The organism is Comamonas endophytica (assembly GCF_023634805.2).
Taxonomy (GTDB): Bacteria; Pseudomonadota; Gammaproteobacteria; order Burkholderiales; family Burkholderiaceae_C; genus Comamonas; species Comamonas endophytica.
The window spans coordinates 394,530-450,056 of sequence record NZ_CP106882.1 but is presented as its reverse complement, the minus strand read 5'-3'; the positions used below and the strand labels follow the sequence as shown (position 1 = coordinate 450,056).

At 66.9% G+C, this 55,527-nt stretch carries 51 protein-coding genes, 1 pseudogene and 1 riboswitch (2 of these 53 running past the window's edge); of the genes and pseudogenes, 24 read left to right on the top strand and 28 right to left on the bottom strand.

Translation table 11 applies throughout. The annotated features are described in order from the left end of the window. Both M9799_RS19035 and M9799_RS19030 read right to left on the bottom strand, forming a co-directional pair. A protein-coding gene (locus tag M9799_RS19035) for a S9 family peptidase (protein ID WP_231043666.1) crosses the window boundary here: on the bottom strand, positions 1-804 show its beginning. It extends 1,251 nt beyond the left edge of the window; only the first 804 of its 2,055 coding nucleotides appear in the window; it begins with the start codon at positions 802-804; the stop codon falls past the left edge of the window. 499 nt (positions 805-1,303) lie between these two features. Continuing rightward, complete coding sequence (locus tag M9799_RS19030) at positions 1,304-2,197, bottom strand: LysR family transcriptional regulator (protein ID WP_231043667.1); 894 nt, start codon at positions 2,195-2,197, stop codon at positions 1,304-1,306. 100 nt (positions 2,198-2,297) lie between these two features. On the opposite strand from M9799_RS19030, the gene M9799_RS19025 reads away from it, so the two are divergent. Further along, complete coding sequence (locus M9799_RS19025) at positions 2,298-3,272, top strand: Bug family tripartite tricarboxylate transporter substrate binding protein (RefSeq protein ID WP_231043668.1); 975 nt, start codon at positions 2,298-2,300, stop codon at positions 3,270-3,272. Between the two features lie 59 nt (positions 3,273-3,331). Here M9799_RS19025 and M9799_RS19020 read toward each other — a convergent pair whose 3' ends face one another. The 3 genes from M9799_RS19020 to M9799_RS19010 form a co-directional block, all read right to left on the bottom strand. Then, positions 3,332-4,138, bottom strand: coding sequence for a substrate-binding domain-containing protein (locus M9799_RS19020; protein WP_231043669.1), 807 nt, complete (start codon positions 4,136-4,138; stop codon positions 3,332-3,334). 297 nt (positions 4,139-4,435) lie between these two features. Further along, the gene (locus M9799_RS19015) at positions 4,436-5,734 is read right to left on the bottom strand and encodes a cation:proton antiporter (RefSeq protein ID WP_231043670.1); all 1,299 of its coding nucleotides are present in this window, start codon (positions 5,732-5,734) and stop codon (positions 4,436-4,438) included. 611 nt (positions 5,735-6,345) lie between these two features. Continuing rightward, positions 6,346-7,080, bottom strand: coding sequence for an SDR family oxidoreductase (locus M9799_RS19010; RefSeq protein ID WP_231043671.1), 735 nt, complete (start codon positions 7,078-7,080; stop codon positions 6,346-6,348). Positions 7,081-7,194: 114 nt separating this feature from the next. Here M9799_RS19010 and M9799_RS19005 point away from each other — a divergent pair, with 114 nt between their 5' ends. After that, positions 7,195-8,136: a LysR family transcriptional regulator gene (locus tag M9799_RS19005; protein WP_231043672.1), complete on the top strand. Its 942-nt coding sequence runs from the start codon at positions 7,195-7,197 to the stop codon at positions 8,134-8,136. 521 nt (positions 8,137-8,657) lie between these two features. Here the strand turns inward: M9799_RS19005 and M9799_RS19000 are convergent. Then, positions 8,658-9,053, bottom strand: coding sequence for a helix-turn-helix transcriptional regulator (locus tag M9799_RS19000; RefSeq protein WP_231043673.1), 396 nt, complete (start codon positions 9,051-9,053; stop codon positions 8,658-8,660). Positions 9,054-10,031: 978 nt separating this feature from the next. After that, positions 10,032-10,322: a hypothetical protein gene (locus tag M9799_RS18995; RefSeq protein WP_231043674.1), complete on the bottom strand. Its 291-nt coding sequence runs from the start codon at positions 10,320-10,322 to the stop codon at positions 10,032-10,034. A gap of 403 nt (positions 10,323-10,725) precedes the next feature. Between M9799_RS18995 and M9799_RS18990 the strand changes: the two genes are divergently transcribed. Genes M9799_RS18990 through M9799_RS18970 form a run of 5 tightly spaced genes read left to right on the top strand, consistent with a single transcriptional unit; the run spans position 10,726 to position 15,867 of the window. Continuing rightward, the gene (locus tag M9799_RS18990; protein WP_231043675.1) at positions 10,726-12,900 is read left to right on the top strand and encodes a TonB-dependent receptor; all 2,175 of its coding nucleotides are present in this window, start codon (positions 10,726-10,728) and stop codon (positions 12,898-12,900) included. 25 nt (positions 12,901-12,925) lie between these two features. Beyond that, entirely contained in the window at positions 12,926-13,657 is a 732-nt protein-coding gene (locus M9799_RS18985) for a DUF4198 domain-containing protein (protein WP_263726226.1), read from the top strand. Then, positions 13,654-13,953 (top strand): DUF3649 domain-containing protein, encoded by a 300-nt coding sequence (locus M9799_RS18980; RefSeq protein WP_231043677.1) that lies wholly within the window; start codon positions 13,654-13,656, stop codon positions 13,951-13,953. Before M9799_RS18985 ends, M9799_RS18980 begins: the two co-directional genes overlap by 4 nt. Before the next feature lie 10 nt (positions 13,954-13,963). Further along, positions 13,964-15,580, top strand: a complete 1,617-nt coding sequence (locus M9799_RS18975; RefSeq protein WP_231043678.1) for a PepSY-associated TM helix domain-containing protein — start codon at positions 13,964-13,966, stop codon at positions 15,578-15,580. Continuing rightward, the gene (locus M9799_RS18970; RefSeq protein ID WP_231043679.1) at positions 15,577-15,867 is read left to right on the top strand and encodes a DUF3325 domain-containing protein; all 291 of its coding nucleotides are present in this window, start codon (positions 15,577-15,579) and stop codon (positions 15,865-15,867) included. Before M9799_RS18975 ends, M9799_RS18970 begins: the two co-directional genes overlap by 4 nt. A 69-nt stretch (positions 15,868-15,936) precedes the next feature. Here the strand turns inward: M9799_RS18970 and M9799_RS18965 are convergent, their stop codons facing one another. Together M9799_RS18965 and M9799_RS18960 are read right to left on the bottom strand one after the other, a co-directional pair. Further along, the gene (locus M9799_RS18965) at positions 15,937-17,640 is read right to left on the bottom strand and encodes a tannase/feruloyl esterase family alpha/beta hydrolase (protein WP_231043680.1); all 1,704 of its coding nucleotides are present in this window, start codon (positions 17,638-17,640) and stop codon (positions 15,937-15,939) included. A gap of 132 nt (positions 17,641-17,772) precedes the next feature. Then, on the bottom strand, positions 17,773-18,549 hold the full coding sequence (locus M9799_RS18960; RefSeq protein WP_231043681.1) for a TSUP family transporter: 777 nt from the start codon (positions 18,547-18,549) through the stop codon (positions 17,773-17,775). A 339-nt stretch (positions 18,550-18,888) separates the two neighbouring features. On the opposite strand from M9799_RS18960, the gene M9799_RS18955 reads away from it, so the two are divergent. Further along, on the top strand, positions 18,889-19,122 hold the full coding sequence (locus tag M9799_RS18955) for a hypothetical protein (protein ID WP_231043682.1): 234 nt from the start codon (positions 18,889-18,891) through the stop codon (positions 19,120-19,122). After that, positions 19,089-20,177 carry a 4-hydroxyphenylpyruvate dioxygenase gene (gene hppD / locus M9799_RS18950; RefSeq protein ID WP_231043683.1) on the top strand — a complete coding sequence of 363 codons (1,089 nt, stop codon included), beginning with the start codon at positions 19,089-19,091 and terminating at the stop codon, positions 20,175-20,177. The genes M9799_RS18955 and hppD overlap by 34 nt, the downstream gene beginning before the upstream one ends. Before the next feature lie 213 nt (positions 20,178-20,390). Here hppD and M9799_RS18945 read toward each other — a convergent pair whose 3' ends face one another. Then, positions 20,391-21,854 (bottom strand): ankyrin repeat domain-containing protein, encoded by a 1,464-nt coding sequence (locus M9799_RS18945; RefSeq protein ID WP_231043684.1) that lies wholly within the window; start codon positions 21,852-21,854, stop codon positions 20,391-20,393. A gap of 506 nt (positions 21,855-22,360) precedes the next feature. Between M9799_RS18945 and M9799_RS18940 the strand changes: the two are divergent. Beyond that, a pseudogene (locus M9799_RS18940) lies at positions 22,361-22,680 on the top strand (efflux RND transporter permease subunit); the annotation flags it as partial. 176 nt (positions 22,681-22,856) lie between these two features. Here M9799_RS18940 and M9799_RS18935 read toward each other — a convergent pair. The 3 genes from M9799_RS18935 to M9799_RS18925 are packed head-to-tail and all read right to left on the bottom strand — an operon-like array spanning position 22,857 to position 25,388. After that, positions 22,857-24,092, bottom strand: coding sequence for a HipA domain-containing protein (locus M9799_RS18935; RefSeq protein WP_231043685.1), 1,236 nt, complete (start codon positions 24,090-24,092; stop codon positions 22,857-22,859). Further along, a complete protein-coding gene (mntA, locus tag M9799_RS18930; protein ID WP_255662657.1) occupies positions 24,082-24,456 on the bottom strand; it encodes a type VII toxin-antitoxin system MntA family adenylyltransferase antitoxin in 375 nt (124 codons plus the stop codon). Before mntA ends, M9799_RS18935 begins: the two co-directional genes overlap by 11 nt. Beyond that, positions 24,453-25,388: a polyprenyl synthetase family protein gene (locus tag M9799_RS18925; protein WP_231043687.1), complete on the bottom strand. Its 936-nt coding sequence runs from the start codon at positions 25,386-25,388 to the stop codon at positions 24,453-24,455. The genes mntA and M9799_RS18925 overlap by 4 nt, the downstream gene beginning before the upstream one ends. A gap of 166 nt (positions 25,389-25,554) precedes the next feature. Between M9799_RS18925 and M9799_RS18920 the strand changes: the two genes are divergently transcribed. The 4 genes from M9799_RS18920 to M9799_RS18905 are packed head-to-tail and all read left to right on the top strand — an operon-like array spanning position 25,555 to position 30,536. Continuing rightward, the gene (locus M9799_RS18920) at positions 25,555-26,877 is read left to right on the top strand and encodes a nucleotide disphospho-sugar-binding domain-containing protein (RefSeq protein WP_231043688.1); all 1,323 of its coding nucleotides are present in this window, start codon (positions 25,555-25,557) and stop codon (positions 26,875-26,877) included. Further along, positions 26,870-28,093 (top strand): lycopene beta-cyclase CrtY, encoded by a 1,224-nt coding sequence (gene crtY, locus M9799_RS18915; protein ID WP_231043689.1) that lies wholly within the window; start codon positions 26,870-26,872, stop codon positions 28,091-28,093. Before M9799_RS18920 ends, crtY begins: the two co-directional genes overlap by 8 nt. Next, positions 28,090-29,589, top strand: a complete 1,500-nt coding sequence (locus M9799_RS18910; RefSeq protein WP_231043690.1) for a phytoene desaturase — start codon at positions 28,090-28,092, stop codon at positions 29,587-29,589. The genes crtY and M9799_RS18910 overlap by 4 nt, the downstream gene beginning before the upstream one ends. Continuing rightward, positions 29,586-30,536 carry a phytoene/squalene synthase family protein gene (locus M9799_RS18905; RefSeq protein WP_231043691.1) on the top strand — a complete coding sequence of 317 codons (951 nt, stop codon included), beginning with the start codon at positions 29,586-29,588 and terminating at the stop codon, positions 30,534-30,536. Before M9799_RS18910 ends, M9799_RS18905 begins: the two co-directional genes overlap by 4 nt. Before the next feature lie 36 nt (positions 30,537-30,572). On the opposite strand, the gene M9799_RS18900 is transcribed toward M9799_RS18905, so the two are convergent. Continuing rightward, positions 30,573-31,073 (bottom strand): sterol desaturase family protein, encoded by a 501-nt coding sequence (locus M9799_RS18900; RefSeq protein WP_231043692.1) that lies wholly within the window; start codon positions 31,071-31,073, stop codon positions 30,573-30,575. A gap of 404 nt (positions 31,074-31,477) precedes the next feature. Here M9799_RS18900 and M9799_RS18895 point away from each other — a divergent pair, with 404 nt between their 5' ends. Beyond that, on the top strand, positions 31,478-32,449 hold the full coding sequence (locus M9799_RS18895; protein WP_231043693.1) for a hypothetical protein: 972 nt from the start codon (positions 31,478-31,480) through the stop codon (positions 32,447-32,449). An 88-nt stretch (positions 32,450-32,537) separates the two neighbouring features. On the opposite strand, the gene M9799_RS18890 is transcribed toward M9799_RS18895, so the two are convergent. Beyond that, entirely contained in the window at positions 32,538-33,035 is a 498-nt protein-coding gene (locus M9799_RS18890) for an Lrp/AsnC family transcriptional regulator (protein ID WP_231043694.1), read from the bottom strand. Positions 33,036-33,099: 64 nt separating this feature from the next. On the opposite strand from M9799_RS18890, the gene ilvB reads away from it, so the two are divergent. Beyond that, positions 33,100-34,881 carry a biosynthetic-type acetolactate synthase large subunit gene (gene ilvB / locus M9799_RS18885; protein WP_231043695.1) on the top strand — a complete coding sequence of 594 codons (1,782 nt, stop codon included), beginning with the start codon at positions 33,100-33,102 and terminating at the stop codon, positions 34,879-34,881. A 29-nt stretch (positions 34,882-34,910) separates the two neighbouring features. Here ilvB and mntP read toward each other — a convergent pair whose 3' ends face one another. Then, positions 34,911-35,477 (bottom strand): manganese efflux pump MntP, encoded by a 567-nt coding sequence (gene mntP / locus M9799_RS18880; protein ID WP_231043696.1) that lies wholly within the window; start codon positions 35,475-35,477, stop codon positions 34,911-34,913. Positions 35,478-35,489: 12 nt separating this feature from the next. Continuing rightward, a riboswitch (yybP-ykoY riboswitch) is annotated at positions 35,490-35,658 on the bottom strand. Between the two features lie 139 nt (positions 35,659-35,797). Here mntP and M9799_RS18875 point away from each other — a divergent pair. After that, positions 35,798-36,346: a type 1 glutamine amidotransferase domain-containing protein gene (locus tag M9799_RS18875; protein ID WP_231043697.1), complete on the top strand. Its 549-nt coding sequence runs from the start codon at positions 35,798-35,800 to the stop codon at positions 36,344-36,346. A gap of 37 nt (positions 36,347-36,383) precedes the next feature. Here the strand turns inward: M9799_RS18875 and M9799_RS18870 are convergent, their stop codons facing one another. From M9799_RS18870 to M9799_RS18850, 5 genes are all read right to left on the bottom strand, one after another. Beyond that, complete coding sequence (locus M9799_RS18870) at positions 36,384-37,784, bottom strand: amidase (RefSeq protein ID WP_231043698.1); 1,401 nt, start codon at positions 37,782-37,784, stop codon at positions 36,384-36,386. Next, positions 37,781-38,701 carry a dihydrodipicolinate synthase family protein gene (locus M9799_RS18865; protein WP_231043699.1) on the bottom strand — a complete coding sequence of 307 codons (921 nt, stop codon included), beginning with the start codon at positions 38,699-38,701 and terminating at the stop codon, positions 37,781-37,783. The genes M9799_RS18870 and M9799_RS18865 overlap by 4 nt, the downstream gene beginning before the upstream one ends. Positions 38,702-38,777: 76 nt before the next feature. Further along, entirely contained in the window at positions 38,778-39,806 is a 1,029-nt protein-coding gene (locus tag M9799_RS18860; RefSeq protein ID WP_231043700.1) for an aldo/keto reductase, read from the bottom strand. Positions 39,807-39,823: 17 nt separating this feature from the next. Then, positions 39,824-40,825 carry a Bug family tripartite tricarboxylate transporter substrate binding protein gene (locus M9799_RS18855; protein ID WP_231043701.1) on the bottom strand — a complete coding sequence of 334 codons (1,002 nt, stop codon included), beginning with the start codon at positions 40,823-40,825 and terminating at the stop codon, positions 39,824-39,826. Positions 40,826-40,887: 62 nt separating this feature from the next. Then, positions 40,888-41,568, bottom strand: a complete 681-nt coding sequence (locus M9799_RS18850) for an RraA family protein (RefSeq protein ID WP_231043702.1) — start codon at positions 41,566-41,568, stop codon at positions 40,888-40,890. Between the two features lie 97 nt (positions 41,569-41,665). On the opposite strand from M9799_RS18850, the gene M9799_RS18845 reads away from it, so the two are divergent. Then, complete coding sequence (locus M9799_RS18845; RefSeq protein WP_231043703.1) at positions 41,666-42,604, top strand: LysR family transcriptional regulator; 939 nt, start codon at positions 41,666-41,668, stop codon at positions 42,602-42,604. Positions 42,605-42,613: 9 nt separating this feature from the next. Here the strand turns inward: M9799_RS18845 and M9799_RS18840 are convergent, their stop codons facing one another. Genes M9799_RS18840 through M9799_RS18830 form a run of 3 tightly spaced genes read right to left on the bottom strand, consistent with a single transcriptional unit; the run spans position 42,614 to position 45,389 of the window. Next, the gene (locus M9799_RS18840; RefSeq protein WP_231043704.1) at positions 42,614-43,600 is read right to left on the bottom strand and encodes a Bug family tripartite tricarboxylate transporter substrate binding protein; all 987 of its coding nucleotides are present in this window, start codon (positions 43,598-43,600) and stop codon (positions 42,614-42,616) included. A 37-nt stretch (positions 43,601-43,637) separates the two neighbouring features. Further along, complete coding sequence (locus M9799_RS18835; RefSeq protein WP_231043705.1) at positions 43,638-44,000, bottom strand: AtuA-related protein; 363 nt, start codon at positions 43,998-44,000, stop codon at positions 43,638-43,640. 15 nt (positions 44,001-44,015) lie between these two features. Further along, the gene (locus M9799_RS18830) at positions 44,016-45,389 is read right to left on the bottom strand and encodes an acyclic terpene utilization AtuA family protein (RefSeq protein ID WP_231043706.1); all 1,374 of its coding nucleotides are present in this window, start codon (positions 45,387-45,389) and stop codon (positions 44,016-44,018) included. A gap of 154 nt (positions 45,390-45,543) precedes the next feature. Here M9799_RS18830 and M9799_RS18825 point away from each other — a divergent pair, with 154 nt between their 5' ends. From M9799_RS18825 to M9799_RS18800, 6 genes are all read left to right on the top strand, one after another. Beyond that, positions 45,544-46,452 carry a LysR family transcriptional regulator gene (locus M9799_RS18825; RefSeq protein WP_231043707.1) on the top strand — a complete coding sequence of 303 codons (909 nt, stop codon included), beginning with the start codon at positions 45,544-45,546 and terminating at the stop codon, positions 46,450-46,452. A 98-nt stretch (positions 46,453-46,550) separates the two neighbouring features. Next, positions 46,551-47,429, top strand: coding sequence for an IclR family transcriptional regulator (locus tag M9799_RS18820; protein ID WP_231043708.1), 879 nt, complete (start codon positions 46,551-46,553; stop codon positions 47,427-47,429). Positions 47,430-47,432: 3 nt separating this feature from the next. Continuing rightward, complete coding sequence (locus M9799_RS18815; RefSeq protein WP_231043709.1) at positions 47,433-48,587, top strand: thiolase family protein; 1,155 nt, start codon at positions 47,433-47,435, stop codon at positions 48,585-48,587. A 5-nt stretch (positions 48,588-48,592) separates the two neighbouring features. Continuing rightward, positions 48,593-48,958 (top strand): Zn-ribbon domain-containing OB-fold protein, encoded by a 366-nt coding sequence (locus M9799_RS18810; protein ID WP_231043710.1) that lies wholly within the window; start codon positions 48,593-48,595, stop codon positions 48,956-48,958. A 48-nt stretch (positions 48,959-49,006) separates the two neighbouring features. Further along, positions 49,007-50,002 carry a tripartite tricarboxylate transporter substrate binding protein gene (locus M9799_RS18805; protein ID WP_231043711.1) on the top strand — a complete coding sequence of 332 codons (996 nt, stop codon included), beginning with the start codon at positions 49,007-49,009 and terminating at the stop codon, positions 50,000-50,002. A gap of 88 nt (positions 50,003-50,090) precedes the next feature. Next, complete coding sequence (locus tag M9799_RS18800; RefSeq protein ID WP_231043712.1) at positions 50,091-52,187, top strand: acetate--CoA ligase family protein; 2,097 nt, start codon at positions 50,091-50,093, stop codon at positions 52,185-52,187. A 20-nt stretch (positions 52,188-52,207) separates the two neighbouring features. Here the strand turns inward: M9799_RS18800 and M9799_RS18795 are convergent, their stop codons facing one another. The 4 genes in view from M9799_RS18795 to M9799_RS18780 are tightly spaced (at most 9 nt apart) and all read right to left on the bottom strand, a layout consistent with a single transcriptional unit that may run on beyond the window. Continuing rightward, a complete protein-coding gene (locus M9799_RS18795) occupies positions 52,208-52,891 on the bottom strand; it encodes a GntR family transcriptional regulator (RefSeq protein WP_231043713.1) in 684 nt (227 codons plus the stop codon). Between the two features lie 9 nt (positions 52,892-52,900). Then, entirely contained in the window at positions 52,901-53,935 is a 1,035-nt protein-coding gene (locus M9799_RS18790) for a phosphotransferase family protein (protein WP_231043714.1), read from the bottom strand. Continuing rightward, positions 53,932-54,702 carry an SDR family NAD(P)-dependent oxidoreductase gene (locus M9799_RS18785; protein WP_231043715.1) on the bottom strand — a complete coding sequence of 257 codons (771 nt, stop codon included), beginning with the start codon at positions 54,700-54,702 and terminating at the stop codon, positions 53,932-53,934. Before M9799_RS18785 ends, M9799_RS18790 begins: the two co-directional genes overlap by 4 nt. Then, positions 54,699-55,527 carry the 3' portion of an acyl-CoA dehydrogenase family protein gene (locus M9799_RS18780; RefSeq protein WP_231043716.1) on the bottom strand. The gene runs 359 nt beyond the window's last position, so only the last 829 of its 1,188 coding nucleotides appear in the window; the start codon falls outside the window, past its right edge — the gene reads right to left on this strand; it ends in the stop codon at positions 54,699-54,701. The genes M9799_RS18785 and M9799_RS18780 overlap by 4 nt, the downstream gene beginning before the upstream one ends.

Below are 55,527 nucleotides of genomic sequence, written 5' to 3'. Positions count from 1 at the left end.
CCACATGGGCTGCATGGTGTGTGCATGGGTATTCACCACGCACACATGGTTTTCGCCATCGGCCGTGCAAGTCCACAGATCGGTTTCATGCGCAAAGCGGCCTTCGCGGGTGCGGACGTAGGCAAGCTGCTGGCCGTCGTGCGAGACGCTGTGCGCCAGCACGTCGAAGGCTCCGTTGGTCAGCTGGGTGCCATCGCCCGTGGTCGCATCGATCTTGAACAGGTGGATCTCGCGCGCGAGCAAATAGCCCATGCCGTCGGATTTGTAGGGCAGCTTCCAGACCACCTCGGCCGCAGTTTTCGCGCGCGCGGGTGCAGCCTGGGTGCTGCGTGCGCCGCGCAGGTTCGGATCCACCGCCACCGCCGACGTCGCCAGCAGGGCCCGGCCGTCCGGCATCCAGCGCAGGCTGGTGGCCCCGCCCGGCAGTTGGCTGAGCTGGCGCGCTTCGCCGCCGCTGGCGCTTGCGTCACCCGCCGAGGCCATGCCCAGCAGATAGATCTGCGCGCCGCCATTGCGGTCGGAGACAAAGGCCAACTGGCGGCCATCGGGCGACCAGTGGGGCGAGTGGTCGTTGCAGTTGCCCTGCGTGATCTGGGTGCCTGCCCCGCCCGCAGGTGCAGCCGTCGGGTAGGTCCAGATCTTGGTGCGGTAGCTGTCGTTCTCACGGTCGACCGACTGGACCGTGCACGCGACACGTTCGTCCGTGGGCGAGCCTTCCAGTTCGGTGATTTTGAAATGCAGATACAGATCGGTCGCTTCAAAAGGCTTAGGCGATTCGGAAAAGCTGTTCCGGTGTTTTTGCATGTCAGCTCCAGCACACTTAGTGGATGAGTCGAACCAACTTAACCATCCGCCAGCCGGGCCCACGTAGGACGGCTTGCTGCGACAAGGTCCGGCCAAGCACTATCGGCGACAGAGTGCCTCTCACGATCTCACCAATTTCAGCGTTATGCAGCTGCCAAACGGAGTCGTGACAAAGGCCGACTGCCAGTCTTTCGACACCCGGGCCAACGTCCGCTGTTGGCCGTGGATGCAACCGATCGACGCAAGTTGCAAAAGACATCTGTTCGGCAACTGGGTGGCAACATGATGCAGCCTGCGTTCATGCCGCATTGGCAGCTCCATCTGGGTCGGCAAGCGCCAGTGGCCTGGGCTTGTCACGACCAACCGACACGCGCAGCTTGCCACTGATCTCTGACGGCATCACGCCGGCAAAGCGACCGAATGTCGCCGGCAATTGGCCTGCCACCACGGCAGCGGCCACTGCTGCATGCCATGCCCCGCACTTCCTTTCTTGGGGCAATCAGTGCCGGGTTTTCAAGATGCATTCGCGCAGTGCTTGCGCTGAAGGACTGAGCACCCGATCGCGCTTTTGAATCAGACCCAACGTTCTCCATACCTCTGGCCCTGTCAATGGCACGCCGCGGACCTCCCGATTCGATTGACGCAGCGCAAGTTGTGGGAGGGCTGCCATGCCCAGCCCAGCCTCGACCAAAGCCAATGCACCGGAGACATGATTGCACTCGTACCATGCGACGGGCTGCTCCGGCAGTTCTGCCATCACCTGGTCCAACAGCAAGCGGTTGGCGCTGAGATGTGACACCGACACCAGCCGCTTCCCAGCCAGTTCCGCCCACGCCACCTCCGCTCTGTTGGCCCACGGGTGGTCATGCGGCATGGCCAACATGTAGCGTTCACGTGTCAAAGCCTCGAACCGAAGTGACGATTCCTGGCTCCCAGTGAAGCTCACCCCGAAGTCGGCTTCTCCGCGCAGCACGCAGTCCAAGACCTGCTGGGCGCTTTCATCGATGACATGCACTTGCACTTCAGGCTGTTCCAGCGCGAAAGCCCGCAATACCGCAGGCAGCAAATGGGTGGCGACGGAGGGAATGCAGGCAACGGTGACCCGTCCACGTCGCAGCTGGAGTTGGCTAGCCACTCTCAGCACTGCGTCATCCAGCGTGGCCAGCGCTGCGCGCGCCTCCTGCAGGAACTCCTGGCCTACCGCCGTCAGTTCGACATGTCGGGTGGTGCGCTCGAGCAACCGCGCTCCCACCGCTGTCTCGAGCCGCTCTACCCGGCGACTCAAAGCCGGAGGAGACAGAAACAGGGCCTCGGCTGCCAGCCGGAAGTTGCGTTTTTCCGCCGTGACCACGAATGCCATCAATTCGCCTATGTCGAACTTAATGCGTTGCATGCAGCAATCGTTCCATAAATTGCAATTCACACAATATTACTCCGGGGATAGCATCGCGCCATGCAGGTCGACCATGTCTTGGCCTGCTCACGGAGACCTTATGAAACGACTTGCACTGACTGCTGCCGCCGCAATGGTGGCTGGATTCCCTTTGGCCTTCACGGCTGCCCATGCCCAGGATTTCCCCCCTAAAAAGCCCGTGACGATGGTGGTCGGCTTCGCTGCTGGTGGTTCAGCCGATATCGCCGCCCGGGTGATTGCCAGGAAACTCGGGGAGAACATCGGCCAGTCCGTGGTGGTGGAAAATAAACCCGGTGCAGGCGGCAACCTGGCCCATGCGCAGGTCGCCAACGGGCCCGCGGATGGTTCGATGCTGCTGTTCGGCTCCATCGGTCCATTGAGCATCGCGCCCCATTTCATGAAGCTCGCCTACGACCCGCTCAAGGATCTGGCGCCCATCACCATGGGGGTCACCTTTCCCAACGTGCTCGTTGTTCCTGCCAGCACCGGCATCAAGACCTTGGGGGAGTTCATCGCCAAGGCCAAGCGGGCTCCTGGGAAGCTGGACTTCGCGTCCACCGGGCCCGGGTCTGCCGCGCATATGGCGGGAGAGTTGCTCAATGATGTCGCCAAGATCGACACGCTGCATGTGCCTTACAAGGGCGGGGCTCCGGCCTTGCAGGATGTGCTGGGCGATCGGGTCACGTCTTTTTACGCGGCGCCACCCACCGCCTTGCCGCATATCGAGTCCGGCAAGCTCATTCCCCTGGCGACGACTGGCCTGAGCCGTCCTGCCTACCTGCCCAACGTTCCAACGGTCGCCGAGACATATCCCGGCTTCAACGCCACCAACTGGTACGCCTTCGTGGCCTCGGCGAAGACGCCAAAGCCGTTGTTGGATCGCTGGAACGTCGAGCTGGTCAAAGTGCTGAATACGCCGGAGGTCCGCGAGAACCTTCTGAAGCATGGCCAGACAGCAGCGCCAGGAAGCCGTGACGAATTGGGCAAGTTCATCGCGGCCGAGCACGGCAAGTGGGGCAGGATCGTCCGGGAACGCAAGCTCACCGCCGATTGATCGAACGGCCCAAAGGGTTCATCCGATACTGCAACGACCAAGATGGTGCGAGGGCCCGATCACCGGGCGCGATACGGCTCCAGCCCCGACTTGACGATGGCGGGGACGGCAGGCTCCGAGGAGAGAAACTTGATCAGCTCACGTGCAGCGTCCGGGTTCCTGGACGAAGCAGCGATACCCGCCGAGAAAACGGTCACGCGCTGGAGCTCTTCAGGGATCTTGCCCACGAAGTCGACACCCGGGATCGGCAGCAGCTCGCTGACCTGCTGCAGGCCGACCGCCGCATCGCCGCGCGCCACGACCGTACCCACGCGCTCGCTCAGGATGCGCCGGCTCTTGGGCTTGAGTTCATTCTCGACGCCCAGCTTCTTCATCAGCTCCGTTTCATAGTAGATGCCGCTGGCGCTGGCCGAATAGGCGATGGAGGGCGCATTCAACAACGCGCGCTTGAAGGCATCCACCGTGCCGATGTCGGGGCGCGGTGCGCCTTGCCTGACCACGACGCCGATCGAAGACTTCACCAAGTCGACCTGGCTTCCCGGGACGACCTTGCCGTCCTTGACCAGCGCATCGAGTGCGGTGCGGGCAAGTATCACGATGTCGGCAGGCTCGCCGCGTCCCAGGCGACTGGGGATGGAATCGCTGGCGCCACCGGTGGAGGCACCGTAGGCAGTCTTCACCACGTAGCCTGACTGCTTCTCGAACTGTGGCCGCAGTTCGTCATAGGCCGCGGTGAAGCCGCCAGAGGTCATCACATGCAGTTCCTTCGTGGCCGGCTGGTTGCCGACACTGCTGCACCCGGCAAGGACCAAGCCAGCGGCCAGCAAAGCGGCGCGGCGGGTGGTCTTCAGGAGAAATTTGTTCATTGTCGAAGGGGTAGATGGGAAGGAATGGAAACAGCGCCAGTCTTGCCCTGCGGAACCTGGGCGACTGAAGCGGTCAGGTCACCTGGGCAGCGTGCAAAGCCAGGTCGAATGATCGGCATTCGTGATAATTTTGTATATTGCAAGGTTTGCAATCGTTGATGCTCTGGGTGCAACTGTCAGCACAAGGGCTTGGGCAGGTCGATATGCGACCTGCATGCAAGTGCATTGCGGCTTTGCCGATTTGCGCGCTTTGGCAGCCGTGGGGAATTCAAAGCTTCAGCGCGGGGTAGATGATTTTCACCGTGGCCCGGGCGGCGCGGTGGCCTCATCTGCGTCCGGATCGCGGCCCCGACTGCGGTCGAGCCCACGCATGACGGGCGTGACCGTTATGCCGTGCATCAGGATCGACGCGAGAATCACGAGGCCGACGATGGCCCACAGGCGTTCGCCGCCCTGGACGTTTTGCATGTGGTTCAGGCCGAAGGCCAGGTAGTAAATCGAGCCGACACCGCGGATACCGAAGAACGCCAGCGTCAGCCTTTCCCGCCAATCCGCCTTGTGCCCGATCAGACCGAGAAGTCCCGTGACCGGCCGCACGACCAACAGGATGACGACCACGGCCGCAACATCGATCCATCGCAGGGCATCGAGCAGCCCGCTGACGAGGGCGCCTCCGAACAGGATGAGCAGCACCATCATCACGATGCGCTCGATCTGCCCGATCAACTCGTGCATCTGGAGATGGAAGTCGTGGTCGCGGTGCGCGTGGCGGAACGTCAGGGCGGTGACGAACACGGCGAGGAAGCCGTAGCATTGGATGAGCTCCGTCAAGCCGTAGGAGACGAACGTCGCCGATAGGGCGATCAGGCCGTCGCCGGTCTTTGCCAGCTTGGTCTTCGCGGGGACGTGGAAGGTGAGCCATCCGAAGGCGCGTCCGATGGCGTAGCCGGCGCCGACCCCGGCGCCGAGTTCCCACAGGACGTTGTAGGTGACCCACTTGGTGAACCAAGGTTCTCCAGTCGTGGCGGACAGCGACAACGCAATCGCGAGATGAACGAACGGAAATGCGAAGCCGTCGTTCATGCCCGCCTCCGAGGTCAGCCCGAACCGGACCTCGTCCTCCGCGCCCGACTTCGGCGGCCCCACCTGGACGTCGGCGGCAAGGACTGGATCGGTCGGAGCCAGGGCCGCACCGAGGAGGAGCGCTACGGTCCATGACAGACCCATCCACCATCCAGCGATGAAGGTGATCGCGGCGATGCTGAGCGGCATGGTGATGGCGATCAGCCGCCACGTGATGCCCCACGTCCGGAAGCTGAAGATCCTATCGAGTTTGAGGCCAGCTCCCATGAGGGCGATGATGACCACGAACTCGGAGAAGCGCTCGGTGATCTCAGGGTAGAGCATCGGAAGCGGATCAAGCGTCACCTGGGGCAGCCAGAAGATCGCCGCGCCCAGGCCAATGCAGACAATCGGCAGGGTCAAAGGCAGACGACGCAGCGCCAGCGGCAACCACGCCACCAAGGCAATGAGCAGCCCTGCCCCGGTCAAGACGAGAATGTAGGGGTCGGGGGCAAGATCAATTTGAAGCTGCATTCTGGTCAACTGTGGGGTTCCACGGAAGGGATCCCGTTCGCCGCGCGCATCCTCCATTCCTGGCCACGGGAACATGGCGTCGGGTTCCGGCCTTTGATCTGCATGCGAGCCCAGTACACCGTGCTTGTCCTGAGCGCTGTCGCGGTGGCTGGCCGCATGTGCATTCTGCTCTTTCTCTGGCGAGCCCACGTATCATCCACTGTCCCCGCTCACCGCAGGGTCACTGGCACTGGTATGGGCTTCGTGGCGCAGTTCCAGAATTTTCCGAGGCACCGAGAGCCACCAAACGCGGGCTTTGAGCTCGGCGCCGTGCACTTCGCAAACTGCTGCCCGTTCGCGGTGAGGCGTATGTTGCCGTGGTGCGGTGAGGTTGAATGCCCAGTGGTTTTGCAGCTTCGTGAGCGCCTGGCGGGCCGCCGCCTGGTGCAGGCAACCGCTGGTTGGCGGTCCTGACGAAGGTAGAAATATATTGCATTCGATAAGCGCCGCTTGCCGTGACCTATATGGCCTTGCTCAGCGCGGTGCGCGGTATGGCCTTGATCTTTTACATCGAAGCGGATGCAACGTCCGTAAACGGCCATCGTCAATCACTGGTACGACGCTTAGCACCCTCAGTGCGGGCTTGCCGTGGGGCGAACAATGATTTCGCTGGTATCGATATCTTCTGGCTGCGATATGGCAAAAAGGATGGCCCGCGCTACCGCCGAAGCACTGATAGCCACTTTGCGAAATTCCTTCATCGCCTGGCGGCCTGACTCATCCGAAATGCTCTCAGCCAGTTCGGATTCCGTGACACCCGGGCTGATGGTGGTCACTCGAATATCGCTGCTTTCCTGTCGCAGTCCCTCCGAGATGGCCCATACCGCATATTTGGTGGCGCAATAGACCGCTGCGGTCGGGGACACCGCATGTGCGCCTATCGAGGCGATGTTCACGACATGCCCGTGACCTTGGCGGCGCATTGCAGGCAATACAGCGGCAATGCCGTGCAGCACGCCGCGTATGTTGACGTCGATCATCCAATCCCACTCATCGACTTGCAACGCTGCCAGCGGGGACAGCGGCATGACGCCAGCGTTGTTGATGATGGCATCGAGGCGCCCGAATCGCGCAATGGCATGGTCAGCAAATGCCTGCACTTGCGCACGCTGGGTGACATCCACCTCCTTGGCCTCTGCCACCCCGCCTGCGCTCCGGATGTCGGCCACGATATGCTGCAGTTTTTCCATACGGCGCGCGCCCAGCACTACGGTGGCGCCGTTGGCGGCCAGAAGCCTCGCCGTGGATTCGCCGATACCGCTGCTGGCACCAGTGATCAAAATGACTTTATCGAGTTGCTTGCTCATACGGAACTTTCTGCGTGCAATCGCCGCTGTGCATGGAAAGTCCAAACTGTATGTATCCTCTTGTGTCTAGAGAAGTGTGCCAATGGTGAACAATTTGGTTAGAGTGCCTAACCAATGAAAGACGATCTCCATCTACCTCTGTTGCACTGCTTTGTGGCGGTTGCCAAAGCGCAAAGTTTCCGCGCGGCAGCGGACCAGCTGGGCGTGACACGCTCAGCTGTGAGCCAGGCCATGCGTCGGCTGGAAGACCAACTGGGTACTGCCCTGGTGTACCGCACAACCCGCCATGTACGCCTGACCGAGGCAGGTCAGGCCCTCCATCAGCAAATCAGCGGGCCCTTGGCCGTGGTTAACGCGGCGCTGGAAGAAGCGGCCCACGACGGCCCGGCGCGAGGGCTGTTGCGCGTGGCCGTCACATCCATTGCCGAGCGGTTTCTGTCAGGTCCATTGATCAGCTCCTTCATCGCCGCACATCCTGAAGTCACATTGGATGTGACCGTCACAGATGATGAATCGGACATCATTGCAGCCGGATTCGACGCAGGCGTGCGTCTTGGGGAAGTCATTGAACAGGACATGATTGCCATCCCTTTGACCGGGCCTCAACGGCAAGTCGTGGTGGCTTCGCCGGAGTATTTTGCGGAACACGGAACGCCGCAGCATCCCAATGATCTTTTAAACCACCACTGCATCGGCTGGCGCGCGAGGCTGGAGACTGCACCCTACCGCTGGGAATTTCAAGAAGAAGGACGCGATTTCAGCCTCGCCATAGCCTCCCGCGTGACCTCCAATGACATGCTGCTGATGATCCGGACCGCACTGGCCCATGGCGGCATCACCATCGGTATGCAAGAAACTTTCCGGCCCTATATCGAACGTGGGGAACTGGTCTCTGTTTTGGACAGCTATTTGCCCAACTTCCCCGGTTTTTATCTCTATTACTCCAGCCGTAGAAATCAGCCGCGCAAGTTACGGGCGTTGGTCGAACATGTGAGATCGTGGTCTCAGGCATCCGGCTCTTCGCATTCTGCCGCTCCAGCCGGAACGAGAGCTTAAGGCTTCTCGCAGCCTTAAGTGTCGGGTCCGGATGATTGCGCACGTTCTTGACCACTTTATCTTGTATCGATTGACAGCTACGTGCCGACACGAGCCTGCTGCGGATGCAGAAGCGGTCTTTTAGGCCCGTACGTAGTGAACCGCGCAATCGAGCGGCCTGTCCCGAGGAGGAAGCAGTCGTTAAGGCGCAGGGACTTTCACCGGCTGGTGTTGGTGGTTGCTGCAGTACAGGCCCTGGGCTGTAAATGACTCAGATCACACTAAAGCGGTCATCCAAGAAAAACGTTGCTGCGTGTGGTCAACCCAGGGAGTGCCCGCGCTGGTGGATGTCTTGCCCGCCGCCGTGTCGGTGTTTGCAGCCGTGCACGCGCGTGGGCAGGGCAGTTAAGTCAGGACAAGCGGCGCTTATCGTTTTCAGGGGAGACGTCACCCGGCTTGTTCGACAAGCCGCTGGCGCCTGCAACATTCGCCCTCACGATCCGATCGCGAACCGTGGTTGCAAGCAGTCCCCTGCGCGGCCATCAAGGCTTTTTCAGCTGGCCCAGATACTCGCGCAGCAACGCCACGCGCCGCGGGCGAAAACTGCTGCGCGTGCTCTCGACGGCGGTGATGCGCGCGGCCGCGAATTTGCGAAAGCCCTGGCGCATGCAGCACCAGGCCAGCACGACCAGCATATGGTCCAGATAGACGATGGCCAGCGGCCAGATGGTGCGCTGCGTCTCCTGGCCGTGCAGGTCCGTGTAATGGATCAGCAAGGCCTCTTCACGCCAGCAGCCTTCGCGCAGCAATGGCATGTGCGGCAGTTCCGGATAGCGGTCTTCGAGGCGATGCACCTGCGACACCGCGTGCAGCATCTGCTGCTGGCTGGCCGAAGGCAGGGTGGCGGCGACCGTAGGCGGAAATTGGCTCTCTAACATCGGCGACTTAATCAGTTATCTGTGGGAGTGGTGGTCAGCTGATGAGTCGACCTGCAACCTTGTGGGGAAGTGATAGCCATCCGCACAAGTAGCTAGCTAAGTCGGAAGTTGAAGTCCCCTCGAATTCCTGAGCCAGTCAGAAGTAGAGGTTGGGGACAGTTTGACACGGTACGGCTGGATTTGGCAGAAAGATTCATGGAGCAGTGGTGGTTGTAGCGGTGCAGTCAAGCGGCTGTCGCCCTTCCTGTGCCACGTCTTGGCAATATGTTTGCGAATGCAGCACTGTTCCATGTGCCCAGCCAGACGTAGCCTCAGGCGCTGCTTCAACTCCACGTCGGAAGTTTGTCGTTTCCATGCGTACAGGTTACTCCTTTAGCTAACGATAAGCAGTGAGTTGTCCCGCTGTGTGGCTGTGCATCGCTGCCTGTAAAACCTCCCATGCCGTGCATTTTCCTCATCATCCTGCGCTGGGAAGCGCAGAGCGATGGCGCTTTTCCCCGATGTTTTTTGTCTTCTTTGATTTAATTTAAACTTATTGACGCATCATATCCCTCATTGTGGTGTGTCTCGTTTAATTCGAATTCGTGGAAATAGCATCGCCCATGAAGAGCACTGCGTCAGCAGCCGAGCGGGGGCAACGAGCCGCGTGAGGCCATTCCGCGAGAAGCGGATCTGTAAGCCAAGGTAGAAGCTGGCATTCGGCCGCGTGAGCCGGGCCGGGTGGCGATCGGCGGTCACCATCAGGGGGCAGGGCAGGCATGACCGCGGGACATGAACCAAGGCTGACATCCGGTTTTTGTGCCAGTCCGACGCGCTGGAATGCCGACTGCCGCAGCCATGGCTCGGGGCTGCCCATTGCCGCGGCCATTGCGCGCATTTGCGGTGGTGGGGCGTTCATTGGGTGTTTGGGCGGTAGCACGTGTGTAGGGCGTGCGGTGCGGAGCGGCGTCGGCACATGAGAGTCAGGGCTTGGGCTCATCAAGCTGACTTGAGATGCTCGAACAGGGTCAATGCCCGATGCCGCGGGAGCAGGGCGTTGCCCATCCCTCGCGCCCTCCAGTCTGCGGCGGCTCGAGGAGGTGGCTGCATGGCATCCAGCGCCGCCATGGCGAAGGTGGTCAGGCCGATTGCCGGCGCCATGGCAAGGCTGTCGGCGCACGGGGAGGGCAGGCCCAGCCCGACGCCCTGGCCATCGATGCCGGAGGCGGATGCGGTAATCGCCAGCGGCGAGAAGCCGGGGCATTCGGTCTTTTCACCTTTCGCCTGCAAGACTGCAACGTGACCCGCAACCTCTAGCTACCCAGGGGCGGAAGTGCGAGGAAGGCGATCCCGTGTTGCAGGCTTTCACGGGCTGCGATGGGGCAGCTCCCGAAGCCCAGCGGCGATGGGTGGTTGTGTCGAGGACACCGAAGAGGCACCGTTGCCGACGGTGGTCGACGCGCCGAAGTGTCCACAGCACCCCATGCATGTGGGGTAAATCCAACGCTACAAGATGTATCCATGGCTGTGCCAGCCCTTTAGCGCATCCGAATGAAAATTATTGAGCATGAAGATGTGAATGAGAGTGACTTGTATTTAATAATCTCGTCCGTTCGTTGCAGGATGCCGCGTTGCCGCCGTCCTGCGCCGACTTTTCGACCCAATTCGAATCCATAACAGTCACTTTCATTCCATGTCCTCTTCCTGCGCTCGTCTGCCGCATGCCGGCCCGTTCACGCCCACCGAACTCTCCCGCGGGCTGCGCCTGTGCCTGGGCGCCTGCCTGGCCATTGCAGCGGCTGGCGCGGCGGCCCAGACCTCATCCACTGCCGCGAATCGGCTGGGTGACGTGACGGTCACCGACCAGGCGGCCTCCATTGGCGGCCTGCAGAAGACCTATTCCGGCGGCCAGCTGGCGCGCGGCGGCGACCTGGGCATCCTTGGGCGCACCGACCTGATGAACGTGCCGTTCAGCACCACCAACTACACCTCGACCTATATCGAGAACCAGCAGGCGCTCAACATCTCCGACGTGGTGATGAGCGACGCCTCGGTGCGCACGCTGCAGGCGCGCGGCGGCTACGGCGAGGACTTCCAGGTGCGCGGCCTGACGATCGGCGCACGGGATGTCGCGGTCAACGGCCTGTATGGGCTGTCGCCGGCCACGCGCATGCCGCTGGAAGTGATCGAGCGCGTCGAGGTGCTCAAGGGCCCGGGCTCGTTCACCAACGGCGTCGGCCCTAAGGAAAGCGTCGGCGGCGCGATCAATGTGGTGACCAAGCGCGCCGGCGACGTGCCGCTGACGCGTGTCACCGGCACCTATATGGGCAAGGCGCAGTTCGGCACGCATCTGGATGTGGGCCGCCGCTTTGGCGAGGACAACGAGTGGGGCGTGCGCGCCAATGGCGTGTGGCGCAACGGCGAAGGCAATATCGATGGCGGCCGCCAGCGCCTGGGCCTGGGCGCGCTGGGCGTGGACTACGCCGGCGCCCGCCTGCGCTGGTCGGCCGATCTGCTCTACACCAAGGGCAAATCGGTGAACTACCGCCCGCAGGCCGGCTTCCTGGCCGGCATCACCGAGCTGCCTGCCGTGCCGGACCCGCGCCAGACCTTCTATCCGGGCGCGAAGCTCGCGGACGATGCCAAGACCGCGCTCACGCGCATCGAGTACGACCTGAGCGACAGCACCACCGTCTATGGCGGCATCGGCTACAGCGAAGTGACCAGCGACCAGGATTTCCCCACCGCATTCCCGCGGATCAACTCCGCCGGCAACTTCGGCGTGCAGAACGGCTATTACGACGAGTACAACAAGACCACCGCAGCCGACGTGGGCCTGCGCACGCGTTTCAAGACCGGCGATGTGGGCCATACGGTGGCAGTCACGGCCAATGGCCTGCAGCGCGAGACCGGCTTTTTCTACCAGCTGACGCCCAGGCCGGGCGCTGCTTCCAATATCTACAACCCCGCGCCGCTGCCTGCGATCAACTTTGCACGCGGCACGCCTACCAAGTCCGCGGAACTGTCGCTGCGCAGCGTCGCGGTGGTCGATACCCTGGCGTTCTACAACGACCGGCTGCTGGTCACGCTGGGTGCGCGCCATCAGAACATCGAGCAAAAGAGCGTCAACGGCTCCACGCCCTACGATGCCAGCTCGGTCACGCCGCTGGCGGGCGTGGTTTTCAAGGCCACGCAGAACGTCTCGGTCTACGCCAACCATACCTCGGGCCTGTCGGCCGGTGGCACGGCGGGTGCGGGCACGGCCAATGTGGGCCAGGTGTTCGCGCCGCAGAAGACCAAGCAGAATGAAATCGGCGTCAAGGCCGACTGGGGCCGCCTGCTGACCCAGGCCGCGATCTACGAGATCAAGCGGCCGATTGCCACGACCGATCCCACCACGCTGGTCTACAGCTTCGGCGGCGAGCAGCGCTACCGCGGCCTGGAGCTGACGGCCTATGGCGAAGTGCAGCGCGGCCTGCGCCTGATGGCCAGCGCCGCCTTCAATGACGCCAAGCTGACCAGGACGCAGGGCGGCGTGAACCAGGGCAACGACGCCAACGGCGTGCCCGATCGCACCTTCAATGTCGGGCTGGACTGGGATACGCCCTGGGTGCCGGGCCTGAGCCTCAACGGCCGCGTGATCAACACGTCCTCCATGTGGTACGACGCCGCCAACCTGCTGCGCATGCCGTCGTGGACCCGCGTGGACCTGGGCGCGCGCTATGCCACCAAGTTCGGCAACCAGCCGGTGGTGCTGCGCGCCAATCTGGAAAACGTCGCCAACAAGGCTTATTGGGTGACGGCCGCAGGCTACGCCACCGTGGGCGCGCCGCGCACGCTGATGCTGTCGGCCCAGGTCGATTTCTAAACCTCAAGGAAAAATGATGAACCGCATGATCTCCATGGCCAGCGCCACGCTGGCCCTGCTGGGCTTTGCCCACGCCGCACAGGCGCACCAGATCTGGATCGAGCAGCCCGCCGGCCAGCAAAACGCCATCGTGCGCTTCGGCGAATTCGGCGAGAACCTGCGCGAGGCCTCGCCCGGGCTGCTGGACAAGTTCGGCCAGCCCACGGCCACGCTGATCGCAGGCCAGGGCGAGAAGGCCGCCGAGGTGCGCAAGGCCGCCGACGGCTTTGCCCTGTCGTTCGGCGCGGCGCGTGGCGAGTCCATCGTTGCCGCCGATGAGCGCTATCCGCTCTATACCTGGAAGAAGGACGGCAAGGACACGCTCAACCGCTACTACCCCGCGGCGCGCCTGATCACCAGCTTCGCGGCCCAGTCCCCGAAGCTGGCGCTGGACCTGGTGCCCACGGGCAAGGATGGCGAATTCAAGCTGTACCTCAAGGGGCAGCCCAAGGCCGGCGCCAAGGTCGCGCTGGTCACGCAGTCCGGCTGGGCCAAGGAGGCGCAGACCGACGCGCAAGGCCTGGTGCAGTTCGACATGCCGTGGAAGGGCACCTACGTGGCCGAGGTCAGCGTCAACGACGCCACCGCGGGCGAGCGCGCGGGCGCGGGCGGCACGGAGAAGTTCGATGCCGTCAGCTATGTGACCTCGCTCACCTATGTGAAGCCCGACGGCGTGGAGCCGATTCCGGCGCCACCCGCGGCTGCGCCGAACCAATGAGCGCGCTGCCCGGCCGCGGCTGGCGCACGGTCGCGCTGGTCTCGCGCATCGTGGCCGCGCTGCTGGGCGGCTATGCGCTGGCCGCGCTGACCAGCCTGGCCGCGCTGGCGCTGCCGATGGACAAGATCCAGGGCATGCTCACCGGCATGCTGCTGAGTTTCGTGGTCTACGCCGGCGCGGTGATCTGGGTGTTCGCGGCGCGCAGCGCGCGCCGCGCCTGGGCCGGCCTGTTGGTCGCGGCGCTGCCGCTGCTGCTCGCGTCTTGGTCCGCACGGGCGGCCCACGTTTCTTTCTGAGCTCGACTCCATGCCAAAACCTCTACCCGTGCCGGCCAAGGCACCGGGCCTGCGCCAGACGATGGCGGACCTGCACACCTGGACCGGCCTGCTGCTGGGCTGGTTCCTCTACGCGATGTTCCTCACCGGCACGGTGAGCTATTTCAAGGACGAATTGTCGCAATGGGCGCGGCCCGAACTGGCGCGCCAGGTCGAGCTGCCGGACCCCGCCGCCGCGGCGCAGCGCGTGGCCGATGCGCTCGCGCGCATCGCGCCGGGCAGCCCGCAGTGGGGCATGCGCATGCCTGATGCGCGCAACAACACCGTCTCCTCGTTCTGGCGCAACCCGCCGGGGCAACCCGCGCCGCGCGCTTTCGGCGAAGGCAACTTCGACCCGGCGACGGGCGAGGCCGTCTCCGCGCGCGCGACCCAGGGCGGCGAATTCTTCTTCCGCTTCCACTTCCAGTTCCACTACCTGCCCGCGATCTGGGGCCGCTGGCTCGCGGGGCTGGCGGCCATGTTCATGCTGGTGGCCATCATCAGCGGCGTCATCACGCACAAGAAGATCTTCGTCGACTTCTTCACCTTCCGCGGCGGCAAGGGCCAGCGCTCCTGGCTCGACGCGCACAACGCGCTGTCGGTGTTCGGGCTGCCCTTCCATTTGATGATCACCTACACCGGGCTGGTCACGCTGATGGCGCTGTACATGCCCTGGGGCGAGCAGGCGGCCATCCAGACCGCGGCGGAAAAGAGGCAGCTCACCAACGAGCTCAGCGTGTTCATTCCTCCGGGCAAGCCCAGCGGCCAGCCCGCGGCGCTGGCGCCGGTCGACGCCATGGTGCGCCAGGCGCAGGCCGTCTGGGGCACGCACAACATCGGCGGCGTGACCATCACCCAGCCCGGCGACGCCGCGGCGCGCGTGGCGGTGGCGCGCGGCAGCGCCGGACGGGTGTCGATGAGCCCGCAATACATGCTGTTCGAGGGCAGCACCGGCCGGCTGCTGGAGACGCACGACGGGGTCGGCCCGGCCGCCGAGACCCGCGGCGTGCTGTATGCGCTGCACCTGGGGCGTTTCAGCGACCTTTCGCTGCGCTGGCTGTATTTCATCGTGAGCCTGGCCGGTACCGCCATGGTCGGCACCGGCCTGGTGATGTGGACCGTCAAGCGCCGCGCGAAGCTGGCCGATCCCGAGCGGCCGTATTTCGGTTTCCGTCTGGTCGAGCGGCTGAACATCGCCGCCATTGCCGGGCTGTCGATCGCCATGGCGGGCTTTCTCTGGGCCAACCGGCTGCTGCCCGCGCAGCTGCCCCAGCGCGGCGATTGGGAGATGCACGCCTTCTTTGCCGTCTGGGCACTGGCGCTGCTGCACGCGCTGCTGCGGCCGGCGCGGCGCGCCTGGATCGAGCAGCTGTGGCTGGCCACGGCCGTGCTGGCGCTGCTGCCGGTGCTCAACGCGCTGACCACCGAGCGCCCGCTGTGGCGCAGCCTGTCCGAAGGCGACTGGGTGTTTGCCGGCATGGACCTGGTGCTGTGGGCGTTCGCCGCGCTGCATGCGGCGCTGGCGCTGCGCACCCTGCGCCACCGTGCGCGCGTGCCGGCCGGGCCGCGCGCGCGTGCGGCGCAACTGCAAGCCGGGGAGGCGGCATGATGCATCTGCTGATGCTCGCGGGCTGCACCGCGGGAATGTGCGCCTTGGCCGCCGCCACCGAACGCCAGCAGGCGCTCTGGTTCGGCCGCCTGCTGTCCGCCCGCAGCACGCGGTGGCTCCGGGCCACGGGCTGGCTGCTGCTGCTGCTGTGCCTGGCGGGCGCAGTGCGCGGCTGGGGGTGGAGCTTCGGGCTGGTGGCGTACACCGGGCATACCAGCCTGGCTGCCGGGCTCGTTTACCTGGGGCTCATCCTGGGGGCGCGCGAGGGCAGATCCGGCGCCCGCTGACTGGCAGGCAGGTGCGCAGCAGGCGCTTGGGTCGAGCGCCTGTGGGCGTGCCGCTTGCTGACGTGGCCGCTATTGCGTGGAGCAACTGAAGCTGGCTGCCACGTTGATATCGCCGCTGCCGTTGTAGCGCGGATAGGCGGGATAGTCGCACAGCGGCCGGGTGCGGCCCGGCACCCCGGCGGTGTCGGCCACGGTCTGGCTCGGAGGCAGGGTGCCTTTCTCGACCCAGTTCTCGAGAGTCGACAGGGAATCCCAGGCGGCATTGAAGACCGTGCTCACGGCATGTCCGTAGCCCGGAATCTCGTAGTAGCGCAGGAACGAGTCGGCGCGCGCCTGGCCCATGGTGGCGCGTACGCGCTCGACATATTGGGCGGTGGCGCGCGTGCTCACCAGCGCGTCGCCGGTGCCGTGGGCGATCAGCACCTTGCCGCCCTTCGACTGGAACGCCGTCAGGTCGGTCTTGTTGACGTCCTGCAGTGCGCTCAGCGCGCTGATGCGCTCCTGCCAGCGGCCGGGGTTCTGCGGATCCAGCGTCAGCGCGTTGAAGTTGGGGTCGCGCGTCACGAAAAAGCGCACCCACTGGTCCCAGAAGATGCTGCCATAGGGGGCGCCGTTGGGCATCGGGCTGGCGGGCTGGGCGCTGCTCAGGGCAAGGAAGGAGACGGTGGCCTGCAGGGGGCTCGGGTGGGGCATGCCGAAGTCGGTGCCCCAGGTATTGAAGCCCGGGTACTGGGTCTCGCCGCTGGCGAGCGCATAGCCGAAGGTGATCGGGGTGTTGATGACATTGAACGCCGCGATCTGGGCGTCCGACAGGCAGCTGTCGCCCGTGTCGAGGCCGCCGGCGCAGCGCAGCGCGGCGCCGTTGACGGTGGCGGTCATCGGATCGAAGCTCCGGTTGCAGGACCGGATGTCGCTGACCAGGCCATCGACCACGCCGTCGAGCCCGTCGCATGCCTGGAGCGAGGCGTCATACAGCTGCTTGCGTTTGGCAGCGTTGGGATAGGCACCGGGCTGCGCGAGCGCGCGCGTGATGCGGCCGAACTGCAGGTCGAGGCTGGCGGCCGCGCCCGCGGGATACAGCGCGATCACCCCGTCCCAGTCCTGCGGCCAGCGCTGCGCCACCGCCAGCGCTTCGCGGCCGCCCGTCGAGCCGCCGGCAAAATAGGCTTTGGTCGGGTTGCCCGCGGCATAGCGCGCGTTGATGACCGCCATGGCGACGTCGCGCGTCTTCTTCAGCGCGTCGCCGGCAAAATTCCTCAGCGCCTCGTCGTTGACGCCAAACGAGCCATCCTGGCTGCCGAGCGCCCCTGCCTGGTGCCCGGAATCGCTGGCGAAGGTCGCGTAGCCGCGGCCCAGCGGAGTCGCCTGGGCGGTCGGCCCGGCCGGCACGTTGCCCGTCACCGAAGGCTGGATGCCGTTGTAGCCGCCACCCCCGAACATCATCGCCTTGCCGTTCCATGTGGTGGGCAGTGCCATCTGCATCATGATCTTCGGCGCCGCGGGGTCGACTGGTGAAATCGCGGCGCTGACCCGGCAGAAATCGGGAGTTGCGCCCGCCGCCGCGACCTGGGTGGCGGCGGTGACCACCGCACCCGTGGTCGGCAGCCCGATGCTGGTGGCGGCGATCGCCATTCCGTTCAGATCCGCGCAGCCCAGGGGCTGCGCCATGGGCGGGTCTTCACCGCCGTTGCCGCCGCATGCGACCAGCACGGCCGAGGCCGAGAGGGACAGCAGCAGGATGAAGGGGCGTGGAGGGCGCTGGGGTTGTCGCATGTTGTCTCCTTGTGTGGAAGATCGCGGGTCGTGGGGCAGGTTGCAATGCAGGTCAACCTGCTCGACAGTGTCTGGAGGGGATACTGCGCGGTCCATCCACGTTTGCACTTACACCGCCCCGCAAGTGCTTCTTCAGACTGCCCGGACCAACATGCCGAAGCCGGCACAAAGCAAAAGCCCGCAGACGATGCGCTGCAGGATCGCGCGCGAAACCGGCAGCTTGCGGTTCGCCGACAAAGCCGTGACCAGCAGGACCACCGGAATGGCCTGGGCTGCCAGCAGCAGCGACTGCACGCTGATCTGGCCGCCCAGGCCCAGCACCGCCAGGCGCAGCAGGGCGCCCACGCCGAAGCTGAAGATCAGCGCTTCCTGGATGCGCGCGAGCGGCCATGGCTGGCGGTACACCACGTAGACGAGCGGAGGCCCGGCTGCCGAGAAAAGCCCTCCGAGCACGCCCGACAGCAGCCCCACGCCGGCAAAGACGCGCGGCGGGGAGGTGTCCTGCCGGGGCTCGGCCATGCGCCAGAGCAGCAGTGCGCAGCCGATGATGATCAGCCCCAGCAGGGCCCTGAGCAGGTGCATCGCATTGGCCGCAAGATAGACCAATATCCCCATTCCAATGAACGACCCGGCCATGCTCGAAGCCACCGCAATCCTCATCGCCGGCTCGATCCGCACCGGACGCCGGCGGTAGAGAAACATCGCAGCGTTCATGACGGTGAGAAAGGACACCGCGTTCACGGCATCCGGCAGCGGGAACAGGTGGGTGAGCCCCACCAGCCCGAGCAGCACCAGCGACAGCGCAAAGCCCGTGAGGCTTTGCACATAGACGGCGAAAGCCACGAAAAGCAAAAAGACCAGATGCGTGGCTGGGCTTGCCGGCATCGACTGTTCAAACAAGGGAGGCATCTGTTCTATCCACCGTCGTGCGCCGCGCTTTGGACGCTTGGGACCTGGCCAGCCACCATCGCGGCAGGACGGCAATGATTATCGGTGCGAGCAGCGATCCGTTGGCCGGTGCCCGCCGCAGGTTGTGGGCGAGCTGCTGCTGCTGATGCGGATCAGCCAATGGCCATGGCCTGAACGATAAACGAGAAAAACAATCGCTTCCGGTATCTTCGAGCGCTGCCTAAACTGCGCCTTGCTGACAAGGAATGCCTGGCCCGGGTGGATTGCCGGGCGGCGCGACATCGGCGGCGGCCTGATTTGCTGGCCGCGCGAGGCAAGGAGGCCCGAAGGAACCAGCCGATGGCGGGCGTGCCCGCCCGGGAGGGGCGCGCGCAGAACGAGAAGCAGATTGCGGGCCTGGACCGCAGTGCCGAAAATGGCCTGGCGGATGCCTTGTGCCTTGCCGCCGGCATGCAGCGCGGGGATGCAGGCGCAAGCCGCATGGGGCTTGGATTCACGCCGGGCGCGCAGCCCGGCATTTCACTGGAATGGAGACTGATATGGCCGATCTTTTTGACAATCCCATGGAACTGATGGGTTTCGAGTTCGTTGAATTTGCCTCGCCCCAGCCAGGCGTGCTGCAGCCCGTGTTCGAAGCCATGGGCTTCACCAAGGTGGCAAAGCACCGCTCGAAGAACGTGACGCTGTACCGCCAGGGCGACATCAACTTCATCGTCAACGAGGAGCCGCGCAGCGCGGCCGCCTATTTCGCTGCCGAGCACGGGCCATCGCCCTGCGGCATGGCGTTTCGCGTCAAGGATTCGCACCGGGCCTATGCGCGCGCGCTGGAGCTGGGCGCGCAGCCGATGGAGATTCCCACCGGGCCGATGGAGCTGCGCCTGCCGGCGATCAAGGGCATCGGCGGCGCGCCGCTGTACCTCATCGACCGCTTCGAGGAGGGCAAGTCGATCTACGACATCGATTTCGAGTTCATCGAGGGCGTGGACCGCCATCCGGTCGGCCATGGCTTCAAGGTCATCGACCACCTGACCCACAACGTCTATCGCGGGCGCATGGCGTTCTGGGCCGACTTCTACGAGCGGCTGTTCAATTTCCGCGAGATCCGCTATTTCGACATCAAGGGCGAGTACACCGGGCTGACCTCCAAGGCAATGACGGCGCCGGACGGCATGATCCGCATTCCGCTGAACGAGGAATCGGCCAAGGGTTCGGGCCAGATCGAGGAATACCTGATGGCCTTCAACGGCGAAGGCATCCAGCACATCGCGCTGCTCAGCGAGAATCTGCTGGACAGCGTCGACCGCCTGGCCCAGGCCGGCGTGCCGCTGATGAAGGCGCCGCCCGACGCCTATTACCGGATGCTCGAAGAGCGCCTGCCCAACCATGGCGAGGACCCCGCGCAGCTGCAGGCGCGCGGCATCCTGCTGGACGGCACCACGGAGGATGGCAGCCGGCGCCTGCTGCTGCAGATCTTCTCGGGTACGGTGTTCGGCCCGGTCTTCTTCGAGTTCATCCAGCGCAAGGGCGACTACCGCGAGGGCTTTGGCGAAGGCAATTTCAAGGCGCTGTTCCAGTCGCTCGAGCGCGACCAGATCGAGCGCGGCGTGCTGCAGGCCGAGCCAAGCTGAGGTGCCCGGGGACTGGCTTGGGCGGGCAGGCATCCGCCGCAGGCGAAACCGGCGTATCCGTACCCGGAATCGGGAGGGATGTGCCCGATCCGCGCGGCCGGCAGTTCGGCGTTCCTGATCGATCACCAGCTGCCGGTGCATCTCCAAGACACAGCGTGCGGCCGTCCTCGGCGCAGCGCCCAGGGCATCCATCTCTCCGGTCGGATGCGATTTTCAGGCCAGAAAGGCGTTTGCGATGTCTTCCAGGCTTTGGGGGGCTTCCGGGCGAGACGCTGGCGGCACCGCAGCCTCGACGCCGTTGCCGCGCGCGCTGGCTCCTGCCGGCTGGAAAGTTGCATCGATGGCAATGCCATTGCCTGGATGAACCAGCATCTGCCTGCCGGCGCCATGCGATGCGAAGGCGGGGTCCCATGCTGCGGCTTGGGCGCCTGCGCTCGATGCTGCGGCATGGCCAGCGGCCGGGACGGCATATGCCTGCGCCGGGGCGTGTGGCAATGCGTTTGGCACGGCGGCAGGGGCATGTCGGGCAGGATGCCCGCATGCGCTGGAACCCGGCGAAGCCAGGCCATCTCCAGGGGCCGCCGTCGGGCCGGAGAGAAAAGCCAGGGCGGCGGGAGCGAGCTGTGCTCCGGCCGTGAGCAAAGCGCCCATCAGCAGCGTGTCGCCGCCTTGCGCCGCCATCATCAGCAGCGACCGTCCGTCCACTGCCGTATTCGGGTTGGCTCCAGCTTGCAGCAACACATTCACGGTTTTCAAGGAGTAGCTTCTCTCCCGAATGATCCTGAACAGATTGGCATCGATAAATTCTCCTGCGCCCGCCAGCAATTTGACCATTGGCAAATCTCCGCTATGGGCTGCCACCATCAACGCAGTGTCACCCGCAGCATTGATGCGATTGAACGCCGGACGAGCCTTCAGCAGCGCCGACACGGCCGCGTGGCTGCCAGAAGAAGTGGCCCACATCAGCGCATTGCTACCCGCCGCATCCACGGCATCCACTTCTGCCCCGGCTTTCAGCAACAATTCCACCATGTCGGAAGCGCCGTTCCTCGCAGCCAGCATCAACGCCGTGAAACCGGAGCGCGTGACGGCATTCGCCCTCGTTGCGGCTTGCGAAGGGGACAGCCCATGCCCCTCCTGGACAAGGCCGAGTTCCGGATCGCCCGCGAGAAGCGTACCGAGACAATCAGCACGCCTGTATTGCACCCCGAAGAAAACGCCAGCCCAGCCGGGATCGGCCGCAGGGTCGAGATCGTCGAGATAACGACCGCATGACGACATCTTCATCAACTGGGAGATCTCGCCATCCGTGGCGGTATCGAGAAATTCACTGGAGGAAATTCGCCTCGATAAAAGCGCAGTGATTCCTCCGGTCGAATCTGCACGCTGGGTATGCGTCGCTGCCATCCGGGCAATGACGGCCTGGATGTCTTGCCGTGGGAGATCACCGGGGTGACCCGGGCTTGAAACAGGCGCGCCAGCTCTCTCACCGCGGGCTGGCATGGCATTCATCCAAATCATCCCGGCTTGTCCGGATGCCTGATGCGGATGGCTGGGATGATCCGGATATGCCATGGCAGCCGCAGCCGCTCCCTCACTGCGCACCGGCACGGCGAGCATCCGGGTGGCCTCGGCTTGCCTGGCTACCTCGACAAGCTCAAGGCAGTAATTCAGCATGGCAGGAGTGGACGCGGTAGCGGCGGCAGAAGCGAGGGTGGCAATGGCAGCGGCACTCTCCCCCCGTGCCGCCATGGCGTTTATCCAGGCGACATGGGATTGCCGAAATCCGGCATGTGACATTTGGTATGCGGCGGATGCGGCGGATGCAGCGGATGCGGCGGATGCGGCGGATGCGGCGGATGCGGCGGATGCGGCGAGTGCAGCGGGTGCGGCGGGTGCGGCGGGTGCAGCGGCATCACCGGCAGAACGGGCATCTACCTGCGCAGGCCCACTGAAATATGGATGGGGTCTTGGCTGAACATGCATGAGGAGATCTTTTCGATGACATGGGTGAAACAAGATCGTATATTTATAAAAGCTATCGAATTACCTAATGCTGTGTAACGAAATCTATTGGCAAGTTCCCGGTCCGGGAAAATTCCTGCTCGATACGTGCCGCCTGGCAATGCATATCCTCCGATTCCGGGGCCGCTGCCCTGTACCACCTCGATGACGGCAAGCGCGTGGCGCTGGCCCTGGTGGGCGCGGTGCTGGGCCTGGCCCTGTCGGGGCAGCCGCTGTCGGGGCGGCGCTGGTGGGTTTCATCACCCTGGCCGGCATCCCGGTGCGCAACGGCCTCCTGAAGGTGAGCCACTGCATCAACCTGATGCGCTTCGAGGGCGAGAACTTCGACGCCGCGATGATCGTGCGCGGCTCGCTGGAGCGGTTGAGTCCGGCGCTCATGACGGCACTGGTGACGGCCTTCGCGCTGGCGCCGCTGCTGCCCGAGGCCGAGCGTCCGGGCACCGAGATCCTGCATCCGGTGGCCGTGACCTGGATTTCGAGCTGGTGGCCAGCGCCACCGGCGTGAGCCTGCATCTACGCGACCATGGCAAGCCTGCCGGGATCGACGGGGCCAGAGCCAGGCTCACCTTGCTCAGCGGCAAGGTATTGCTTCGTGAAGCCTAGATCCAGAAACGTCGCCGCACTCGCAGCCATGGACCCCGAACCCGCATGCGCTCAACCCAGAAGGCCCCGCGTCAAGGCGCAGCGCTGCGTGATCAACGCAACAATCCGCTCGGCCACTGCATTGCCGGAATAGACGCGTCCGGCAGCGGAATGCAGCCTGCGCGCGGCAAGCGGCAGCGACTCGGCCAGTTCGAGAATGCGGCTTCTCGAGTGCTCCCGGGAAAAGCCGGTGCCGTCGGCAAACCGTTCCCAGTCGCGGGCCTGGAGCCGGCTGAAATCGTATTGGCTGCCGATTGCCAGCGCCATCTTCGGCGCCAGCGCGGGATGCACCGCTGCAGACCAGAAGGTGTCGAACGGCGCCAGGATCGTTTCCTTGCCCGCATACAGCAGCGAGAAGCTCCCCGTATGTGCCGCGTGATTGCCGATCAGCGCATTGAACACCGCGTCATCGAACAGGCGCAGCAGTTGCGGCCTGGCGGGGCGCGCCGCGCGGCGCAGCAGATCGAAACATGGGGCCAGGCCGGGGCCGCCTTGATGCTGGTACCGGGTTTCAGGCGACACGCCCAGTGCCTGGCAGAAGTCCTCCTGGTGCAGGCGTTGCGGCCGGCCTGCTGCATCCACCACCCGGTCATAGCGCTCGACCAGCAGGAAGGGCCGGCCCTGGACCGCATGGAACTGCGTCTGCGCCGGCCGCAACCCCATTACCTGGGCCAGTGCCGTGCAGAACGCGGCGTTGGCCACGCCGTGTTCCACGCCGGGAAGGGCAGCCCGAAGGAAGTGCGAGCTGGGCGTGCCGCCGAGCGGCAGCCCGATGCGGGCACCGTCGAACACCACCGGCAACCTGTCCGGCGCACCCGCCAGCGCCCGCCGCAATGTCTGCGTGCCGCCCCGCATCGGTCGATCCTCCAGCAGGTCGAGCACCTCCGCGTCGCCCAGCCATCGAACCGCATGGGCTTGTGCTGCGGGCAGCTCCTGGCCCGCCCCGAGAAAGCGCACGGCGCCGGCGCATTCGCTGCCCGGGTGCGCGAGCCGCGCGAAATCGTTCCGCGCGGTCACCTGCGCCAGCAGGCCGGCGAAGAAGGGGCGCGCCTGATGATCGTCGAAGGGCTGCGCCTGCAGCGGCAGCGAGAGCGACAGCGCCATGGCATCGGGCTGCGCCAGCCACTCGGCGCAGTAGCGAAAACCCAGCCGCTGCCCGGCCAGCGTCAGGGTGCCGGCGCGGCGCCCGAACAGCAAGACCTGCAGTTCACGCACCCTGGCTGGCACCAGGGAGGCACTACCCCTCAAGGTCCGCATCCTTCAGCAGGAGCGCTTTGCTGTACGCCGTGAATTCACCCGGGTGCCTGGTGATGACGGGCTCCACGATGTCCTCGAGCAGCCCGGCACGCGCTTCGTCCAGCGCGGTCTTGCGGCCCAGGATGAAGCTTTCGTAGAGGGCGGCCTGTCCGTCCCTGGCCCACAGCCTTTGCCCGGTGGTCACGATCCGGTACTGCATGACGGTCGAGGCCGCGCGCAGATCCAGCAGGTCCACCGGACAGCCCACGATGCCGGCCAGGCCACTGCCCAGATCCCAAAGTGCCTCGGCGCCCAGCATCTCATCCGTCATCAGGGCAAGATCCAGATCGCTTCGCGGCCCCGCGTCGCCGCTCAGCGCCGCTGCGGCGCGAAGATCGAGCGCGTGAGCAGCGCCAGCGCGTCATCGCCGGGCATGGCCTGGGCGAACAGCGTCTCGGCGCGCTGCACATGCCTGGCCAGGATGCGCCGTGTGCTCGAGGGGCCCACCAGCGCCACCAGGGTGGCCTTGCCCACATCCTGCTGGCAGTCCTTGCCCAGCACCGAGGCTTCCATCTCGCCATCGGCGAGATCATCGGCCAGCTGGAATGCCTGGCCCAGTGCCTCCGCGGCTTCGCGCATCAGCGCCCGGGTCTGCGTGTTGGCGCCGGCGGCCAGGCCGGCCAGTTCGAAAGCCGCGGTGAACAGCGCACCGGTCTTTTGCTGATTGGTCTGCGCGATCTGCGGCGTGGTGCGGGCGGGGCCGGTGGCATGCAGGTCGAGGTATTGGCCGGTGACCAGGCCATTGATGCCCACGGCATCCGACAGCACGGTGACCATGTCGGTGCGCACGAGCGGCGGAATGCCGCCGGCCGTTGCCGTGATGCGCCATGCGGAGGCCAGCAGGGCAACGGCTGCCAGCATGGCCACGTCTTCGCCGAAGGCAACGTGCACCGTGGGCTGGTTGCGGCGCAGCTTGGCGTCGTCCATGCAGGGCATGTCGTCGAGGAACAGCGAAGCGGCATGCACCATTTCCAGGGCGCAGGCGGCGTCGAGCACATCGCCGGGATCCACGCCAAACCCGCGCGCCGCCAGCAGCATCAGCAGCGGCCTGACGCGCTTGCCCGGTGCCAGCACGCCATAGCGCATGGCGGCCGCAACCCGGTTTTCCTGCGCGTGCGCCACTGGCACCAGCACGCCCAGCCGCGCATCGATCTGCGCGCGCAACCCGTCGATCAGGCGTTCTTGCGCGCTGTCTCGCGGCAAGGCGGCGGTGGCGGAGGACGGCGAGAGAACGGGCGAAGCAAGCATGGATTTGATCGATAGGGCACCGCCAACCTAAGCGGTATGGCTACCTTAGTCAGAAAGCAGGGGGTCGTGGCGCCTACCGAAGCAAGTTGCGCCTCCGTCCTACAGCCCTGGCAGACACAATAGTCGGGGGCTAATCCTGGCCCATCGGCTACGTCACTACCTTTCCATGCACCTCGCCTTTATCGCTCCACCCTTCACCAGCCATGTGCGCGCCCTGGAAGCGCTGGCGGCCGTGCTGCTGGACCGTGGCCACCGGGTGAGCTGGATCCATCAGGCCGATGTGGGCGCGCTGCTGCGCGAGCGCCGCATCGGCTTCCATGCGGTGGGCGCCGCCAGCCATCCCGCGGGCAGCCTGCCGGCCATCGTGGCCCGGGCCGCCAATCCCGGCGGCCCCTGGGGGCTGCGGCGGGTGATCGGCGATGTGGCCGCCGGCACCGACATGCTGTGCCGGGAGGCGCCGGCGTGGCTGGAGCGGCTGGGCGTGGATGCCATCGTTGCCGACCAGATGGAAGCCGCCGGCGGATTGATTGCCGAGGGGCTGGGCCTGCCCTTCGTCTCGGTGGCTTGCGCCCTGCCGGTGAACCGCGACCCACGCGTGCCGCTGCCCGTCATGCCCTGGGGCTATGCCGCCGACACGCGCGGCGAGCAGTTGAACGAAGGCAGCGCCCGGGTCTACGACTGGATGATGGGGCGGCACGAGGCCGTGATCCGGCACCACGCCGCGCGCTTCGGCCTGCAGGGCCGGCGCACGCTGGCCGATTGCCTGTCGCCGCTGGCGCAGATCAGCCAGACCACGCCGGGATTCGATTTTCCGCGCAGTGCGCCGCAACCGCACTTCCACCATGTGGGGCCCCTGCGCGGGCCGCAGACGGCGGAGCCGGCGCTGGATCTGCTGCTGGACAGGAGCCGGCCCTTTGTCTTCGCGTCGCTGGGCACGCTGCAGGGCGGACGCTACGCGCTGTTCGAGCGCATTGCGCGCGCCTGCCGCGCCGAGGACCTGCAGCTGCTGATCGCACATTGCGATCGCCTCGATGAACAACAGGCAGCGGCGCTGGTGTGTGCCGGGGCCACGGCCGTGACCGGCTTCGCGCCGCAGCGCGCCGCGCTGGCGCGCGCCGATGTGGTCGTGACCCACGCGGGGCTGAACACGGCGCTCGATGCGCTGGAGGCGGGCACGCCCCAGCTGGCATTGCCCATTGCCTTCGACCAGCCTGGCGTCGCGGCGCGCATCGCGCATGCCGGCACGGGAATCAAGCTGCTGCCGCCGCTGGCGGGTGTCGGGGCACTGCGGCGCGCGCTGCGCCGCTTGCTCGACGAGCCACGCTTTGCCGACCGCAGCCGCGAACTGGGCCGGGAAATCGCTGCATCGGGCGGCGCCGAGCGTGCCGCCGATCTGACGGAAGCCGCGCTGCAGCTGCGCCCTTCGGTCCGGGCCGCCAGTGCTGTCGACCATGAGGCCGCGGGGGCCCGCCAGGCGCTGCATGTCTGAAATCCCCCTGGCAAACGATCTCGATGCCGATCTGCTGCTGGTGGGCGGCGGGCTGGCCAATGGCCTGATCGCCCGGCGCCTGAAGGAAGCCCACCCCGGGATGCGCGTGCTGCTGCTGGAGGCCGGCCCCGCGCTGGGCGGCAACCACACCTGGAGCTTCCATGCCGCCGATCTCGCGCCGGCGCAGCGCGCCTGGATCGCGCCCCTGGTGGCGCACCGCTGGCCGGCGCATGACGTCATGTTCCCCGGCTACCAGAGGCGCCTTGCCGGGGACTACTGCAGCGTCACCTCGGAACGCTTCGACGCGGCGCTGCGCCAGGTGCCGGGCCTGTCCGTGCGGTTGAACTGCGCGGTGGAGAGCGTGGCGCCTGACAGCGTGCGGCTGGCGGACGGTGGCATGCTGCGCGCGCGCTCCGTCATCGACGCCCGCGGCACGCCGCCCGCGCATCTGGCGCTGCGCTTCCAGAAATTCCTCGGACAGGAGCTGCGGCTTGCGGCCCCGCATGGGCTCACGGCGCCGGTGCTGATGGATGCCACGGTCGACCAGGTCGACGGCTACCGCTTCGTCTATCTGCTGCCCTTCACCGCCGACACGCTGCTGGTCGAGGACACGGTCTATGCCGATGGCGCCGAGCTGCCCCGCGAACGGCTGCGCCGCCACATCGCCGACTATGTCGCGGCCCGGGGCTGGCGCGTCGCGGCGCTGCTGCGCGAGGAGGAGGGCGTGCTGCCGATCGCCCTCGCGGGCGATGCCGAAGCCTTGTGGCGTGCCGCGCAGGGCGTACCCCGGGCCGGGCTGGCCGCGGCGCTGTTCCATCCGACCACCGGCTATTCGCTGCCGCAGGCCCTGCGCCTGGCCGATGCGCTGGCGGCGCTGCCACGCAGCACCTGGGACGACCCGGCGCGCGTGTTTGCCGCGGTGCGCGCGCAGGCACTGGACCACTGGAACTCCACCGGGTTCTTCCGCCTGCTCAACCGCATGCTGTTTCTCGCCGCAGCACCGGCCGCGCGCCGCGCCGTCATGCAGCGCTTCTACCGCCTGCCGGCGCCGCTGGTCGCGCGCTTCTACGCGGGCCAGTCGACCCTGGCCGACAAGGCGCGCATCCTGACCGGACGCCCGCCCGTGCCGGTCACGGCCGCGCTGCGCGCTGCCATACTTCCCGTACCCGGCGTTGCCGGCGCGGCTTCCTCCACCTCCCGTTCAACCCATCCATGAACCCATCTCCATCCCAAGGGGCCACGGCCGCGGTCATCGGCTCCGGCTTCGGCGGCCTGGCACTGGCCATGCGGCTGCAGGCCGCGGGCGTGCGCACCACCGTGTTCGAGTCGCGCGACAAGCCCGGCGGACGGGCCTATGTCTATCACGACCAGGGGTTCACCTTCGATGCCGGGCCCACGGTCATCACCGACCCTTCCGCGCTGGAGGAGCTGTTCGCGCTGTCGGGCAGGAAGCTGTCGGACTATGTGGAGCTGCTGCCCGTTGCGCCTTTCTACCGGCTGTGCTGGGAAGATGGCACGCGGCTCGACTATGCCAACGACCAGGAGGCGCTCGACGCCCAGCTGCGCGCGCTGTCGCCGCGCGATGTCGAGGGCTACCAGCGCTTCCTGGCGTATTCGCGCGCCGTGTTCGAGGAGGGCTACCGCAAGCTGGGCACGGTGCCCTTCCTGAACTTCCGCGACATGGTGGCCGCCGGGCCGGCGCTGGTGCAGCTGCAGGCCTGGCGCAGCGTCTACGCCAAGGTGGCATCCTTCATCGAGGACGAAAAGCTGCGCCAGGTCTTCTCCTTCCATTCGCTGCTGGTGGGCGGCAATCCCTTCGAGACCAGCTCCATCTATGCCCTGATCCACGCCCTCGAGCGCGAGTGGGGCGTGTGGTTCCCGCGCGGCGGCACGGGTGCGCTGGTGCAGGGCATGCTGCGCTGCTTCGAGGACATGGGCGGCACGCTGCGGCTGTCCACGCCGGTGGAGCGCATCGAGGTGCAGGGCGGCCGCATCACGGGCCTGATGGCAGGCGGTGAGCACCATGCCTTCGATCAGGTGGCCTCGAATGCCGACGTGGTGCATACCTACGAGCGCCTGCTGGGCCATACCCCGCGCGGGCAGGCCGAGGCGCGGCGCCTGAAGGGCAAGCGCTTCAGCATGTCGCTGTTCGTCGTGCACTTCGGCCTGTCGAAGCCGCAGCCGCAGCTGCAGCACCACACGGTGTGCTTCGGCAACCGGTACCGCGAACTGATCCACGAGATCTTCCACGGCAGCGAGATCCCCGAGGATTTCTCGCTGTACCTGCATGCGCCCTGCGCGACGGACCCGTCCCTGGCGCCGCCGGGCTGCTCGAGCCATTACGTGCTGGCGCCGGTGCCGCACCTGGGCAACGCGCCGGTGGACTGGTCGGTCGAGGGCCCGCGCCTGCGCGACCGCATCTTCGACTATCTGGAGCAGCACTACATGCCGGGCTTGCGCGAGAGCCTGGTGACCAGCCGCATGTTCACGCCCGAGGATTTCCAGACCGAGCTGAACGCGCACCATGGCTCGGCCTTCTCGCTCGAGCCGGTGCTGACGCAGAGCGCGTGGTTCCGCCCGCACAACCGCGATGCCGAGATTCCCAACATGTATATCGTCGGCGCCGGCACGCACCCGGGCGCGGGCGTGCCGGGCGTGGTGGGCTCCGCCAAGGCCACGGCCGGCCTGATGCTGGACGGGGCGCTGCAATGACGGCCGGGCAGGCGGCCCGTCAGGCGCAGGTGGTGGCCCACGGGGCGCAAGCCATACGCGCGGGCTCGCACAGCTTTGCCGCCGCCGCACGGCTCTTCACGCCATCCGTGCGCGAAGGGGCCGTGATGCTCTATGCCTGGTGCCGGCACTGCGACGACGTGGTGGACGGCCAGGAGCTGGGCCACGGCCAGCGCAGCGGAGAGCGCGGCGATGGCCCGGCGCGGCTGGCGCAGCTGCGCGAGGCCACGCGGCGGGCCTGCGCCGGCTTGCCGGGCGACGATCCGGTCTTTGCCGGCCTGGCCGAGGTGGTGCGCCGCCACCGCATCGCGCCCGTGTATTTCGAACACCATCTCGATGGCTTCGCGATGGATGTCGAGGAGCACCGCTATGCGACGCTCGAGGACACGCTGGCCTATTGCTGGCGCGTGGCGGGCGTGGTCGGCGTGATGATGGCGCAGATCATGGGCCGCAGCGATGCCGCCACGCTGGACCGGGCCTGCGACTTGGGGCTGGCCTTCCAGCTCACCAATATCGCGCGCGACGTGGTGGAGGACGCCGCCATCGGCCGCATCTACCTGCCCGCCGAGTGGCTGGCCGCCGAAGGTTTGCCGGCCGATGCCAGGCTGGCCGAGCCGCGCCACCGCGAGGCCCTGGCGCGCGTGGCCATGCGGCTGGTGCAGGCCGCGGAACCCTATTACGACTCGGCCCTGGGCGGGCTGCCGGCGCTGCCGCTGCGCTCGGCCTGGTCCATTGCCACCGCGCGCAGCGTGTACCGCGCCATCGGCCGCAAGGTGCAGGCGCGCGGGCCCGCCGCTTGGGACACGCGCGCGCGCACCAACCGCGCGGAGAAGCTGGGCTGGGTGGCGGCTGGGGGGGTGCAGGCCCTGGCTTCGCGCGCCCGCCGGCCGCAGATGCGGGACCAGCATTTGTTCCAGCGACCGGCCTGACGCGGCCCGGCCTGACCGGCGCGCGCGCTGGCCGCGTCAGGCGCCTGGCGTGCGCCTGTTCTTGCGGATGCGCTGCACTTCCTGCAGCCGCTGCTTGAGCCGCTCGGGCGCCGGCGCCCAGAGAAAACCGAAGGACACGCAGTCTTCCCGCCCATGCACCGCATGGTGCAGCCGGTGCGCCTGGTACAGGCGCTTGAGGTAGCCCGAGCGCGGCACCCAGCGCCAGGGCCAGCGCTGGTGCACCAGTCCGTCGTGCATGACGAAATACAGCGCGCCGTAGAGCGTCATTCCCGCGCCCACCCACTGCAGCGGCCAGCGGCCCGCCGTACCCAGCGCGATGAGCACGATGGCCACGCCCGCGAACACGACGGCATACAGGTCGTTCTTCTCGAACCAGCCTTCGGACTTCTCGTGGTGCGAGCGGTGCCAGCCCCAGCCCCAGCCATGCATGATCCAGCGGTGCGCCGCCCAGGCGAACACCTCCATGCCGGCGACGGTGGCGAGCACGATTCCAAGGGAAGCAAGGGGGGTGTTCATCAAATGGAGCAGCGGGCTCAGCCTGCGCAGTCATCAAACAGGCATGCTAACCGATGCAGCGTGCGCCGGGCCACGGCAGGCACGGGAAGCAGGCTGCCCCTGGCTTGTACCCAGAACACGCTGCATCGCCAGTGGGCCCATATGTCGGCTAGTTCACCTGGCCTTGGCAGCGCAGCAGAAACCAGAGACATGGCGAAATTTCCCTATTGCAAAATAGTGAAAATCTATTAAGAATTGATTTTTGGTAGTTTGTCGGCCCTGCCTCACAGGCATGGCAACCGTCGAAGGGTCTGCGCACCTCGGTTCAAACATCACGACGCAAGGGCATGGCCGCTTGCGTCACGGGTGCAATGGGCACGCGTCACGGCCCAATTTTTTCAAGCTTGATATGAGGAGGCGAGACAATGAAAGCCATGAAAATAATGGAAAGTTTCATGAAATGCAGATTCACATTGCAGGAAGTCTACGAGAAAATTGCCCGCATTAAAACCGAACCAGGTAATAAATGGGATGGAATAATTCCACCCAAGATAAATGAGCTGAAGATTGTTGATCTTTTTCATGCTGAATCGAAATCAGCTCTGGACGCTCTGGTAAAGCAAATTAAAATAGTGATGGCAGATCCGCACACGGGCAATGCGTCAGCCAATGAGGCGCCAAGCTTATCGGAAGCCCAGCGTATTGCCTTGCAAGAAGCAGAGAACAGGTTGTCTTCCATGCTGGAGGCGACGATGACGCAACTGCATGAGGCAGTCGATTCGGCAAGGCAGGTGGCAAAACAAATTCCTAAGCCAAAGGTCGCGACGGCCGTAGACGCCATGCTGGAAAAAATGATACAGCCAGTCGAGGCGATGATGGCCGCGTATTCGCGACTGCCTTCTGCCTGGCAGGATGCAGCCAACTCCTTGGAGCTGCAATCAGCAGCCGAGCAACAGCAGACACCTCCCAAAGAGATAACGAAAGTATCAGACGCTGTGTCGTCCCCCTCCGGCAACGAAGCAAAAGACCTGGAGTCCGATGCAGAAGCCGATGCACTGCTGAACAAACCGATGTACGAGATAATGTACGAGAATTGGAGACAAGCAAGGCAAGATTCCGGAGCTCCTTGCAGCGAAGAGGATTACGATTACTTCGAGGATATTTACGGACCAGATGCTTCTCCGTTGGAGAGCCCAGCGGAAGATCCATCCATATGGAGACCCTTGGAAGAATTGAATGTCACGGCTCCAGCTTCCGGCAACGGAGTGGGCAGCTCCGTGGAAACATCCGATGGCCAGATGCCTGTGTGCAACTGTCCTGCAGTGGAAACCACGCTTGCAGGAAACAATATCGTATATGCCGGGATGCTTACATCTCCGGTTCCGGAATCCATATGAAGCCCGTCCCACCAGATGAACAGGCCTTATTGACGAAGGCGCGGCGCATGGAACACGCCCTGGTGGCTCGGCCGCAGCCAGGCAGGCCCTAGCCGCCCAGCGGCACCGTGGACTCCTTGAGCACGCGCAGCACGAAGCTCGACTTGCTGTGGCGGATGCCCGGGATCTTGTAGAGCTTCTCGCGCAGCAGCCGCTCGTAATCGCGCGTGTCGCGCACGGCAATGCGGATGTAGTAGTCATAGTCGCCCGACACCAGATACGCCTCCTGGATCTCGGGAATGGTGGCCAGCACGCGGCCGAACTCGTACAGCGTCTCGTCGGTGTGGCTCTCGAGCGTGAGCTGCACGATGACCACATCCTGGTAGCCGAGCTTGGCCGGGTCCAGGTCCACCGTGTAGCGCTTGATCACGCCCTGGCTCTCCAGTTTCTTGATGCGCGTCCAGCAGCTGGTGGCCGACAGGCCCACCACCGCGCCGATCTCCTGCAGCGTCTTGCGCGAGTCCTCCTGCAGCACCTGCAGGATGGCAAGATCGAGTTGATCCGGTGATTCTTCGGTGGAAACCGCATTGATCCGGTTGTTTTTCATTGTGTGGCGCTAATAGGCCCTAAAAAAGAAGCCTATTTTGCCTTGGAGGCTGAAAAATAAAGGCATGAAACTGCCATCCCCCACCGATTTTTCGCCGGCCACGCCGCCCCGGGTCTGCAATGGCGCCACCGCGCTGCTCGACACGCTGATCGCATGCGGCGTGGACACGATCTTCGGCTATCCCGGCGGCGCCGCCCTGCCGCTCTACGACGCGCTGCATGGAGAACCGCGGCTGCGGCATATCCTGGTGCGCCACGAGCAGGCGGCGATGCACGCGGCCGAGGGCTATGCGCGCAGCACCGGGCGCGTGGGCGTGGTGCTGGTCACCTCCGGGCCGGGGGTGGGCAACACCATCACCGGGCTGCTGGACGCGATGAGCGACTCCATTCCCGTGCTGTGCATCAGCGCGCAGGTGGCAACGCATTCCATCGGCACCAATGCCTTTCAGGAATGCGACGCGCTGGGGCTGTCGCGGCCCGTCACCAAGTGGAACCATCAGGTGCGCACGGCCGCGGAGATCCCCGGCGCGATCCGCGAAGCGCTTGCGCGTGCCGCTTCGGGGCGGCCCGGGCCGGTGCTGGTCGATGTGCCCAAGGACCTGCAGCTGGTCCCCGTCGATATGCAACCGGCACCGGCTTCGGCGGATGCGGCGCCCGTCGCGCCCTTGCTGCCAACAGCCGCCAGCCTGCAGCGCGCCGCCGAGCTGCTGCAAGGCGCGCGCCGGCCCATCCTGTATGGCGGCGGCGGGCTGGTGAACTCGGGCCCCGCGGCCTGCGCCGCCTTCACGCAGCTGGTGCGCCGGCTCGATGCGCCCTGCACCCTGACGCTGATGGGCCTGGGCGCGCTTCCCGCCTCCGACCCGCGCTTTGTCGGCATGCTGGGCATGCATGGGTCGCTGGAAGCCAACCTGGCGATGCATGAGGCCGATCTGGTGGTCTGCATCGGCGCGCGCTTCGATGACCGCGTCACCGGTAAACTGGACGAGTTCTGCCCGCAGGCGCGCAAGATCCATCTGGATATCGACCTGGGCAGCATTGGCAAGGTGGTGCCGGTGGACGTGTCCCTGGTGGGCGACTGCGCGGCGGTGCTCGAGGCGCTGCTGGCGCTGCCGGAATTGCAGGCGCTGGCGCCCGAGCGGCTCGCGCCCTGGTGGCAGCGCATCGAAGGCTGGCGGGCGCAGCGCTGCTTCGGCTTCACCCCGCGCGCCCAGGAGATCCTGCCGCAGCAGCTGATGCACCAGCTGCAGCAGGCGCTGCAGGGACGCGACGCGATCGTCTCCACCGACGTCGGCCAGCACCAGATGTGGGCCGCCCAGTACCTGCAGTTCGAGCGGCCGCGCCGCTGGCTTACCTCGGGCGGCGCGGGCACCATGGGCTACGGCCTGCCTGCAGCCATCGGCGCCCAGGTCGCGCACCCCGAGGCGCTGGTGGTCTGCGTGAGCGGCGATGCCTCGGTGCTGATGAACATCCAGGAGCTGTCGACGGCGGTGCAGCACCGCGCGCCGGTCAAGCTGGTGCTGTCGAACAACGGCTACATGGGCATGGTGCGCCAGTGGCAGGAGCTCAACCACGGCAACCGCCTGAGCCACAGCTGGAACGACGCGCTGCCGGATTTCGTGGCGCTGGCGCGGGCCTTCGGCTGGGGCGCGCGCCGCGTGAGCGACCCCGCCGAGCTGGACGCCGCGCTGGCCGAATGCCTTGCATATCCGGGCCCGTTCTTCCTCGATGTGCAGGTGGCGGGGCAGGAGAACTGCTTTCCCATGATGCCTGCCGGGGTGGGGCACCACCGCATCCTGCTGGGCAAGGACCGGTGGTACGAGGAGGCGCAGCCGGAGCGCGTCGGTTGAGCCGGCCGGGCTGGCAGGGGAGCGCCTGCTCAGCCCGCCTTGAGATGCTCGAACAGGATCAGCGCCCCGATGCCCATGAGCAGGATGCCTCCCAGGCCTTCCGCCCAGCGGCCGGCGACGGCTCCGACGAAGCGTCCGACCATGACACCCAGCGTCACCATGGTGAAGGTGGCCAGGCCGATCGCCAGCGCCACCGTGAGGATGTTGACGTCCAGGAAGGCCAGGCCCACGCCCACCGCCATGGCATCGATGCTGGTGGCGAAACCGGTGACCGCCAGCAGCCAGAAACCATGGCTCTTGGGTTTTTCCACCTCGTCTTCGGCCGTCTTCAGCGAGGCCAGCAGCATGTGGCCGCCCAAGCCCAGAAGCAGGACGAAAGCGATCCAGTGGTCCCAGGCCTTGACATAGTCCGATGCGGCCGAACCCAGGGCCCAGCCGACGATGGGGGTGATGGCTTCGATGACGCCGAAGATGGCGCCGGTGCGCAGGGCTTCGGACCAGCGGGGCTTGAGCAGGGCGGTGCCCTTGCCCACGGCGGCGGCAAAGGCATCGGTGGACATGGCGAAGGCCAGCACCGAAATGGCGGCGAGATTCATGGGGATTTGCTTTTTACGGCCGGGCATGAACGCAACGGCACGCCACCGCTGCCCGACCTGCGTCGCGATGGATGCCGTTGGTCTCGCCAACCGAAAAAACGGCTGCCGGCGCCACAGCATGCACGATGCCGAGTGTGTTGACGCAGGCGCCTTCAGCCGAAGGCAGGCTACTCCCCAAGGGAAGCGCGATTGTACATGGGCTGCAAGCCATGTAAGACAGGGGCGGCAATGGCCGGATCCGGGGGAGCTGTGGAACTCTGATGACAAGGCGCGGCCGCAGCGCCGCTCACAGTTCGGGTTTTGACCAGAAAGGATATTCCATGGCCACCCCCTCTGTCTCCGGCAAGAAAGTCGCCGTTCTCGTCACCGATGGCTTCGAGCAGGCCGAACTGACCGGCCCCAAGCAGGCGCTGGAAGCCGCCGGCGCACAGGTCACCATCCTGGCCCCCAAGCAAGGCAGCGTGCAGGGCTACAACCACGCGGACAAGGCCGACAGCTTCCCGGTGGACCGCACGATTTCGGACGCGCGCCCCAAGGATTTCGACGCGGTGCTGCTGCCCGGCGGCGTGCAGAACGCCGATGCGCTGCGCGTCGACGAAGACGCGCGCACTTTCGTGCAGGACATCGCGAAGCAAGGCAAGCCGATCGCCGTGATCTGCCATGGGCCTTGGCTGCTGATCGACGCCGGACTGGTGCAGGGACGCACCCTGACCAGCTGGCCCAGCCTGAAGGTGGATCTTCTGAACGCCGGTGCCCGCTGGGTGGATGAAGAGGTGCATGTCGACGGGCAGCTGGTCAGCAGCCGCAAGCCCGACGACATTCCCGCGTTCAACGCGCAGTTCCTGAAGCTGCTGGGCGGGGCGAGCTGACCCAGGGGGCTCCAGGGCCACCCCGGTCGGCACAGGGCTACACCAGCCCCCCGGGCCAGCGCACATGCCACTCGGTGGCGTGCTCGTAGGCCCAGCCGATGCGCAGCGCCAGGTCTTCCTGGTGCGCGCGGCAGATGATCTGCAGCGAGGTGGGCAGGCCCTGGCTGTCGAAACCGTTGGGCAGCGACAGGCCGCAGAGATTCAGGTAGTTGCCGAAGCGAGTGTAGTGCGCGGGGGCCTTGGTCTGGTCCACCTCGGACAGCGGCAGCGCGGTGGTCATGGTGCTGGGCGTGAGCAGGGCGTCGATGCCCTGCATGGCCTGTTCGAACTGCTGCTGCATCACGCTGCGCTGGTGGATCGCTTCCAGATAGGCGCGGGCGCTGATGTCCTTTCCGGCCGCGATGCGGGGACGCACATGCGGATCGAGCGGTGCGCTGGCATCGTCGATCAGCGGGTGGTAGAGCGCATAGCTCTCGGCTGCCATGATGCGCAGGTTGTACGCGGCGACATCCTCGAAGCGAAACGGCAGCTCCAGCGCCACGATCTCGGCGCCCAGCGACGCCAATACCTGCAGCGATGCGTCATAGGCCTCGAGCACCTCGGGCGATGCATAGCGTCGCTCGCCCTCGGGCATGCGCGCCAGCCGCAGCCCGCGGATGCCGCGCCTGAGCGCGGGCATGGGGTCGACATAGGGAAGGCCCGCGGTCTGCGGATCGAGCGGATCCGGCCCCTGCATGGCGGCATACAGCAGCGCCACGTCTTCGACACAGCGCGCCATCGGCCCCGGGGTGTCCAGCGTCGGGCTCAGGGGCTGGATGCCGTGGTTGCTGATGCGCCCGCTGCTGGTCTTGAGCCCGGTGATGCCGCACCACGAGGCGGGCATGCGGATCGAGCCGCCGGTGTCCGTGCCCACGGCCCAGGGCACCAGGCGGGCCGCCACCGCCGCGGCCGAGCCGCTGCTCGAGCCGCCGGGCGTGCGCTGCTGCTGCATGTCCCAGGGATTCCACGGCGTGCCGCGGTGCGTGTTGGTGCCCCAGCCGCCCATGGCGAATTCCACCGTATGCGTCTTGCCCAGCACGATCACGCCCTGCGATACGAGCTTGCGCGCCAGCGTGGCGGTGCGCGTGGCGCGGCGCTCCTTCCAGACTTCGCTGCCGCCGGTGTAGATGCGGCCCTCGATCTCGATCAGGTCCTTGAGCGCCACCGGAATGCCGTGCAGCGGCCCGACCGACTGGCCGGCGCGGATGGCGGACTCGGCCGCCTGCGCGGCCAGGCGCGCGTCGTCGGCATAGACCTCGACGAAGGACTTGAGCTGCGGCTCGCGGCTGGCCACGTTCTGCAGGCAGGACTCCACCAGGTCCACCGGGGAGATTTCGCGTTGCTGGATCCGCCGGGACAGCTGGTGCACCGGCAGGTTGGCGAGACTATCTTGCTTCATGCATCGACCTTTTCCATCTGAAAGCCATGATTGTCCAGTGCCGCGTGCAGCGCGCGCTGCTGCTCGGCGGACAGCGGCACCAGCGGCGGGCGCAGCGTGCACCAGGAATCGACGCCGGTGAAGCGCGCCACCGCCGCCTTCATCGCCGGGATCATCGAGTGCTGCTGGAAGATGGCGCGCGTGGCATCGAGCGCGGCCTGCTGCGCGTCGGCGCCGCTCTCCTGCCAGCTCTCGTAGAGCTGCACCATCGGCGCCGGATTGACGTTGCCCGTGGCGGTGATGCAGCCCGCGCCGCCGGCGCGCAGCGTGCGCAGCAGGAACACCTCGCTGCCGGCAAACACGTCGAAGCCCTGGCCGCCGAATTCGCGCTGCACCGCTTCGGTGTTGCTCCAGTCGCCCGAGCTGTCCTTGATCCCCGCGATGGTGCCCGGATAGGCCTTGAGCAGCCGCTCGATCAGCGCCAGGCTGATGGGCACCTGGGCCACCGGGGGGATGTGGTACAGATAGACGCGCAGGCGGCTGTCGCCCACGCGCTCGATCACCTCGGCGTAGCTGCGGAACAGTCCGTCGTCCGATACGCCCTTGTAGTAGAAGGGCGGCAGCATCAGCACGCCGCCCACGCCCGCGGCCGCCGCATGGCGCGTGAGCTCCACCGTGTCCGTCAGCGCGCAGCAGCCGGTGCCCGGCAGCAGCCGCGCAGGCGCCGCGCCCGATTCCAGCACGGCGTCGAGCAGCTCGCGGCGCTCGCCCACCGACAGCGAATTGGCCTCCGAATTGGTGCCGAAGACCGCCAGCCCCACGTCCTGCTCCAGCAGCCACTGGCAGTGGCGCACGAACTCGGCCGTGTCGGGCGAGAGATCGGCCTTGAAGGGGGTCAGAACCGGCGAGTAGATGCCTTGAAGATGGTGCTTGGCCATGCTTTTGTCTCCTGGTGAATGAAGCGGAATGCGCGGCGCGGGGGCCGCGCGGCTGAAAATGCAAAAGGGTCGGCGGCTAGCTGTGCCCCAGCACGGGGCGCGGTTCGTAGCCGCTGTCGAGCTCGGCGACTTCCTGCGGCGTGAGCGCCACGGCCATGGCGCGCACCGCCTCCTCGATCTGCCGCGGCTGGCTGGCCCCGACGACGGGGGCGCTCACGCCCTTGTGCAGCAGCCAGGCATAGGCCAGCGTGGCCGCGCTCTCGCCCCTGGCGGCGGCCAGCGCATGCAGCCGCGCGCGCGTGTCCAGGTCGGCCTGCCGGCCGTAGAAGCGCTGGGTGGTGGTGTCCGCGGCGCTGCGCGCCGAGCCGCTGCCGGCCTCGCCGGCCGCACCGCCCTGCGCCGCCAGGAAGCCGCGCGCCAGCGGGCTCCACGGCAGCAGCGCCACGCCCGCGTCGCGGCACAGCGGAATCATCTCGCGCTCTTCCTCGCGGTAGATGAGGTTGTAATGGTTCTGCATGCTGATGAAGCGGCTCCAGCCGTGTTCGCGCGCCACCTGCTGGAGCTTGGCGAACTGCCAGGCCCACATGCTGCTCGCGCCCAGGTAGCGCACCTTGCCGGCCTTGACCACGTCGTGCAACGCTTCCAGCGACTCCTCCAGCGGCGTGGCGGGATCGAAGCGATGGATCTGGTAGAGGTCGATGTAGTCGACGCCCAGGCGCTGCAGCGACGCATCGACCGCATGCAGGATGCGCTTGCGGCCCAGCCCGTCCTTGTTCGGGCGGCGGCGGAATGTCGCCGCCGCGTCGCCCTCGAAGGCGATATCCACCGGGTTGAACACCTTGGTGGCGATCACCGCTTCCTCGCGCCGGCTGCCCGGGAAGAACTGCGCGAGCAGTTTTCCCGTGACCACTTCGCCCTCGCCGCCGGAGTAGGTGTCGGCGGTGTCGAAGAAGTTGATGCCCAGTTCCACGGCCTGGCGAAACAGCGGGCGCGCGGCCGGCTCGTCGAGCACCCAGGAGCGCCACGCCGGCGTGCCGAAGTTCAGCGTGCCCAGGCAGATCCTGGAAACCTCCAGGCCCGAATTTCCAAGACGGACGTACTGCATGCAGGCCCCGGCGGTGCTTATTGCGGCTCGACGCCCGCGGCCTTCAGGATCGCGCCGTAGTTCGCGGAGTCCTTGCGGATCATTTCCGCCATCTCCTGCGGCGTGCCGCCGATCGGGTCGAGGCTGAACTCGGCGAATTTGCGGCCGACCTCGCCCTTGAGCGCCTTGTTGAGCTCGGCGTTGAGCCGCTCGACGATGGCCGGCGGCGTGCCGGCCGGCGCCGTCAGCCCGATCCAGGTGATCGAGTCGAAGCCCGGGAAGCCGGATTCGGCCACTGTCGGCAGATCGGGCACCAGCGCAGAGCGCGTGGCGCTGGTGATGGCGATGGCGCGCAGCTTGCCGTTGCGCTCCTTGGCGTAGGGCAGGGCGGTGGGCGAAGTCTCGAACATCGCCTGGATCTGCCCGGCCAGCAGGTCGTTCATCGCCGGCGCGCCGCCCTTGTAGGGCACGTGCAGCATGTCGAGGCCGGCGGCGCCGGTGAACTGGCGCGCGGCGATGTCCTGGCCGGTGCCGATGCCGGCGTTGCCGATGTTGATCTTGCCGGGCTGCGACTTCGCCAGCTTGACCAGGTCCTGCACGCTGTTGACCGGAATCGAGGGGTGCACCAGCAGGATATTGGGCTGGTTGACCAGGCGGATCACGGGCGTGAGGTTCTTTTGCGAATCAAAACCGGGGCGCTTGTAGAGGAACTGGTTGGCGGTGAGCACGCCCGAGCTGCTCACGAACAGCGTCTGGCCGTCCGGCTTGGCATTGGCCACCGCGGTCGCACCGATATTGCCCGAGGCGCCGGGCTTGTTGTCCACCACGAAAGGCTGGCCCAGCGCGTCGCCCAGATGCTTGCCGATGGCGCGCGCCACCATGTCGACGCTGCCGCCCGGCGGGAAGGGCACGACCAGCGTCACCGGGCCCTTGGGATAGGCCGGCTGCGCTCCTGCCAAGCCGGCCACGGCCAGCAAGGGCAGCGCCAGCAGGCTGCGGCGAAAGAGGCTCTTGATGCAAACGGTATGAACTGACGACACGATGGACTCCTGGGGATGGATGGGAAAACCTGGTCTGCTGTCGAACGCGTGCGGGTGGCGCGCTAGGCCGCGGCCTTCGCTGCCTGGATGGCTTTCTCGATCACCTGGGTCGAACCCATGATGTCCGGGTACTTCTCCCCTGCATCGATGCGCGCGAGCGTTTTCTTCTCGTCGCGCATCATCTGCAGCGCACGCGTGGCGCTGGCTTCGATGTCGGCGGCCGGCAGCACGAGAACGCCGTTCTCGTCCGCCAGCACCGCATCGCCCGGCACCACGGAGACGCCACCGCAAGTTACGTGCCCGCAGAACTCGCCGCCCAGGCCGAGCGTCTTGACGGTCACCGCCGAGGTGCCGCGCGACCAGACCGGCACGCCGTACTGGCGCAGCTCGCCCAGATCGGTCACCAGCCCGTCCACGATGATCCCCACCACGCCGGCGGCACGCGCCGCATAGGCCACCGCGCCGCCCAGCGCGGCAATGGATTCGTCGCCGCAGCGGTCGATGATCAGGAAGTCGCCGGGGCGGGCCTGCCCCACGGCGTAATGCACCATCGCGCCGTCCATGCCAGGGGCGCGCACGGTCACCGCGGTGCCGGAAATGCGGCGGTCCTGGAAATGCGCCTTGATCGCCGGGCTCATGAAACCGGTGTAGCGGAAGTGCCCGATGACGGCGGGTTCGGCCTGCGCCAGCAGGGTCAGCAACGCGGGGTCGATGGGCGCGGGCAGAGGATGGAGTTGGTACATGGCTGGCTCATGAAATTGAATCAGTGCTCAATTTATCAGCCGGTTTTGTGTCAGGAAAACGCCTTATTTGAGCAATAGTTGATAAGATTTTTGAATCATGAGAACCACCCTGCGCCAGCTCGAAGCCTTTTTCTGGACCGCCAAACTGGGCAGCATCCATGCCGCGGCCGAGCACCTGAATTTCAGCCAGCCGGCGATCTCCAGCCGCATCAAGGAACTGGAAGCGGCGCTGAACCTGCGGCTGTTCACGCGCGAGAAGCAGCGCGTGCAGCTGACCCACGACGGCCGCCACGCGGTGACGCTGGCGGAGCGGGCGCTGGGCGCGGCGCACGACTTCGAGCGCATGGGGCGCACCGGCCCGCCGCTCGAGGGCGTGCTGCGCCTGGGCTCGGACGAATCGACGGCGATGGTGGCGCTGTCGGAGATCCTGCAGCAGCTCAAACGCCGCCATCCCCGGCTGGTGGTCGAGATCACGATGGATGTGGGCAGCGTGCTGCAGGAAAAGCTGCGCCGGCGGCAGATCGACATCGCGCTGCACACCTATTCCGGCTCGGCCGCGCATGTGACGGACCAGCTGCTGGGCTGGGTCGATTTCGCCTGGATCGCGTCCGCCGAGATGCCTATTCCGGACGGTCCGTTCACGCCGCGGATCGCCTCCCGGCTCCCATTGGTCACCAACTCGCCGCCATCGACGCTCAACTCCATCGTCCACCGCTGGCTGCGCAGCGCCAATATCGAAGGCGCGAGCATCAATTCATGCAATTCGCTGTCGCTGATGCTGCGCCTGGTGCGCGAGCGGCACGCCATTGCCGTGCTGCCGCTGCCGGTCCTGCGCGAGCATCTGGCCAGCGGCGAGCTGCGCTGCCTGCCCGCCTCGCCGGCCATCGCCAATGTGGCGTACTACGCCTCGTATGTCGCCGACGAGGCCGACCAGGGCACGGCCATCGTCATGGAGACGGCCCGAAGCGTGCTGATCGAGAAGCGCTTTTTCGTGAAGCTGCCGGACGGGGAGCTGCTTCCTGCGTTCGAGCCGTGAGCAGGGCGCTCACTCCAGCTTGACCCCCGTGGTCTTCACCACGTTGCGCCATTTCTCCACGTCATTTTTGATGTCCTGCGCAAACGCGTCCGGGGTGCTGGCCAACGGCTCGGCGCCCAGGTCGCGCAGCTGTTTTGCCACCTCTGGTGTGCGTATTGCCTCGGCCACGGCGGACTGCAGCTTGTTGAGCACCTCCCTGGGCGTTCCCGCCGGCGCCAGCAGGCCGAACCAGCCCGAGACCTCGTAGCCGGGCACGCCGCTCTCGGCCACCGTGGGAATGTCCGGCGCACCGGGCCAGCGCTGGGCGGTGGTCACGGCCAGCGCGCGCACCTTGCCGCTTTTCACGAAGGCAATGCTCGAGGGCAGGTTGTCGAAGCCGATCTGCACCTGGCCGCCCAGCAGGTCGGCCAGCATCGGCGCGGCGCCCTTGTAGGGCACGTGCATCATGTCGGTGCCGGTCATCATCTTCAGCAGCTCGGCGCTCATGTGCGGCGAGCCGCCGGCGCTGGTCGAGCCGAAGTTGATCCTGCCGGGCTGCGCCTTGGCCAGCTTGAGCAGGTCGGCCAGCGTCTTCACCGGCACGTTGTTGTTGGCAATGATGATGTTGGGCGTGCTGGCGACCACGGTGACGGGCGCGAAGTCCTTGACCGCGTCGTAGGGCAGGTTCTTCTGCACCGCCGAGTTGATGCCGTGCGAGCTGGCCGTCCCCATCACCAGGGTGTAGCCGTCGGGCGCCGCCTGCGCCACGGCCTGCGCGCCAATGGCGCCGCTGGCGCCGGCGCGGTTCTCCACGACGAAGGGCTGCTTGAGGCGTTCGGTCAGCTGATTCGCCGTGAGGCGCGCGATGATGTCCGTCGTGCCGCCGGCCGGGTAGGGCACGATCAGGCGCACCGGCTTGGACGGGTAGGCGGCCTGCGCCAGCGCCGCCGTGGAGCCAGCGGCGAGGCACAGCGCGATAACAGGGCGCAGCAGGCTTTTCTTGCTCGTTGTGAACATGTGCTTGTCTCCTTGATTCTTGTTTTGTCGCGCTGCCTCAGGCCGGCTGGCGCTGGCGCAGGCGGGGCAGCAAGGCTTCGGGTACCTCGATCTCGAAGCCCAGGATCGCGGCCGACAGCGCCTTGCCGTAATTGTCCAGCGCCAGGCTGCGCGAGACGCCGCCGCCCAGCGCCCCGTGGGCGACGAAGTTCAGCGCATGGATGTTCCCGGCTTCGTAGCGCAGCACCTCGCCGGTGATCGCCTCGCGGTGGAAGGCTTTGAAGCGCTCGGCCGTGAGCTGCTCCCTGAGCAGCGGATACAGCTCGGGTTCATAGGCGAAGACAGCGATATTGGAAGTATTGCCCTTGTCGCCCGAACGCGTGTGGGCAACCTGCTCGAGCCGGACTTTCTGGGTGGACATGGAGTGCTCCTTCGCTCAGCTGGTGAAATGGACGATCTGCGCCTGGACCTGCTCGCGCGGCACCAGCGACGACCATACGCCGATGACTTCGCGCGTGCGCTCCTGGTGCGGCACGCGCTTGCCGGTATGGGCCACGCCGGAGACGGCCATGCCATCGACCTCGCGGCCGACCTTCAGCGCCTGCTCGCGCGTCTTGGTGCGCGCGGCCACGCGCACTGCCACCTCGTAGGGCTCGGGGGCGTCGGGCGGCGTGGCGGCGCCGTGGATCGCGTTCAGCCCGAGGAAATCGATGCGCAGGTCCTCGGCCTCGAGCTTCACGATCTTGAAGCGCTCCTCCAGGATCTTCCTTGCCAGCTGCGCGCGGCGCAGCGCGCCCGGGCCGGCGTAGAAGAACATGTCCTCGCCGATGAAGCCCTCGGTGCAGCCCATGGACACCTTGAGCGTCGGCGTGCGCGGTTTTCCCGTGAGGCCGGTGACGCGCACGCGGTCCGGGGCGATCTGCTCGAGCTTCGACTGTGTGAAGTCCACCACCACATCGGGCGTGAGGTAGTTGGCGGGGTCGTGCACCTCGTAGAGCATCTGCTCCTTCACCGTCTGCAGCGTGACCGCGCCGCCGGAGCCCGCGACCTTGGAGATCACCACGCTGCCATCGGGCTCGACCTCGGCAATGGGAAAGGCGAAGTTCCAGGGATCGGGCACGTCCTTCAGGCCGGGGTCGCTGAAATAGCCGCCCGTGACCTGCGCGCCGCACTCCATCAAATGGCCGATGCCATTGCCCGCGCCCAGCTTCTCGTGGTCGAGCGCGTCCCAGCCGAACTCGTGCATCATCGGCGCCAGGAACAGCGAGGGGTCGGCGACACGGCCCGTCACCACGATCTGCGCGCCCTCGCGCAGCGCCTGTACGATCGGCTCGGCGCCCATATAGGCTTCCGCGGAGATCAGCGTGTCCTTGAGGGTCGCCGTCGGCTGGCCGTTTTCCATGATCGTCGGCGCCAGCGCCAGCACGCGCTCGGTGATCAGGCTGCCGCCCACCGCCGCCACTTTCACGCCCGAAATGCCCAGCTCGCGCAGCAGCTCGACGATGCGCTCGGCCGCGCCCTGCGGATTGATCCATCCCTGGTTGGAGATGATCTTCGTGCCCTGGCGCATGCAGCCCGGCAGCACGGCGCGCATGCGGTCGTCGAGATAGGTGTCGTAGCCGGCAAAGCCCGGGTCGCGCCGCGCGCGCACCTGCGCCGCGGACACCGTGGCCTCGGCCATGGTCTCGAAGCACAGATAGTCGAGCTCGCCTTGTTCCGCATTCAAGCCCGCGGGCTCGACGCGGTCGCCCCACCAGGCCGCGCCCGAGCCGATGCGCAGCGTCTTCTGTCGTTTTGCCTGTTCACTCATTGCTTTTGTCTCCTTTGGTGCCGTCTGGACGGTTTTTTCATTCTGAAGAGCAAGCAAAGCTAGGGCAATCGAGCATCGCGCTCAGCGCCTGTGAATCGGTTTCACAGCTAAGCTTGGACGCGGAGACAAAACAACCAGAGGGCCACGTACGCTCATGGACAACAAATACGCCGAGCTCACGGTTTTTCTCAGCGTCGTCGAGGAAGGCAGCTTTTCCGCGGCCGGGCGCCGGCAGGCGCTGTCGCCCTCCGCCGTGAGCAAGCTGGTGGCGCGGCTGGAGGCGCGGCTGCAGGTGCGGCTGTTCGAGCGCATCGGCGGCGCGATCCGGCTGACGCAGGAAGGCGAGCGCTTTCGCGCCGCGGCCACGCAGGTGGTGCAGGCCATGCGCGACGCGGAAAACGCGGTCAATGTCGCCGACTGCGATATCTCGGGCGTGGTGCGCATCAATACCGCGCTCACCACGGCGAAGTACCTGATCGCGCCGCGCCTGCCGCTGCTGTTCGAGAAGCACCCCAAGCTGCAGCTGGACTTCGTGCTCGGCACCGAGCGCGCGGACTTCATGAAGCAGGGCATCGACGTCGCCATCCACAGCGGCCGGCCCACCGAACTGTCGCTGGTCGGCCGGCCGCTGATGCTGCGCCCCTGGGTCATTGCCGCCGCGCCCGAATACCTGGCGGCGCACGGCATGCCGCAGCGGCCCGAGGACCTGCTGCGGCACCGCTGCCTGAACTTTTCCATCCGCACGCAATGGAACCGCTGGACCTTCCATGACGCCAGCGGCCTCAAGACCATCGACATTCCCAGCCAGATCAGCTCCAACCAGGGCGAGCTGCTGCGCACGCTGGCGCTGCTCGGGCTGGGCGTGGTGCGGCTGGCGCATTTCAATATCGCGGCGGAACTGGAAGCAGGGCGGCTGGTGGCGCTGCTGGGCGATTTCCAGGAGCGCAGCGAGGAGGACCGCTTCTATCTGCTCTATCCGCATGGGCGCTCGCTGGCGCCGCGGGTGCGCGCGGTGGTGGATTTCCTGGCGCAGCAGTTCGCTGTCGAGCAGGGCCAGCGGTAGAAGTTTCAGCCAGCAAAACTTCTGCGCAAGTTTTTGACCTGCCATGGCGCGGGCCCTATATTTTTTCCATCAACACGGTTTCATTCCAAGAAACAAGGATGCCTGTGCAGGAGAAAGCCCCGGAGCGCAAGAAGTCGATCATGACCCGGCTGCCCGGCAGCAGCATTTCGTCAGTCGAGCGTGCCATGCGCGTGCTGCGCGTCATGTCCGAGGGCACCAATACCCGGCTGACGGATATCGCCGCCGCCGCCGACCTGGACAAGGCCACGGCGCTGCGATTGCTGGAGATGCTGGTGCGCGACGGCTTTGTCGTGCGCGACCCGGCCAGCAAGCAGTTCGCGCTCGGGCCCGAGCTGATGGTGCTGGGCGCGGCGGCGCTGCGGCGCTTCGATCCGCGGCCGCTGGTGCGGCCCAGCGTCATGCGGCTGGTCGGCCAGTTCGAGGACAGCGTGGTGCTGTCGATCCCGAGCGGCATCGAGTCGCTGTGCATCGAGGTCGAAGAGGGCAGCTACCCGATACGCGCCAACTACCTGCGCGTGGGCAGCCGCCGGCCGCTGGGCGTGGGGGCGGGCAGCCTGGCGTTGCTGGCCTGGATGCCGCAGGCCGAGCGCGAGGCGGCGCTGGAGGTGCTGCTCACCCAGCTGCAGCGCTATCCGCGCATCGACGCGAAGTTGCTGCACGAGCGCATCGACCAGGCGCGCGAGAAAGGCTACGCCGTGCTGCTGGACGTCGTTGTGGAGCGCATGGGCGGCATCGCCGCGCCGATCTTCGCGCCCGATGGCAAGCCGGTGGCGGCCATCAGCATTGCGGCGCTCAACGAACGCATTCTTTCGCGCGAGGCGCAGCTGGCGCAGGCGCTGCAGCACGAAGCGCGCATCTGCCAGGTGCGCTGGGCGGAAGCGGCCGGTGCGGGCGCCGGGCAAACCGCGACGAAACCCAGGGCACCCGCCCAAAGAACCAAGAAGACAGGAGACTGATCCATGACCACATACCCGCAGTCCTATCTGCGCGGCGCGGGTGGCACGGCCTTTGGCCGCCACGAGGGGCAGGGGGCGCTCGATCTCATGGCCCAGGCCAGCGCGCAGGCGCTGTCCAGCGCCCGGCTGGAGCATGCCGAGATCGACGGCGTGCTTTGCGGCTACGCGACGACGCTGCCGCATCTGATGCTGGCCACGCTGTTCTGCGAACGCTTCGCGCTCAAGCCCGACTATGCGCACAGCATACAGCTGGGCGGCGCCACCGGCGCGGCGATGCTGATGGCGGCGCGCGAGCTGGTGCGCTCGGGGCGCTGCCGCAACGTGCTGGTGGTGGCGGGCGAGAACCGGCTGTCGGGGCAGTCGCGCGACAGCTCGATCCAGACGCTGGCGCAGGTCGGCGATCCCGACTACGAGGTGCCCAACGGCGCTTCGGTGCCGGCGTACTACGGGCTGATGGCCTCCGAATACATGCACCGCACGGGCGTCACCAGCGAGGACCTGGCCGGGTTCGCGGTGCTGATGCGCCGCCATGCCGCGATGCATCCCGGCGCCCATCTGCGCGAGCCCATCGGCGTGCAGGACGTGCTGGCCAGCAAGCCGATCGCGGCGCCGCTGACGCTGCTGGACTGCTGCCCGATCTCGGACGGCGCAATGGCGCTGGTCGTCTCCGCCACCCCGGGTGCGCAGGGCGCCGTGCGCCTTGTCGGCGCGGGCCAGGCGCACCGCCACCAGCACCTCACGGCCATGGCCGACGTGCTGCAGTGCGGCGCCGGCCATGCCGCGCGGCAGGCGCTCAGGGAGGCGGGCATGGCGCCGGCCGATTTCGACTATCTCGGCGTCTACGACTCCTTCACCATCACGCTGGTGATGCTGCTCGAGGAAATCGGCTTCGCGCCCCGCGCCGGCGCGGCCGAGCTGCTGCGCGCGGGGCATTTCTCGCGCGACGGGGCGCAGCCGCTGAACACGCACGGCGGGCTGCTGTCCTATGGGCACTGCGGCGTGGCCGGGGGCATGGCGCATGTGGTGGAGGCTTGGCGCCAGATGTGCGGCCAGGCCGGCGAGCGCCAACTGGCGAAGACGCCTTCGCGCGCGTTCATCCATGCCGATGGCGGCGTGATGTCCTCGCATGTGAGTCTGGTTCTGGCACGCGAGGAGTGATCAGCATGGCAGCCCTTTCCAAACCCTTTGTCGACGGCCTCGATGCGCAGGTCGTGCGTTACCAGCATTGCCTGCAGTGCGGCCAGGCGCAGACGCTGGCGCGCCATGCCTGCCAGGAGTGCGGCAGCCAGGCGCTCGAATGGCTCGATGCGAGCGGCGCTGCCACCGTGCGCGCCGCGGCGGTGGTCTCGCGCGCGCCTTCCGATGCCTTCCGCGCGCTGGCACCCTACACGCTGGTGATCGCCGAGCTCGACGAGGGCCCGCGCCTGATGGGGCATGCCGATGCCGGCATCGCCATCGGCACCCGCGTGAAGGCGCATTTCTTCAGGCACCAGGAGCGCACGCTGGTGCGCTTCGCTGCGATCGAATAGACGATTTCCCCGGCTTTGCTCATCCATAAGAACCCAAGGAGACAAGACATGCCATTCGCTATTTATTCGCCTTCGCGCCGCGCCTTCTGGCTGGCCGGCGCTGCCCTGGCAACGCTGCTGTGCGCGCCGCTGGCGCATGCCGGCAGCGACTATCCCAACAAGCCGATCAAGCTGGTCGTGCCCTATCCGCCGGGCGGGCCCACCGATATCGTGGCGCGCGTCGTGGCGCAGAAACTCTCCGAGCGCCTGGGGCAATCCATGGTCATCGAGAACCGGCCGGGCGCGGGCGGCAACCTGGGCGCCGAGGCCGTGGCGCGCAGCCCCGCCGATGGCTACACGCTGGTGGTGGCGACCACCGCGCATGCGATCAACCCCTCGCTGTTCTCCAAGCTCGGCTATTCCATCACCAAGGACCTGGCGCCGATCTCGCAGCTCACCGCCGGGCCGCTGGTGATCGTTGCCACGCCCAGCCTCGCGGCAAGCAACGTGAAGGAGCTGATCGCGCTGGCGAAGACCAAGAGCGGCGGCATCAACTACGCCTCCTCGGGCAATGGCCAGTCGACGCATCTGTCGGCGGAGCTGTTCAACGCCATGGCCGGCGTGAAGATGAACCACATCCCCTACAAGGGCAGCGCCCCGGCGCTCACCGACGTGATGAGCGGGCAGGCCGACGTGATGTTCGACACCATGCTGTCCGCCATGCCCTTCGTCAAGGGCGGCAAGCTCAAGGCGATCGCCGTCACCAGCGCCCAGCGCTCGCCCAGCGCACCCGACATTCCCACGGTGGCGGAATCCGATCTGCCCGGCTTCGAGGCGATTGCCTGGAACGGCCTGATGGCGCCGGCCGGCACGCCCAGGGAAGTCATCGACAGGCTCAATGCCGAGCTGAAGAAGGTGCTCGAGTCGCCTGACGTGAAGCAGCGCTTCGATGCGCAGGGCTTTGCGGCGCAGTGGAACACGCCCGCCAACTTCAACAGCTTCGTCCAGAGCGAGGTCGAGAAATGGGCCAAGGTGGCCAAGGCTTCGGGCGCCAAGCTCGACTGATCCAGCGCATCGACGCAGCCGGCAGCGGGGCCTGGGCAGGCCCGATGGCTGGCTGCGCTCCAAGACAACCCCCAACGAACCCCAGCACATGACGGACCTCCTCCAAACCGCACTCGACCCGCGCTCGGTCGCCATCGTCGGCGCCTCCGACAACATCCACAAGATCGGCGGCCGGCCCATCTACTACATGCAGAAGTACGGCTTCCAGGGCAGCATCTATCCGATCAACCCGAACCGCCCGGAAATCCAGGGCCGCACCGCCTACGCCACGCTGGCCGACCTGCCCGAAGTGCCCGAGCTGGCGCTGGTGGTGGTGAGCGGCGAGCAGGCGGTGCGCACGGTGGAGGAGTGCGCCGCGCGCGGCGTGAAGTCCGCCGTCATCATCGCCTCGGGATTTGGCGAGACCGGAGAGCAGGGCAAGGAGCTCGAGCGCCACATGCTGGGCGTGGCGCGCGGCGCCGGCATGCGCCTGTACGGCCCCAACACCCAGGGTTTGGCGAACTTCGGCACCGGCGCGATTGCCGGCTTCTCCACCATGTTCCTGGAGGTGCCGCCGATGGACGGGCCGATCGGCATCGTCAGCCAGAGCGGCGGCATGAGCGCCATGAGCTACGGGCTGCTGCGCGGCCGCGGCCTGGGCGTGCGCCATGTGCATGCCACGGGCAACGAGGCCGATGTCACCGTGGGCGAGCTGGCGCTGGCGGTGGCGCACGACCCGGATGTGAAGTTGCTGCTGCTCTATCTGGAGAACATCGCCCGCCCCGAGCTGCTGGCGCGGGCCGCCGCCGTGGCGCGCGAGCGCGACGTGCCGATCATCGCCATCAAGGCCGGGCGCACGGCCGGCGGCCAGCGCGCCGCCTCCTCGCACACCGGCTCGCTGGCCAACGAGGACCGCACGGTCGATGCCTTCTTCAGGCACCACGGCATCTGGCGCGTGCGCGATCCGCACGAGCAGGCGCGCGCGGCGCAGGCCTACCTCAAGGGCTGGCGGCCCGAGGGCCGGCGCCTGGTGGTGATCAGCAACTCGGGCGCGAGCTGCGTGATGGGCGCGGACGCCGCCGACGACGTGCGCCTGCCGCTGGCCGAGCTGTCGCCGGCCACGCAGCAGGCCGTGGCGGCCAAGCTGCCGGGTTTCGCCACCACGCACAATCCCATCGACATCACGGCGGCGCTGCTGTCGAACAGCGGCCTGTTCAGCGATGTGCTGCCAGCGGTGGCCAGCGACCCGGCGGCCGACATGTTCTTCATCAACATTCCGGTGGCCGGCGCCGGCTACGACGTGGAGCAGTTCGCGCGCGACACGGCGGCCTTCGAGCTCGCGGCTGGCAAGCCGGTGGCGGTGGCGGCGTGGCAGGAATCGGTGGCCGCCGCCTTCCATGCCCAGAGCGTTGCCACCTTTCCCAATGAAGGCGACGCCCTGGGTGTGCTGGCGCAGGTGGCGGACCACACCGCGCTGATGCGGCGGCCGCGCGCACAGGCCGGTGACCTGGCTGCCGTGGAGCTGCCGGCCGATGCTGGCGACGGTTTCCTCAACGAAGCGCAAAGCCTGGAGCTGCTGGCGCGGCATGGCGTGCCGACCATTGGCATGCGGCTGTGCAAGAGCGCCGAGGAGGCCCGCGAGGCCTTCGATGCGATCGGCGGCCCGGTCGTGGTGAAGGCCTGCTCGGCCGAGGTGCCGCACAAGTCCGAGCATGGGCTGGTGGCGCTGGACGTGGCCTCGCGCGAACAGGCGGGCGAGCTGTTCACGCAGTTCTGGCGGAAGATGGACAGCATGCAGGTGGCGCGCGACGGCGTGATCGTCGCCGCGATGCACAGAGGCCAGCATGAATTCATGATCGGCGCGCGCTGGGACCCGGTGTTCGGCCCGGTGGTCGTTGTTGGCGACGGCGGCAAGTACGTCGAGGCGCTCAAGGACTGCGCGGTGCTGCTGCCGCCGTTCAGCGCCCAGGAGGTGCAGCAGGCGCTGCGCGGGTTACGCATCGCGCCGCTGCTGGAAGGGGTGCGCGGTGACCCGGCACTCGATGTCGCGGCACTGTCCGAGATGGCGGTGGCGGTGGGCAATGTGATTGCCGGAGCGCGCGGGCGCATTGCCTCGCTGGACCTGAACCCGGTGATGGTCGGCGCGCGCGGCAAGGGGGCGCTGGTGGTGGATGCGCTGGTCGAGCTGGGAAGCGGCGCCGAGTGAGCCCAGGCGGGCCCCAAGGCTCAGGCCTTGGTTTGCCCCGCCTTGCGCAGCACCAGCGCGCGCACATGGCCCACATGCGCCATGCCGGCGGCATCGGCCTGGTCCTGCGCGCCCGCCAGCACCGCCCGGGCAATGGCCTGGTAGTCGCGCAGCCGCAGCTTCTGCAGGCCCGGCAGCCGGTATTGCGCATAGACGATGGGCATCTGGATCGCCGGAAACAGCCGCTGCAGCTCGGCGCTGCCCGACAGCGCCAGCAGCGCGCGGTAGAAATGGCGCCGCCCGCGCGCGAAGCCATCGGCATCCTCGGCGGCATCCGCTTGCGCAAGCTGCTCCAGGGCGGCAGCGAGGGGCGCGCCCTGCGCTGCATCGGCCAGCCCGCGCGCCGCGGTGCGCGCCAGCAGCCCGGTCATGCGCTCGGCGACGTCCAGCACGTCCAGCGTCTGCTGCAGGGTCAGCAGCCGCACGGCCGCGCCGCGGTTGCGAAACAGATCGACGATGCCTTCGGCTTCCAGCCGCTGCAGCGCCTCGCGCACCGAATTGCGGCCCACGCCGTAGTGGCTGGCCAGCTCCATCTCCACCAGCCGCTGGCCGGGCACCAGCTCCTGGGCCTCGAGCGCGTTGACGACGCCGAAGAAGACACTGTCCGAGGCGCTGGCAGGCTCCTGGCGCAAGGCGGCGCTGGCATCGGCAAGGGTAGTGGACATCGCGGGATTTTACCGGGCCTGGTGGCGCTGTGCCGCCTGCCAGCCCAGTTCCGCCAGCGGTCCGGCCTTGCGCCCGGTCTCCACGGCATCGGCCGCCGCGGCGCTGCCGTCGGCCGCGCGCTGGGCGATGCCGTAGAGGATGGCCGCCATGCGGAACAGGTTGTAGGCGATGTAGAAATCCCAATGCGCGCTGGCGTCGCGCCCCGTGGCCTCGGCATACCAGCGCACGTACTCGCGCTCCTGCGGGATGCCCAGCGCCGCCAGATCCACGCCGCCGATGCCGCGCCACAGGCTGTGCGGAATGCGCCAGCCCATGCACTGGTAGGCCAGGTCCGCCAGCGGATCGCCCAGCGTGGACAGCTCCCAGTCCAGCACGCCAATGACCCGCGGCTCCTTCGCATCGAAGATCAGGTTGTCGAGCCGGTAGTCGCCATGCACCAGCGTGGTGGCATCACCCGGCGGCAGATGCGCGGGCAGCCAGTCCATCAGCCGCTGCATCGCGTCATTGACCGGCACGGCCGATTCGCGGCACTGGCGCGTCCAGCGCGCGATCTGGCGGCCGACGTAGTTGCCGGGCTTGCCATAGTCCCCGAGCCCCAGCGCCTGATGGTCCAGCGCATGCAGTGCCGCGATCACGCGGTTCATCTCGCGGTAGATCGCTTCGCGCTCGGCATTCGACATGCCGGGCAGGGCCTGGTCCATCAAGGTCCTGCCGGGCAGGAATTCCATGACATAGAAGGGCGTGCCCAGCAGGCTCGCGTCCTCGCAATAGCCGAGCATGCGCGGCACCGGTACCTCGGTGCCTTCGAGCGCCCGCATCACGCGGTATTCGCGGTCGATGGCGTGGGCCGAGGCCAGCAGCGCGCCCGCGGGCTTCTTGCGCAGCACATAGTCGCGGCCGGCGCCGGCCTGGATGCGGAAGGTGGGATTCGACTGGCCGCCGGCCAGCACGCTGACCTGCAGCGGCGTGCCGCCCGCCAGCCCCTGCGCGCGCAGATAGTCCGTCAGCGCCTCCAGCGCCAACCCATGGTTGTTATCGCTCATAGTCCGCTCACCAGATGGCCGCCATCGACCGCCACGCAGGCGCCCGTCATCGCGGCGCCGGCGTCGGAGGCGAGAAGCAGCAGCGGACCGTCGAGGTCCGTCAGCTGGCCGAAACGACGGCTGGGAATGCGCAGGCGCAGCTTCTCGCCCGCCGGGCTTTCCAGGAATTCGCGGTTGAGCTCGGTCGCCACATAGCCCGGCAGCAGCGCATTCACGCGGATGCCGTGGCGCGCCAGCTCGAGCGCCATCGCCTTGGTCGCCTGGATCACGCCGGCCTTGGAGATCGCATAGGGCGCGACACCGCCGCCCACGCGCGCGCCCAGGATCGAGGCCACGTTGACGATGGCGCCGCCCTTGCCGGCCGCCACCATGCGCCGCGCGCCCTCGGTCGCCACGAGCCAGTTGCCCTTGAGGTTGGTGTCCAGCACCTGGTCGAAGTCCTCCTCGGTCTGCTCGAGCAGCGCGCGCGTCACCGTGACGCCGGCGTTGTTGACGACCACATCCGGCACGCCCCATTCGCCGATCGCATCGAAACAGTCCCTGACGCTTTGCGCCCGGCCCACGTCCAGCGCATAGGCGCGCGCCGCGCCGCCGGCCCGGGTGATCTCCTCGACCAGCGACTGCAGCTTGTCGGTGCGCCGCGCGGCCACCGCCACCTGCGCGCCCGCGCCGGCCAGCAGCTTCGCGAAATGCATGCCCAGGCCGCTCGACGCGCCGGTCACCAGCACCCGCTTGCCCTGCAGGCTGAAAAGCTCGGCGGCGCTCATGCGTGGGCTCCCGCGGCGGCCTTCTCGGCCATGTGCACCAGCTTGCGCGCCATGCTCCAGCGGTGCACCTCGCTCGGGCCGTCATAGATGCGGAAGGCGCGCATGTCCATGAAGATGCGCATGACCGGGGTCTCCATCGTCACGCCCTGGCCGCCGAGCATCTGCACGCAGCGGTCCACGACGCGCCACTCGGCCTCGGAGCAGACCACCTTGGCGCGGCTCGATTCGAAGTTGCCTTTCTCGCCCTGGTCCAGCAGCCAGGCCGTGTGCCAGATGTGCAGGCGCGCGGTCTGCAGGTCCATGTCGTTGTCGGCCAGCATGAAGCCCACGCCCTCGTGCTCGGCCAGCGGCTTGCCGAAGGCCTGGCGTTTGCGCACATAGTCCAGCGCGATGTCGTGGGCGCGCCGCGCCTGGCCCAGCCAGCGCATGCAGTGCGTGAGGCGCGCCGGCGCGAGCCGCACCTGGGCATAGCGAAAGCCCTTGCCGACCTCGCCCAGCACATCGCTGGCGGGCACGCGCAGGTTGTTGAAGCGCAGCACGCCATGGCCGCCGGCAAAACAGGCGTCCATCGCATCCATGCTGCGCTCGAGCACGATCTCCGGACGGTCCATGTCGCTCAGGAACATGGTGGCCGAGCCGTCCTCCATGCGCGCCATGATGATCACGTAGTCCGCGCCCTCGGCGCCGGTGATGAACCACTTGGTGCCGCTGATGAGGTACTCGTCGCCGTCGCGCACCGCGGTGGTGGCCAGCATCGACGGATCGGCGCCCGCGCCGGGGGAGGGCTCGGTCATGGCGAAGCACGAGCGCGTGCGGCCCTCGACC

Excerpts from the sequence above, each read along its gene's own strand:
- M9799_RS19030 (WP_231043667.1), bottom strand. The coding sequence starts at position 2,197 with ATGCAACGCATTAAGTTCGACATAGGCGAATTGATGGCATTCGTGGTC.
- M9799_RS19025 (WP_231043668.1), top strand. The coding sequence starts at position 2,298 with ATGAAACGACTTGCACTGACTGCTGCCGCCGCAATGGTGGCTGGATTC.
- M9799_RS19020 (WP_231043669.1), bottom strand. The coding sequence starts at position 4,138 with ATGAACAAATTTCTCCTGAAGACCACCCGCCGCGCCGCTTTGCTGGCC.
- M9799_RS19015 (WP_231043670.1), bottom strand. The coding sequence starts at position 5,734 with ATGCAGCTTCAAATTGATCTTGCCCCCGACCCCTACATTCTCGTCTTG.
- M9799_RS19010 (WP_231043671.1), bottom strand. The coding sequence starts at position 7,080 with ATGAGCAAGCAACTCGATAAAGTCATTTTGATCACTGGTGCCAGCAGC.
- M9799_RS19005 (WP_231043672.1), top strand. The coding sequence starts at position 7,195 with ATGAAAGACGATCTCCATCTACCTCTGTTGCACTGCTTTGTGGCGGTT.
- M9799_RS19000 (WP_231043673.1), bottom strand. The coding sequence starts at position 9,053 with ATGTTAGAGAGCCAATTTCCGCCTACGGTCGCCGCCACCCTGCCTTCG.
- M9799_RS18990 (WP_231043675.1), top strand. The coding sequence starts at position 10,726 with ATGTCCTCTTCCTGCGCTCGTCTGCCGCATGCCGGCCCGTTCACGCCC.
- M9799_RS18985 (WP_263726226.1), top strand. The coding sequence starts at position 12,926 with ATGATCTCCATGGCCAGCGCCACGCTGGCCCTGCTGGGCTTTGCCCAC.
- M9799_RS18980 (WP_231043677.1), top strand. The coding sequence starts at position 13,654 with ATGAGCGCGCTGCCCGGCCGCGGCTGGCGCACGGTCGCGCTGGTCTCG.
- M9799_RS18975 (WP_231043678.1), top strand. The coding sequence starts at position 13,964 with ATGCCAAAACCTCTACCCGTGCCGGCCAAGGCACCGGGCCTGCGCCAG.
- M9799_RS18970 (WP_231043679.1), top strand. The coding sequence starts at position 15,577 with ATGATGCATCTGCTGATGCTCGCGGGCTGCACCGCGGGAATGTGCGCC.
- M9799_RS18965 (WP_231043680.1), bottom strand. The coding sequence starts at position 17,640 with ATGCGACAACCCCAGCGCCCTCCACGCCCCTTCATCCTGCTGCTGTCC.
- M9799_RS18960 (WP_231043681.1), bottom strand. The coding sequence starts at position 18,549 with ATGCCTCCCTTGTTTGAACAGTCGATGCCGGCAAGCCCAGCCACGCAT.
- M9799_RS18955 (WP_231043682.1), top strand. The coding sequence starts at position 18,889 with ATGGCGGGCGTGCCCGCCCGGGAGGGGCGCGCGCAGAACGAGAAGCAG.
- hppD (WP_231043683.1), top strand. The coding sequence starts at position 19,089 with ATGGCCGATCTTTTTGACAATCCCATGGAACTGATGGGTTTCGAGTTC.
- M9799_RS18945 (WP_231043684.1), bottom strand. The coding sequence starts at position 21,854 with ATGCTGAATTACTGCCTTGAGCTTGTCGAGGTAGCCAGGCAAGCCGAG.
- M9799_RS18925 (WP_231043687.1), bottom strand. The coding sequence starts at position 25,388 with ATGCTTGCTTCGCCCGTTCTCTCGCCGTCCTCCGCCACCGCCGCCTTG.
- M9799_RS18920 (WP_231043688.1), top strand. The coding sequence starts at position 25,555 with ATGCACCTCGCCTTTATCGCTCCACCCTTCACCAGCCATGTGCGCGCC.
- crtY (WP_231043689.1), top strand. The coding sequence starts at position 26,870 with ATGTCTGAAATCCCCCTGGCAAACGATCTCGATGCCGATCTGCTGCTG.
- M9799_RS18910 (WP_231043690.1), top strand. The coding sequence starts at position 28,090 with ATGAACCCATCTCCATCCCAAGGGGCCACGGCCGCGGTCATCGGCTCC.
- M9799_RS18905 (WP_231043691.1), top strand. The coding sequence starts at position 29,586 with ATGACGGCCGGGCAGGCGGCCCGTCAGGCGCAGGTGGTGGCCCACGGG.
- M9799_RS18900 (WP_231043692.1), bottom strand. The coding sequence starts at position 31,073 with ATGAACACCCCCCTTGCTTCCCTTGGAATCGTGCTCGCCACCGTCGCC.
- M9799_RS18895 (WP_231043693.1), top strand. The coding sequence starts at position 31,478 with ATGAAAGCCATGAAAATAATGGAAAGTTTCATGAAATGCAGATTCACA.
- M9799_RS18890 (WP_231043694.1), bottom strand. The coding sequence starts at position 33,035 with ATGAAAAACAACCGGATCAATGCGGTTTCCACCGAAGAATCACCGGAT.
- ilvB (WP_231043695.1), top strand. The coding sequence starts at position 33,100 with ATGAAACTGCCATCCCCCACCGATTTTTCGCCGGCCACGCCGCCCCGG.
- mntP (WP_231043696.1), bottom strand. The coding sequence starts at position 35,477 with ATGAATCTCGCCGCCATTTCGGTGCTGGCCTTCGCCATGTCCACCGAT.
- M9799_RS18875 (WP_231043697.1), top strand. The coding sequence starts at position 35,798 with ATGGCCACCCCCTCTGTCTCCGGCAAGAAAGTCGCCGTTCTCGTCACC.
- M9799_RS18870 (WP_231043698.1), bottom strand. The coding sequence starts at position 37,784 with ATGAAGCAAGATAGTCTCGCCAACCTGCCGGTGCACCAGCTGTCCCGG.
- M9799_RS18865 (WP_231043699.1), bottom strand. The coding sequence starts at position 38,701 with ATGGCCAAGCACCATCTTCAAGGCATCTACTCGCCGGTTCTGACCCCC.
- M9799_RS18860 (WP_231043700.1), bottom strand. The coding sequence starts at position 39,806 with ATGCAGTACGTCCGTCTTGGAAATTCGGGCCTGGAGGTTTCCAGGATC.
- M9799_RS18850 (WP_231043702.1), bottom strand. The coding sequence starts at position 41,568 with ATGTACCAACTCCATCCTCTGCCCGCGCCCATCGACCCCGCGTTGCTG.
- M9799_RS18845 (WP_231043703.1), top strand. The coding sequence starts at position 41,666 with ATGAGAACCACCCTGCGCCAGCTCGAAGCCTTTTTCTGGACCGCCAAA.
- M9799_RS18840 (WP_231043704.1), bottom strand. The coding sequence starts at position 43,600 with ATGTTCACAACGAGCAAGAAAAGCCTGCTGCGCCCTGTTATCGCGCTG.
- M9799_RS18835 (WP_231043705.1), bottom strand. The coding sequence starts at position 44,000 with ATGTCCACCCAGAAAGTCCGGCTCGAGCAGGTTGCCCACACGCGTTCG.
- M9799_RS18830 (WP_231043706.1), bottom strand. The coding sequence starts at position 45,389 with ATGAGTGAACAGGCAAAACGACAGAAGACGCTGCGCATCGGCTCGGGC.
- M9799_RS18825 (WP_231043707.1), top strand. The coding sequence starts at position 45,544 with ATGGACAACAAATACGCCGAGCTCACGGTTTTTCTCAGCGTCGTCGAG.
- M9799_RS18820 (WP_231043708.1), top strand. The coding sequence starts at position 46,551 with ATGCCTGTGCAGGAGAAAGCCCCGGAGCGCAAGAAGTCGATCATGACC.
- M9799_RS18815 (WP_231043709.1), top strand. The coding sequence starts at position 47,433 with ATGACCACATACCCGCAGTCCTATCTGCGCGGCGCGGGTGGCACGGCC.
- M9799_RS18810 (WP_231043710.1), top strand. The coding sequence starts at position 48,593 with ATGGCAGCCCTTTCCAAACCCTTTGTCGACGGCCTCGATGCGCAGGTC.
- M9799_RS18805 (WP_231043711.1), top strand. The coding sequence starts at position 49,007 with ATGCCATTCGCTATTTATTCGCCTTCGCGCCGCGCCTTCTGGCTGGCC.
- M9799_RS18800 (WP_231043712.1), top strand. The coding sequence starts at position 50,091 with ATGACGGACCTCCTCCAAACCGCACTCGACCCGCGCTCGGTCGCCATC.
- M9799_RS18795 (WP_231043713.1), bottom strand. The coding sequence starts at position 52,891 with ATGTCCACTACCCTTGCCGATGCCAGCGCCGCCTTGCGCCAGGAGCCT.
- M9799_RS18790 (WP_231043714.1), bottom strand. The coding sequence starts at position 53,935 with ATGAGCGATAACAACCATGGGTTGGCGCTGGAGGCGCTGACGGACTAT.
- M9799_RS18785 (WP_231043715.1), bottom strand. The coding sequence starts at position 54,702 with ATGAGCGCCGCCGAGCTTTTCAGCCTGCAGGGCAAGCGGGTGCTGGTG.